This is a genomic window from Bhargavaea cecembensis (assembly GCF_001619585.1).
In the GTDB taxonomy this organism is placed as follows: Bacteria; Bacillota; Bacilli; order Bacillales_A; family Planococcaceae; genus Bhargavaea; species Bhargavaea cecembensis_A.
This window is the reverse complement of sequence record NZ_LQNT01000001.1, coordinates 517,383-573,685: the sequence shown is the minus strand read 5'-3', so window position 1 is coordinate 573,685 and position 56,303 is coordinate 517,383. Positions and strand designations below refer to the sequence as shown.

The following is a 56,303-nucleotide window of genomic DNA, read 5'->3' as shown; positions in this document are numbered from 1 at the left end:
ATCGGTGAAGAGGTCGTCAAGGAAATTGAAGCCGCCTACCCTCAGGAACGGCTGGATGCCATCAAGGAGGCAGGCAGCGAGACGAAAGAAGCGCCCGTCCTTGGCCGCCGAAGGGTAACGCTGGAGGAATACCGGGCGGCCGGAAGCTGGGAAGAGCGATTCCGGCTTCTCGACCAGCTGCCTGACCCGGACATGACCGACGTCCCGCTTCTGATGGAGGCACTGAAGGACGAGAAGATGTCGATCCGCCGGCTGGCCGTGGTCTATCTAGGCATGATCGAGGATCCGGCTGTTGTTCCATATATCGAAAAGGCGATGGAGGATAAGAGTGCACCGGTCCGCCGCACGGCAGCCGATGCGATGAGCGACCTCGGTTTTTCTGAGTTCGAGGACCTCGCGATCCGAACGCTCAAGGATAAAAGCAAGATTGTCCGCTGGCGGGGTGCCATGTATCTGTATGAAACCGGTACTGAAAAAGCGCTGCCTGCCCTTCAGGAACTGGAAGACGATCCGGAATTCGAGGTCAAGCTCCAGGCGAAGATGGCCGCTGCCCGGATTGCCGGCGGAGAGGAAGCAAAAGGGTCGATGTGGAAGCAGATGACCGAGATGAGAACAAAAGCGAAAGGGGAATGAACAATGGAAGCATATGAAGCATACATGAAGCAGGTGGCAGAACCGATGCGCCGCGAACTGACAGGACAGGGGTTCCAGGAACTGACGACAGCTGAGGAAGTGGATGCATTCATGGCGTCGGCAGAAGGAACATCACTCGTCGTCATCAACTCCGTCTGCGGCTGCGCGGCAGGACTTGCGCGCCCTGCAGTGACCGGAGCCCTGGAGGAACTGGATAAGAAACCGGACAACCTCGTCACGGTGTTCGCCGGCCAGGACCGGGAAGCAACAGAGAAAATGCGCGGCTATTTCGAGGAAGTGCCTCCGAGCTCGCCTTCAATTGCCGTACTTGAGGGATCCGAGCTGAAATACTTCATTCCGCGTGAACAGATTGAAGACCATGACCTGGAACAGGTCCAATCACATGTTTCCGGTGTTCTCCGGCAGATGGTGAAGTGAACCAGCCCATCGTGACCACCGGCCAGCATCCGGATGAGGAAAGCGTCCGTCTCGCGGAGCAGGTCGCCGGGGAACTCGGCACAGACTTTGTGCCCCGGAGGAAACGGTCGGTCCGCAAGCTGATGACAGAATTCGGCAGGCCGGTGGTCGTGGCGGGCAAGGAACGGTACGAGTACCACACCGACCCGGAAGTGAAGCCGCTGTTCTTCCATCCGGGCCTTGCCGCCATCCGGATTAAACGGCTGCAGCGGGGCGGCAATGATGCCATGGTTGAGGTGTGCGACCTGGGACCAGGGGATGCTTTCCTCGACTGTACGATGGGCCTTGCCTCCGACAGCACCGTCGCATCATTTGTCATAGGCCCCTCCGGAAAGGTTACGGCCTGTGAGGCCGATCCGATGGTCACCTATATTGTCGGTCATGGGCTGGCAACCTACAGTGACTCGCCGGAAGAAGTACTGGTCGCCATGCGCCGGATTGATGTCCGGAATGCACGTGCTGCCGATTTTCTTGAAAGTTGTGCGGCAGATAGCTACGAGATCGTTTACCTTGACCCGATGTTCGAAGAGGCGATTGAGGAATCTGCCGCCTTCGCACCGCTCCGTTCCGCCGGCGTCCATGATCTGCCGGATGACCGGCTCTTCCGGGAGGCCGTCCGGGTCGCCCGAAGGCGTGTTGTCCTGAAAGCCCATTTTCGCTCGGAACTTTTCAGCCGGTACGGATTTACGAGGATTGACCGTGCAAATACAAAATTCCATTACGGCTATATCGAGATTGAATGATAGGCAAAAGCACCCGTACGGATGATCCGTACGGGTGCTTTTGTGAAAAAATTTTAATAAGTGTAAATTGAACAGCGGGTTCTTGTATAATTAGAGTATTCAATATTTGGAGAGTTGCCGGTGCCATGTTGGCCGGCGTCTGCTCCCCGAAGGAGATAGCAAGTATGAGTGATCGCCTGGAACAAGAACTGATACGCTCCAACCAGTTTGACGATGCCAGGGAACGGCTGAAGGCAAAAATGACCTTGCTCCTGGAACAGATACCGAAGGGAATCAAGGAGGCGGAGTCAGGCAATGCCGCAGCCGCAGCCGCATATCTTTCTGCCACCCAGAAGATTCTCACCGCGGCGATGGCGGAAGAGGAAAGCGCCTATAACCGGCTGATGGGGCAGAAAGCAGATTCTCCCGAGAAACAAGAAGAAACTCCCTGAACAATAGGTTCCGGGAGTTTCGTTTCCCCTGATAAGGGGGTGGTGGTTGATTGCTGATCAGTGAGTGAAGTTGAAGTAGCTCAGATAGGCAAGAAGCCCGAGGAAGCCGATTCCGATCCAGATGCTTGCGTCCATCATTGTACCTCCTTTGGAGCTTGGGAACTATTTATATTCAGTCCTCGTCTATTGTACAATGAAAACAGCGAGAAGGAAACCACTATACATAACAGCTGCTAATAGCTGCCGGTTATTAGATAAAACAGGGGGATGACCATGAAGAAGTGGATTCAGAAGTCTTTGATGGCTGCCGTGGCGCTCGTTACATTCGGCTTTATCACACCGAGCCATGAAATCTGGGATCAGCTGCTCGATGAACGTGGCCAGAAGGAGATAGCGGGCAGTACCGGAACCGCCGTTGCAGCCGAACTGCCGACAACGATCACAGAAGCGGATGAAGCGCCATTTTCGGAGTTGGCGAAAGCTGCAGCGCGTGACCAGTCTTACGAGAAATTCGGATCAAAGATCGGACCTGCCATCTCGGATGAGTTCGACCAGGTCATCCTCCCGAAAATCGAAGAAGCGATTGAGATGACGCTTTCGTCGATTGATGATGATGCGTTCCGCTCGCTCTCCATCAGCGAACATCCCGCAGGAGGATACTCGGAAAAAATCTTTCACATTTTCGACACAGAAAGCGGCCGGGACCTGATCCGTTTCCACGTCCGGACGGACAAGCGTCCGCTTGACGGTTATTACTTCAACTTCCACTATCACACCGCAGAAGACGGATACAGCCGCCATATTGTGCTCGGCGACATCTTCTGGTCCAAGAACACACCCCCTAAATGGCTTTCATGAAGATCTGATTGGGACCCGATTCCCAGTCGGGTCTTTTCTTTATTCTAGCCACATTCTCACGTACAATAAGGGATGATATACATACGAAATCCGGCAGCAAGCTCGCCGGATGCCCGCATTTGGAGGTTGAATCGATGGAACAATACCTGCAGCTTTGCAGAACAATCATGGAAAACGGAACGGAAAAGGGCGACCGGACGGGTACCGGAACACGAAGCATTTTCGGTCACCAGATGCGGTTTGACCTGAGTGAAGGATTCCCGCTCATGACAACGAAAAAAACAGCGTTTCGCCTGATCGTCTCGGAATTGCTCTGGTTCATCAAGGGAGACACGAATATCCGGACTCTTATTATGGAACGGAACCGGATCTGGGATGAATGGGCATTTGAAAAATACGTGAGAAGTGACGAATACAGCGGTTCTGACATGACGGACTTTGGACGGAGAGCAGCCAAGGATCCTCAATTTAAGGAAGTTCTCGATCAGGAAATGGACAAGTTCCGTGAAAAGATCCTGTCAGATGAGCGTTTCGCGGAGGCATATGGAGACCTGGGGCCGGTCTATGGCCGGCAATGGCGCTCCTGGCCGGACGGCCGGGGCGGAACGATCGACCAGCTCAAGAACGTCATCGAGTCCATCCGGAACAACCCCGATTCCCGGCGCCATATCGTGAGCGCTTGGAATCCGGCCGAGGTGGAGGACATGGCGCTGCCGCCATGCCACACGCTGTTCCAGTTCTACGTTGCGGACGGCAAGCTCTCGTGCCAGCTATACCAGCGCAGTGCGGATGTCTTCCTCGGGGTGCCGTTCAACATTGCTTCCTACGCACTCCTGACCCATCTGATCGCACGGGAAACAGGACTGGAGCCGGGAGAGTTTATCCATACGCTTGGTGATGCGCACATCTACTCCAACCACTACGACCAGGTGAACGAGCAGCTTTCCCGCGATCCGCGGAAACTGCCGACTCTCTTCATCGATTCCGATGACAAATCCATCTTTGAGCTGGAAACTTCGGATATCCGTGTGGAAGGATACGACCCGCATCCGAAAATCAAAGCGCCGATTGCGGTCTGATTCAATCGAAGGAGGAAAAATGATGATTTCCTATATTGTGGCACACGATCCGAACCTCGTAATCGGAAAAGACAATCAGCTTCCCTGGCATCTGCCGGGTGATCTGGCCTACTTCAAAAAACAGACGATGGGCAAGGCGATGGTCATGGGACGCAAGACGTTCGAATCAATCGGCCGTCCGCTCCCCGGGCGCCTGAATATTGTCGTCACCCGCAACCCTGACTATGTGGCAGAGGGCGCGGTTGTCGTAAACACTGTCGAAAAGGCGGTCAGCCGAGCAGAAGAATACGCGTCCGAAGTGATGGTCATCGGGGGAGCAGGTATTTTCAATGAGATGATGGACCGGGTAGACCGGCTATATGTCACGCTTGTGAAGCAGGCATTCGAAGGGGATACGTATTTCCCGGAATACAGGGACAGTTGGGTGCTTATCTCCAAGTCCGAGGAACATGAATCCGATGAAGGCGTTCCGTATGACTACCGTATTTATGAAAAAAAGCAGACGCTTTAAGTTATAGTCCGGAGGATGGTGCCGTCGGTACGGCGCAAAACACGTCAAAATAAAAAGCAGCCGGTAATCCGGCTGCCGTTTCAGGCGTAGAGCAGTATGGAGAAATACATTGCGGCGCTGCCACCGATGACAAACAGGTGCCAGATGGCATGGTTGTACGGAATCCGGCGCCAGGCATAAAAGATGGCGCCGACGGTATAGAACAAGCCTCCGATGACGAGAAGCGCGATTCCTGCGTTTCCGATGACTGCATGGAGGGGTCGGATCGCAAAGATGATCAGCCAGCCCATCGCAATGTAGAAGATGACGGATACGGCTTCATACCGGTGGATGAAGAATACCTTGAACATGATTCCGAGGACGGCAAGCCCCCAGACGATTCCAAACAGCGTCCATCCGAGCGTCCCGCCAAGTGACGTCAGGACGAGCGGGGTATAGGTTCCGGCAATCAGCACATAAATGGACGAATGGTCGAGTATGGAGAAGAATCGCTTATATTTTGCAGGCATACTATGAAGCAATGTCGACATGAGGTACAGCACGAGCATGGAGACGCCAAAAATGGTGTAGGCAGTGATGTGGAGAGCAGAGCCATGCTCGCTGCCCTTCAGGATGAGGAAGATGAGCGCCGGAATGCTCAGTACGAAACCGAATCCGTGCGTGATGGCGTTCCACATTTCTTCCTTTTTGTTCTTGTAGTCGAAGGCCATTTGCCTCCACCCCTCTTTCCTTGACTTTGTCGTCCGCCGGATTCTATTCTTCTCTTACCAGATCTATCAGCAAGAGAATCAGCACAATCTGAAAGGGCGACAAAATGACAACCATTCATATCGTAACAGACTCAACAGCAGATATCAGTAGCGAGGCCGTCCGTGAGTTCGGCATCCATGTCGTTCCGCTCTCCATCCAAATCGGGGGGAAGACGTATACCGATCGGGTAGACCTGTCCCCGGAAGAATTCCTGGACAAGATGAAAGAGAGTGAGGAGCTGCCGAAAAGCTCCCAGCCGCCTGTCGGGATATTCAAGGAACTGTACGAATCGATCGGAAAAGACGGCGGGAAAATCCTGTCCATCCATATGACAGGAGGCATGAGCGGTACCGTGGAATCGGCCCGGGCCGCCGCTGAACTGGCCGACGCCGACGTCACCGTAGTGGATTCGGAATTTATTTCTTTTGCCCTGTCGTTCCAGGTGCTGGAAGCAGCCGGGATGGCGAAGGAAGGAAAAGACTTGGAGGAGATTCTGGAGCGCGTCCGTACCGTCCGGAAAAACACTGCATTATATGTGGTTGTGGATACACTTGAGAATCTCGTGAAAGGCGGCAGAATCGGCAAGGGGAGGGCGATGCTCGGTTCCCTTATGAACATCAAGCCGATTGCAGCACTTAAGGAAGGCGTCTATACGCCTGTCGGCAAGGCAAGAAGCCACAAACAGGTCGTCAGGCAACTTTTTAAAGAATTCAAAGAGCAGACGGTCGGACGCAGGCTCCGGGCGGTCGGCATCTCGCACGCAAACGGGCTGAATATGGCTGTTCCGCTCAAGCAGATGATTGAAGAGGACGGATTCCAGGACGTGAAGCTGATGTTCACCTCTCCCGTCATCAGCACCCATACCGGTCCCGGAGCGATTGGCTTCATGTATTACTGGGATTGAGCATGGAAGGCGGGGAGCCTGCGGTTCCCCGCTTTTTGTTTCGAAAAGGGGAAGAGAGATGAAAAAATGGATTTGGATGCTTGCGGCGGTCCTTTTCCTGACCGGCTGCATGCCGGGGGGCGAGCCGGGAAGTTTCGAGAAGATCGGAGAAACCGGCTTTGGAGAATTCGAAGTGCCGCCCACTTTTGCACCGAGAACTGTTGTGCTGGTCGGACTCGGGGACTCCCTTACCCAGGGGGTCGGCGATGAAAGAAAACGGGAAGGATACGTCGGGCGTCTCGCGGTTAGGATGGAGGAATGGGAAGGCGTCAAAGGCGTAGAAATCCAGAACCTGGCAAAAAGGGGCAGGCGGAGCGATCAGCTGGAGGAACAGCTGTCCGACCCCAGGGTCCGGGAGACCATTTCGGAGGCTGATATCCTTACGCTGACCATTGGCGGGAACGACCTGATGAAGGTCGTCAAGAAGGATTTGTTTAACCTGGACGCGAAAGCTTTTGAAGGGAAACTGGAACCCTTCATGGACCGGCTTTCGACTACGCTCTTTCAGGTGCGCAGGTCCAATCCAGATGCCGTACTCATCATACTGGGCCTTTATAACCCGCTGACAGTGGTAACAGATGAAGAAAGCGAGTTCGACGGGATTCTATCCGAATGGAACGCTGTCCTCGAAGACGCGGCGGTTGCCGATGGCCGGGCGTGTTTTGTCCCGGTCGATGACTTGTTCGTTTCCAACCGGGATCTCGTTTATCACACAGACTTTTTCCATCCGAACAGCAAGGGTTACAGCAGGATGACGGACAGGATCATTGAATCCCTGTCACGATGCGGTTTGAACAGGCTATCCGGCGGGGAATTGGAATTTTGAGAGGGGGATGCCGGGTGAACAAATGGAAAATCGCGTTTTTTCTTTTAGCTGCACTGATCGTAACCGGCGTCCTTGCAGTCATGTTTTGGATCAGCCGGCCGGTCGACGGGACCCCGCTCCCTGAGGCCGCTCCGGCCGGCCAACAGGTGGACAGGCTGACGGTGACTGCGACCCGGGATGACCTGGAGGGTATCGCCAATACGTATATCCGGCAGGCGATCAACAACGATAAGATTCCGGTCGCGCTGGAATTTGAAGACGATGTGCTCCTCGTGTCCGAGCTGACGGTGTTTGCCGTCCAGTTGCCGGTCATGATGCATTTTGAGCCGGTGGTGCTTGAAGACGGCAACCTGTCACTCAAGCAGAAATCGGTGGAGGTCGGAAACCTGACGATTCCGCCTTCCACCATCCTGAAGCTTCTCGGTGACACAGTCGGTCTTCCGGCTTGGATGATCGTAAGGCCGAAGGAAGAAGAACTGTTCATCGACCTGTCCAGGCTGCCCGTATCAGGGGGCATACAGGTGAGGGCGAAAGAGATCAATCTTCCGGAGGATGAGATCGAACTTGAAATCCTCATCCCACGGAAATAGGAGGCATGGCATGGGAACCGAAAAAGCAACATTTGCAGGGGGCTGCTTTTGGTGCATGGTGAAGCCCTTCCACAAATATGACGGTGTGGAATCGGTCGTGTCCGGCTACACCGGTGGGCATGTGCCGAATCCGACCTACCGGCAAGTGTGTTCGGAGACGACCGGCCACTATGAGGCGGTCGAAATCATATTTGACCCGGAGGTCATCTCATACGGGGAACTGCTTGATATTTTCTGGCGGCAGATCGATCCGACCGATCCCGGCGGCCAGTTTTACGACCGCGGCGATTCTTACAGGACGGCGATCTTCTATCACGATGACGAACAGAAAGCAGCCGCCGAGCAGTCCAAGGAAAAGCTGGAGGCTTCGGGGCGGTTTGACGGACCGATCGCCGTCAGAATTCTTCCGGCCAAAGAATTTTATCCGGCAGAAGAAGAACACCAGGATTACTACATGAAGAACCCGGCCCATTACAACCGATATTTTGCGGGTTCCGGAAGAAAAGCATTCCAGGAAACCATGTGGGAGGAGTAACAGGATGAACAAAGAAGATCTGAAGCAGAAGCTTACGCCGATGCAATATAAAGTCACCCAGGAAAACGGCACCGAACCGCCGTTCCAGAATGAATATGATGCCCATTACGAAGAGGGAATCTATGTGGATATCGTCTCGGGCAAGCCGCTCTTTTCATCAAAAGACAAGTACGATGCGGGATGCGGGTGGCCGAGCTTCACGAAACCGATCGAGGACACCGAAGTCACGGAACACTTTGACACCAGCTATGGTATGCGCCGAACGGAAGTCCGGAGCAAAACTGCGGACTCCCACCTCGGCCACGTCTTTCCTGACGGACCGAGAGAAGCGGGCGGCCTGCGCTACTGCATCAACTCCGCAGCCCTCCGCTTCGTTCCGAAGGACAAGCTTGAAGAGGAAGGCTATGGGAACTATCTGAAGCTGTTTGGTGAATAAATTCGGCAAGCAGTGAATCAACCAGGAAAGGGCGGTGGTCCGATGAGGCGAACATTCTATCAGTACCTCATGTCCCACCGGGGAGGGCCGAAAGACGACCCGCGTGCGGTATTCGCGGAGGCGGCATTTCTCGACCATGAATTCCCCAAGACGGAAATCGGATTTGATCCGCTGTCCCGCTATCTTGAAGAGCGGGCGGACCCGGACATGCCATCGCGTGTTTTTGATGAATTGTGGGAAGAATACCGGGAGACCGACTGAGACTAGGCGTCCGTTTTGGCGGGCGCCGGTGTTGTGATTGCGGGCGGTCCAAAAACACGATATGATGGAAAAGAATTTGTGAAAGCGGGGTTTAATCAGATGAGTATCCACATTAGTGCAAAAAAAGGCGAAATCGCCGACACGATCCTACTGCCGGGCGATCCGCTCCGTGCAAAGTACATTGCAGAGACGTTCCTGGAAGATGTAGAGCAATTCAACGAAGTCCGGAATATGTTCGGCTATACGGGAACCTATAAAGGAAAGCGGGTTTCCGTAATGGGTACCGGGATGGGCATACCGTCAATCTCCATCTACATCACTGAACTGATGCAGGAGTATGATGTACAGAAGCTGATCCGTGTGGGCACATGCGGCGCGATCCAGAAGGACGTCAAGGTCCGTGACGTCATCATCGCCCAGAGCGCATCCACGAACTCCAAATTTAACGAGATCATCTTTAAGGGAATGGATTATGCGCCGACGGCAGATTTCGATCTGCTGCTGAAAGCATACGAAGCAGGACGTGAAAAAGGTCTGAATCTGAAAGTCGGCAACGTCTTCACGGAAGATCTCTTCTACAGTGAGGATTCCGATCACAAAAAATATGCGGACTACGGTGTCCTGGCCGTTGAGATGGAATCGGCGGCACTTTATACGCACGCTGCAAAGTTCGGCCGCCAGGCACTTTCCGTTCTGACGGTGAGCGACCATATCCTGACAGGCGAAGCAACATCCTCCGAGGAGCGCCAGACGACATTCAACGAAATGATCGAAGTCGCCCTCGAAGCGGCTATCCAGTAAAGACCGGATCGACCGCCATCGGACGGTGGCGGTCTTTTCGTATATCGGCCCGCTGCACCGGCTGCGGGCCTTCGTTGAAAGTGGTGAAACAACATGGACGAAAATAATCACGGCCGGAACAGTGACAATCCGGAGGACAAACAGCAGACACCCGCGGGACGCTACCTGCGCATCAAGCCGTTTTTCCTTCTGATGCTCATGTTCGGCCTCGTCCTCCTGACTGCAGGCGTGACATTCTTCGCCCTTACTGTCGGAGAGGACAAAGTGGTCGAGGTGGTCTCGCCGAAGTCCGAACGGGGCGAGTTCGAAAAGCTTTATGATGCCTATGACGCAGTGAAAAAGCAGTACTTCGAGGACGTGACTGACGAAGAACTCGTGAACGGGGCGATCAACGGCATGGTGGATGCCCTGGGCGACCCATATTCGGATTACCTGGACGAGACGGAAGCCCAGCACCTGAACGAAAGCATCTCTTCGAGCTTTGAGGGAATCGGTGCTGAAATTCAGGAGCGTAACGGCAAGATCATGATTGTTTCCCCGATCAAGAATTCTCCGGCGGAAAAAGCGCATCTGCAGCCCGATGACATCATCCTGTCCGTGGATGGCGAGAGCCTCCAGGGCAAGTCCTCGACCGAAGCCGTGACGCTGATCCGCGGTGAGAAGGGCACCGATGTCACCCTCCAGATCGAGCGGGCAGGACTTGAAGAGCCGATTGACGTGACCATCACACGTGATGTCATTCCAATTGAAACCGTCTATGCTGAGATGGTGGACGATGAAGTCGCCCATATCCAGATCACCAGCTTCTCGGAAAACACGTTTGACGAGCTGCTGGAGGCTATTGATGCCATGGAGAAAAAAGGCATGAAGGCGATGGCGATCGATGTCCGGCAAAACCCCGGCGGCCTCCTCAGTACGGCAATCGAGATCTCTAACCTCTTCGTTGAGGAGGGAGAGGGACTCTTCCAGATCGAGGAGAAAGGCAGGAAGCCTCAGATCACCTATGCGTCCGGCGGAACAAAGGTGAAGATGCCGGTAGTCCTGATGATTGACGGCGGCAGTGCCTCCGCATCCGAAATCCTCGCCGGTGCACTCATGGAGTCGGCCGGCATCCGGAGCGTCGGCGAAAAATCGTTCGGAAAAGGCACCGTCCAGTCGCCGCAGGACTTCCGGGACGGCTCGAACCTGAAGCTGACCACCGCAAAATGGCTGACGCCTGACGGCAACTGGATCCACGAGAAAGGGATTGAGCCGACCGATCCGGTTAGTTATCCAGAATACGTGAAGCTGCCGTTTATCGATCCGAAAACATCGATGCAGGATGGGGATACGTCTATGACCATCCTCTCTGCCGAGCAGATGCTTGATGCGGTGGGCTATGATCCCGGTGAAGCGGACGGCGTCTTTGATGAAGAGACGGCAGAAGCGGTCCGTGACCTCCAGTCGGAAGCGGGTCTCGAGGAAAGCGGCATCCTTGAAGGGGATACCACATTTGCCCTCATGGACAAGCTCCGCGAGAAGATTGAGACTGACGATCCGATGATGAAAAAAGCGGCGGAAATTCTGCACGAACAACTGAAATGACAAAAGCGGGCGGAGTCCATATTGGATTCCGCCCGTTTCATTGAAAGGATGACTGACAATGACCGAAGTTTATATCTTGAGCGGATTTCTCGGGAGCGGAAAAACCTCATTGCTGACGGGGCTGATCATGCAGGCAAAGAAAGATGGGCTGAAGCCGGGCGTCATCATGAACGAACTCGGTGAGCTGGCCTTTGATTCGGAAGCGGTGGAGGAAGGCGTGCCGCTCAAGGAAATCCTGAATGGGTGTATTTGCTGCACGGGTTCGGAAAAGACGGAGTCCCAGATGCAGGCCCTTCTGCACGAGGATGTCGATATCATATTCATCGAGACGACCGGAGCAGCCCACCCTGTGGAAGTTCTCGATGCGGTCCACTCCCCGCTGTTCGGAGAACGGCTGGATGTAAAGGGGATCGTCACCGTGGCGGATGGAAAGCGTTATCTGGCGTCAGAAGGCATGACGCCACAGGTCCGCATGCTGTTCCTTGAACAGATCCGTCATGCCGGGTTTGTTTTGCTGAACAAAAGCGATTTGCTGACGGATTCCGAGAAGGCGGAAGCTGTCATGGGCATCCAGGCACTGAACCCCGGTGCCCGGATCGTCGAAACCGTAAACAGCAAGGTTCCTCTGGCAGCACTGCGCAGCCTGGCACAGAAACCGACCGGAATGCCGGTGCAAAAAGCGGGAATCGGCAGCCATCTGCCGATCGGAACACGCCTCGTGACATTCAGCAAGCCGGTCAGCAGGGAGACGTTCGAAGGATGGATCCGGACGCTTCCGGAGACGGTGTACCGGATGAAGGGATATGTACCGTTGGAAGGAAACAAATACCCGTCCCTGTTCCAATATGCTTATGGGATGGTTCAATGGATTCCGGAATACATGAACATGCCGGCAAACCTTGTGCTGATCGGGGAAGGGCTTTCCGAAATCCATGTGCCGGGTACCGGCGATGAGTGATGAGAAAAGCCTGATCGGGGCTTACCGGAGACTGTGGGAGGGAAGAGCCGCCGCACAGCAGGCATCGTCCATCCCGGACATCCGCTCCCTTGCAGAAGATGAGCTGGCTGATAAGATGACCCATCCAAGACTGAGAAAGTCGCGGGAAGCCAAGTTTGCAGAGATCACAGCGCGCATCCGCACATCCGGCCTGCCTGATGAAGACCAGGACCTGCTGATCCGCTTCTATCGGTCTCTGATGATCTGATGTCAACCGCACCTAAAATGAAATAGTCGGTCGTCCTTCCGGAGATTTCCTATGAATCATCTGCCGGAACGCCTATTTTCATAGGCCGGGGGGATGGCTGGTGACAGAGGAAAGTGCTGGAACGATATGCATCCCTGCCTTCGTGTACGATGGTGCCGAAGGGAGGAATTGAGAATGAAAAAAACGATTTCCGTTCTCGCCATGAGTGCGGCGCTACTGACGCCGGGCCTCACTGCGCAAGCACAGCAGACAACAGAAAACGAACAATTCCAGAAGATCAACGTGGAAGGCATGTCCGTGCATACATATGTAGCCGGACAAGTACTCCAATATAACGGTGAGGATCTGTCCAAATTGGACGTCCAGAACCTGATCCAGAAAATCCTGAAGGAGTACGGCTACAAGCTTCCTGCGCCACCTGCAAAACAGGAAAAGCCGGAAACAGCCAAGCCGGAAGCTCCTAAAGCAGAGGAGAAGCCGGAACAGCCTAAAAAAGAAGAAAAGCCTGCACCAGTTCCGGAACAGCCTAAAGAAGAGAAGCCAGCACCGGCTCCAGAAAAACCTGCAGAGAAAAAGCCTGAAGCCGAAAAACCTGCGGCTCCTGCCCCTGCACCAGCTCCGCAGCAGCCGTCCCAGCCTTCTGCTGCGCCGACTGAGCAAGCTCCACAGCAAACTGCCGGCCTGAGTGCAGTTGAACAGAAAGTACTTGACCTGACAAACGCTGAACGCGCCAAAGCCGGCCTCAAGCCGCTGGCAGCAGACTCGAAATTGATGGATGCAGCAAGAGCGAAATCTGCGGACATGCGCAAGAACAATTACTTCTCGCACACGAGCCCAACTTACGGTTCCCCGTTCGACCAGATGAAGGCAGCCGGCATCAGCTACAAGAAAGCCGCTGAAAACATTGCAATGGGTCAGCGGACTCCTGAAGAAGTTGTGAAAGGCTGGATGGAATCGCCTGGCCACCGCCAGAATATCCTGACACCGGAATTCACACACATCGGAATCGGCTATGACTCGAATGGACACTACTGGACTCAGATGTTCATCCAGAAATAAGATACAGAAAGAGCACCCTTCCAGGGTGCTCTTTTTCTTATGCCATGACTGCAAAGCCATGTGCAGCATGTTGAATAAAACACCCTTCCCGGGGCTGATACTGACGGGAAGGGGTGATTCGAATTCATGGACGATCAAACGATGCAGATCATAAAAAATGAATTTAAAAACTCCGCAGATTTTGTGGTGAAAGAGGTTGAAATCGCCGGTACGGCTGCTTTTCTTTGTTTTTATTCGACGATGATAGATGCCGAGGCTGTCAACAAGCAACTGCGGCTGCTGGAGGACAGGGTAGACAAAGGCGCGAATGGATGGGGCAGCAGTGCCTCCACATCGGCCGAAGCCTTCCACAAGGACAAGCTTGTCACCGCCATCTGTGAGGGCAGTGCTGTTCTGATTTTTCCCAAGTCCAATCTGATGCTTGAAATCAAGGCGATTAAGGTCCCTGAACGATCGCCGGATGAACCGGTCAATGAACAGGTTGTCCGCGGCATGCACCAGGGCTTTGTAGAAAACTTCAGCTCAAATATCGGCTTGATCAGAAATAAGATGAAACGCCCAGATCTGGTTGTTGAAAGTTTTGCGATGGAAAGAACAGTCAGCAAGCTCAATATCGTTTATCTTGCAGATCAGGCCGCCCCGGAAGTGGTGCAAGAAGTCCGCGAAAGGCTGAGCAACATGCCGAATAAAGAATTTTATTCCTCCGGCCAACTTGAAGACTATATTGAAGACCGAATCCTGTCACCATTTCCGCAATTCCTGACCACAGAGAGGCCGGATCGGGTCACATATAATCTTTTGGAGGGAAAGGTGGCCATATTCACAGACAGTTCGCCCACGACACTGCTGGGCCCCGTGAACCTGTTCTCATTTTATGAATCACCCGATGATTATACAAGCCGTGTGCTCGTGGGCAGCTTCTACAGGCTGGTCAGGCTTTTGGCATTTTTTCTGGCTATTCTGCTGCCTGCCTTTTATATTTCGGTCATGAGCTTTCATTCGGAAATCCTCCCCGTCGAACTGACTACACAAGTCAAAAGCAGTGTGAAAGATATCCCCTATCCTCCGATTTTTGAGGCGCTGTTATTGGAACTGTTTATCGAACTGATCCGCGAGGCGAGCATCCGGCTGCCTCAGCCGATTGGCCAGACCGTAGCGATTGTCGGAGGGATTGTAATCGGGGATGCCATCGTGAGTGCGGGGCTTGCCTCAAACCAGATGGTGATCGTGGTAGCCATGACTGCCATTGCGGGCTTTGTTGTTCCGTCACCAGAACTGAATATGGTGATCCGGATGCTCCGCTTCCCGTTCATGATTCTGGCTGCGACGTTTGGTTTCCTGGGCATGCTGATCGGCACGCTGATTCTTTTCGTGCATTTGCTGAACCTCTCCTCCCTGAACCAGCCGTATCTGTCTCCGGTGATTCCTTTTGATCCTACGAGGTTCAAGGATGTCTTCTTCCGGGTGCCGTATTTCAGGCCGGACCGTCAACAGCCATTTTTCCGTCTGGGAGGGAAAAAGGCGAAATGAAACTGCACATTACATCTCTTCAGCTTTTCCTTATGCTGTTCGTTGCCATGACCGGTACGGTGTTCACGTCATTCCAGTCACAATTGGTCATTGCTGCGGGACGGGATGCGTGGTGGCTATTTCTAATGCAGGGTCTTCTCATCTTTCCTCATCTGTGGCTGTTCAACCGGTATTACCAAGATTTTAAATGGAAAGGACTTATTGCTTTTTTATATGGCATTTACTGGTTCTTCGTCATGGCCAGTTTTCTTGGCTATATCGGCTATACGCTGAATGTCTGGGCCTATCCGAAGACACCTACATTCGTCATCATGTTGCTGGTCGTCATTGTCCTGTTTTATCTGATGATGAGCCGCAGCGAAACAATGGTCAATATCGGCGTGATTCTCATTCCGATGATCATCCTGTTTATGGTGTTTGTTTACTTGGGGCTGAAAGAGGCCGTATGGACAAATCTCTTCCCTCTTGGCGAAACGAAATTCAGTGATCTGCAAAAGGGCTCATTAAAAGCCCAGATGCCATTTATCGGAATTGAACTGTTTCTGTTGTTGAGAACGTTTGTTCCGGGAAAGGTGAACTCCCGGAAAGTCATGATTTATGGCGGTGTCTGGCTGTTATTTTTCCTGCAGATGCTCGTCATGCCGCTCCTGTTTTTCTCGGTGGAAGAATTCAGACTGATTCCTGAGCCGATCATGTACATGCTGAAGTCCCAGGATGTTTCATTTATGGAACGGCTGGATCTGCTGTTTATTTATATCTGGCTGGCCTGGTCTTTTATCGCGATGGGGATTTATGCATTCTCAATTCTTCATTTGCTGCCCCAAAAGATCAGGATCCGCAGATCAAGGAACGCAGCCCTGTTTTGCATCCTTCTGCTGGCTGTCGGGACACAACTGGACTCGAAAGAAGCGGTTCGTATGAGCGGTCAATTTCTACAATATGCCCATCTCGTCTTTGCCATCGCCTTGCCGTTTCTTGTCATATCGGGTAACAGGATCTTTGGAAAGAGAAGGGGAGAAGAGTCGGCATGAAAAAGTTGATGATCTGCCTGGTGCTCTGCATTCCCTTCCTCGCAGGATGCTGGGATAATTTGAGTTTCCGCGACTTGCAAGTGGTGACGCTGATCGGGATCGAAGGGGAAAAAGGGAATGTCACCATCCACTTTTCTTTTCCCTCGCAGACCGATGACCAGATTGAGTACTTGATTGCAAAAGCCCAGGGCTATTCATTTGCTGATGCGAAAAACGAGATCAATGTCCGGACCAGCGAAGTGATTGATATTTCTCAGCTTGAAGTACTCCTGATATCGGAAGAAACTGCCGAATCCAACCTCATTGAATATATGGATAATCTCTACAGGACACCCCGAAACAGGCTGAGCAGCAAGGTGGCACTCATCCGGGGAGATATGGAATCCTTCATGACCCAAACAAACCCGCAAGGAATCGGAAAAAATGTGCCGGACTTTATCACTCATCTGCTGCAGACAAGTGATGACTATTCCATGTCCACTTCCCATGATATCCAGAAGGTGGGGACACTGCTGTTTTCAGAGGGGAAGGACCTGGCGCTTCCGGTCCTGCAAATCGGCGAGGAGTCCGGTCATCCGGAGATTGCCGGAACGGCTCTGTTTAAAGGGAAATCAGCAACCGGGACTGTATTGACCACAAGCCAAAGCAAGATCATGTCCATCATGGAACATAACCCCGGAAAGTTCCTGAGGGGCACGTACGAAGTGGAAGTCGATGGGAAAAAGGATTTAATTACGATTGAGTATGTAAGCGGGAAAAAGGATTGGAAAATCGAAGGCGATAAAGTCCGTATGTCTTATGACATTGATGTTGAAATCGAAGAATTTCCGATTGGTCCCGTTCTTGAAAAAAACCGGATAGAAATACTCGAGAAGCAGCTTTCGGAACAGGTAACCGCAAATATGCAAGATCTGCTGTCGGTTCTGCAGGAAGCAGGCAGTGATCCGCTTGGTCTCGGACGCACCGTGCGTGCATTCCATCCCGATCTCTGGAAACGGGGAGACTGGAACGAAACGTTTTCAGAGCTGGATATAAAAGCTGACGCCAAGATTAAAATCCGGCGGACAGGAATCCTGAATTAAAAAGTGACATAAAAAACCCCGCGGAGACAGACACAGTCTCAGCGGGATTTTTCAATTAGGAGCAGGAAGCTTCTGCTTTTTCCGCTGAATCAGCAGCAGGCGGACCGACAGGGTGATGGCTCCCGCGGTCAGGCCGGTGATCAGGCCGATCCAGTAGCCGAATGGTCCGAGGTCCGTCTGATTGGCGATCAGGTAGCCGACCGGCAGGCCGATGACCCAGTACGAGATGATCGCCATGATGAACGTGACGTTCACGTCTTTGTATCCGCGGAGCGCTCCCTGTACGGGTGCCTGTACAGCATCGGATAGCTGGAAGAAAGCAGCGAAGATAAAGAATTGTACGGCAAGCCGGATGATGGCCTCATCCTGCGTGTACAGGGAAGCAATCCCATCCCGGAACGTGACGAGAATAAAGATGGAGATCAGGCTGAACACGATTGCCATTCCCACGCCGAGCCAGCTGTATTCTTTCGCTTCCTTCCATCTGCCTGCACCGACCTCGTGGCCGACGAGAATGGTCGCGCCCATCGAGAGGCTGAGCGGAATCATGTAAAGGAGTGACGTGAAGTTCAGGGCAATCTGGTGGGCGGAAATCGTTTCTGTGGAGTAGCCGCTCATAAAGAGTGTGACGACTGCGAAAATGCTTGTCTCTGTAAAGATCGAGATCCCGATCGGAACACCGAGGACCACAATCTCTTTCCAGCGGGGAATGGATATGCGTTCCCATCCTCCATACAGCCGGAAGGGCTGGAACGGCCGTTTTGAATGGGTGACGAATACCGCAATCGCCAGGATCACCCAGTAGGTGATTGCGGAGGCGACTCCCGCCCCCACGCCGCCAAGCTCCGGAAAACCTGCCTTCCCGAAGATGAACAGCCAGTTCAGAAGAATGTTCACCGGTGCAGAGAGAAGGGTGATGATCATCGTTACCCGTGTGGCGCCAAGCGCATCGATAAAGGAGCGGATAACCGTGTAGGCAAACAGCGGGACCAGACCGGCACTCATCGCCGTCAGATAGCCTGCAGACACTTGTTGCACCTGCGCCTCGAGCGGCATCTGGCCGAGGCCATAGCGGATGACGACCTGCAGAAGAACGAACACCACCGCGGACAGAGCCACACTGATATAAAGTCCCTGCTGTACGGTTGGACGTGCGTCTTCCTTCCGTCCGGCACCGACCGCCTGGGCGACAATCGGCGTCACGGATATCAGAATTCCTGCCAGCCCCGTATAGACAGGGTTCCAGAAGGAAGAACCGATCGTCACGCCGGCCAGGTGTTCGGAGTCATAACGGCCGGTCATGAGGATATCGAAGAACGTCATCAAGTACATCGCCACCTGTGTGACGAGGATCGGGCCGACGACTTTCGCCATGATGCCCGCCTTCAGGCTGAGCGGCCTGCGTGTTTCCATCCTGCAGCACCTCCAGTCCATAAGATACTTGCATTCAGCTGTGTTAGAATGGATAATGCGTTCATATGTATGAAACACTGTAAACGAATTGAGGGAATCGCATGACACGACCTAACATCATCCTCACCGGAGGCGGTACGGCCGGGCACGTCTCTCTGAACCAGGCAATTATCCCGTCGCTGACTGAACAAGGCTACGATGTCCATTATATCGGGTCCCGTGACGGAATAGAAAAAAATCTGATCACCGGATCATTCCCGTCTGTACCTTATTATGAAATCTCCAGTGGAAAACTGCGCCGCTATTTCTCGATGAAGAACTTCACCGATCCGTTCAAAGTCGGTGCAGGGGTCCTTCAGGCATACCGGGTCATCAGGAAACTGAAACCCTCTCTGATTTTCTCCAAGGGAGGATTCGTTTCGGTTCCGGTGATCCTGGCCGCCCGCATGGCGGGAGTCCCCGTGGTCATCCATGAATCCGACGTCACTCCGGGACTGGCGAACAAGCTGGCAATGCCGTTTGCCGATCATGTGTTCACCGTTTTCCCGGAAACGGTTCCTCATGTCAAAAAAGCGGAAGCGACCTGCACAGGAGCGGTCATCCGCCAGGAACTGTTCGAGGGATCCAAGGGCGAAGGGCTGCGCATCGCCGGTCTGCCGGGCAGGAAGCCCGTCCTTCTCGTGATGGGAGGCAGCCAGGGATCGGCGGTCCTCAATGAAGCAGTCCGCTCCAGTTTGCCGGAGCTCCTGAAAACTGCCGACATCATTCATCTTTGCGGAAAGGGTCATCTCGACGCAACACTTGAACAGATGGAAGGCTATAGCCAGTTTGAGTATGTGACCGATGAGCTGAGACATTTGCTGAAGGCGGCTGATTACGTTGTGTCCCGCGCCGGCTCCAACTCCATCTTTGAATTTCTTGCACTTCGTCTGCCGATGCTCCTCATTCCTCTTTCGGCAGAAAAGAGCAGGGGAGACCAGATCCTGAATGCCAGGATGTTCGAAAAGGCCGGTTTTGCCGAAGTGCTTCAGGAAGAGGAGGTCGGGCGCCAATCGTTTCTCGGCAGCGTCCATTCACTGCAGGACCGAGCCCAGGAAATCATCCTCAAGATGGAACAGGCGGAACCTCCAAAAACCCCGGAAGAGATGGCTTCTCTGATTCTATCGCACTCCCGGGAAAATGGCTGAGTCCGGCCGTAAAATGTTTAGCCGCACCCATATATCGGTATTCTAAAAGCATGTATCCGCTTACAACGGTCATGCTTTGTTTTTTTGTAAAAAAAGATTGTATTTTGTCGGTACAGTAGTAAGATTGAATTGGACAAAAACGCAGGCGTCGCCTTAGATGCCGTTTGCTTTCAGTGTCAGGGACGGCATGCTAAAATTGATGCGGACCTTTATAATAGAGGTAGACGATGCCAGCGTAAAAAGTGGAGGGTATCTACATGTCAAACAATTTTGCTGCTCCCGGTTCGCCCTGGGGTTCCTTCTCCGGGCCGAACCTGGGGTATGTGATGGAACAGTATGAGCTGTTCCAGAACGATCCGGATCAGGTTGACCCTGATCTGGCGGAACTTTTCAGAAGTTTCGGCGCACCGGTTTCACCGGAGAATGCTGCCGGAACTGCCGAGACAGCTACAGGCACTTCACCGGCCCAGTTCGGAAAAATCGTGGCAGCGGCCAGGCTGGCAGATTCCATCCGCCAGAACGGCCATCTGGCTGCGAATATCTTCCCGCTGAAGGACCGGGAATTGGACAATTCCCGGATTATTCCGTCGGCATACGGACTCACCGAAGCAGACCTCGCGTCGATGCCGGCTTCGATCTTTTTCCATGAGCAGGTTCCGGAAGGCGTGTCGAACGGCCTCGATGCCATCAACCATCTGACACGCATCTACACAGGGAAGGCTGCCTATGAGTTCTCTCAGGTCATTGACCCGGAAGAACGCAAATGGCTCCGTTCCTACATCGAATCAGGAAAAGTGCGTCCCGGACTGGACGACAGTCAGCGCCGCGAACTCCTTGACCGCCTGACGAAAGTCGAAGGCTTTGAGAAGTTTATCCACCGTACGTTCGTCGGTGCGAAACGCTTCTCCATCGAAGGTCTTGATTCGCTTGTGGTTCTGATTGACGAACTCGTCCGCAACGCACACGAAGAGAAGATGAAAGAAGTTCTGATCGGCATGGCACACCGCGGCCGTCTGAACGTTCTTACGCATGTCCTCAACAAGCCTTATGAAGTCATGCTGGCCCAATTTGCAGGCCTCGATGACACTCCGTTTATCCCTGAGGACGGTTCCCTTGAACTGACACATGGCTGGTTCGGCGATGTGAAGTACCATATGGGCGCCACCTACAACGCTCCCGACGGCCTGAAGGTCAAACTGGCCTACAACCCGTCTCACCTGGAGGTAGTCAATCCGGTCATTACCGGCCAGACACGTGCCGCCCAGGAAGAGACCGGCCGTCCGGGGATTCCTGAACTGAATGAGAAAGATGCATTTGCCGTCCTGGTGCACGGTGATGCGGCATTCGCAGGCCAGGGAATCAACATGGAAACCATGAACTACAGCCGCACACAAGGCTTTAAGACAGGCGGTTCGATTCATGTCATCGCGAACAACCGGATCGGCTTCACTACCGAATACTTTGATTCGCGTTCGACCCGCTATGCCTCCGACCCGGCAAAGGGGTACGAGGTTCCGGTCATTCACGTCAACGCGGATGATCCGGAAATGGTCATCGCTATTGCCCGGTTCGCTTTCGAGTACCGGAACCGATTCGGCAAGGACTTCCTGATCGACCTGGTCGGCTACCGCCGCTACGGTCATAACGAGATGGATGAGCCGCTTGTGACGAACCCGATGATGTATCATAAGGTCCACCAGCATCCGACAGTCCGTGAACTCTACGGCAAGGAGCTGTCCGAAAAGGGCATCGTCAAGCCGGAGGAAGTCGGAAAGATGGACGAAGAAACGTTTTCACTGCTTCAGGATTCCTATGACAGAGTGAAAGAAACGTCGAAGAAAGAGACATCGGACAACAGCACTCCTGAATCCATCATGGCCGGCTACCCGGGTGTGGAAACAGGTGTTGCCGAAGACCGTCTCCGCAAGATGAACGAAGAGCTGCTGGACTTCCCTGAAGACTTCCATGTCTTCAAGAAGCTTTCCCGCATCCTGAAGCGCCGGGAAGAACCATTCAACGGCAAGGGCAAGATCGACTGGGCACACGCCGAGACACTGGCGTTCGGTTCGATTCTGCAGGACGGACACCCGATCCGCCTGACAGGCCAGGATTCCCAGCGCGGAACGTTCGCACACCGCCACCTTGTTCTGCATGATGAGCAGGACGGCAAGGAACTCGTGCCGCTTCACCATATCAGTGACGCCAACGCATCGTTCGCAGTGTATAACAGCCCGCTGAGCGAAGCATCGATCGTCGCCTATGAATTCGGCTACACGCTCGAGAACAAGAACGCGCTCGTCCTCTGGGAAGCCCAGTACGGCGACTTTGCCAACATGGCACAGATGATGTTCGACCAGTTCATTTCTTCGAGTGCCTCGAAGTGGGGCCAGACTTCCGGTCTTGTCATGCTTCTTCCGCACGCATATGAAGGCCAGGGTCCGGAACACTCCAGTGCGCGCCTTGAGCGTTTCCTCCAGCTTGCAGGAGAAAACAACTGGACAGTTGCAAACCTGTCCAGTGCCGCAAACTACTTCCATATCCTTCGCCGCCAGGCGGAGCACCTTGGCGAAGAAATCAGCCGCCCGCTTGTCATCACATCGCCGAAGTCTCTTCTCCGCCACCCGCTTGTCGGTGCGGATGTCGAAGACCTGGCCTCGGGCAAGTTCCAGACGGTCATCGAACAGCCTGGCCTCGGCAACGAGCCTGAGAAGGTTGAGCGCATCGCCTTTGCCAGCGGCAAGATGGCGATCGACCTTGCCGAGCAGGTCAAAGAAGGCGAAGGCTATGAATGGCTCCACATCATCCGTGTCGAGCAGCTGTATCCGTTCCCGTCCGACCGGATTGCAGAAATCATCGCCCGCTACCCGAATGTGAAGGAATTCGTCTGGGTACAGGAAGAACCGAAGAACATGGGCTCGTGGTCGTTTGCGGAGCCGTTTGTACGGGAAGTTGCAGGAGAGAAACCGGTTCGCTACATTGGCCGGATCCGCCGCTCGAGCCCGTCGGAAGGCGACGGCAAGTCCCATAAGATCGAACAGGACCGCATCATTAATGAAGCACTGAGCAAATCCTAAGATTTGCCTGATCATAAGGAGGAATCCACCGTGGCAGAAATCAAAGTGCCTGAACTTGCAGAATCCATCACGGAAGGTACGGTCGCCCAGTGGCTGAAGCAGCCCGGCGACACTGTAGACAAAGGAGAATTCATCGTCGAGCTGGAGACTGATAAAGTCAACGTTGAAGTCATCTCCGAAGAAGCGGGCGTTGTCCAGGAACTGCTCGCAGAAGAAGGTGACACGGTTGAGGTCGGCCAAGTCATCGCTGTTGTCGGCGAAGGATCCGGCGCAGCTGCTGCACCGGCCGATAAGCCTGCGGAAGAGAAGAAGGCAGAAACCCCTGCTCCTGAATCCAAGAAAGAAGAAACACCTCCGGCAGCTGAAGCAACCGGCGATGAGTCGAGCTCAACTGACCGCACGATCGCAAGCCCTGCAGCGCGCAAGCTTGCACGTGAAAAAGGCATCGACCTCGCTTCGATCACACCGGTCGATCCGATGGGCCGCGTACGCGTCCAGGACGTCGAAGCGGCTGCCGCTGCACCAAAGCAGGCGCCTCAACAGCAGGCGGCCAAGCCTGCGGCACCGGCTGTTTCCTCGGATGAAGAATCCGGCCGCGTGACACGCGAGAAAATGTCCCGCCGCCGCCAGACCATCGCGAAACGTCTTCTGGAAGTCCGTCAGAACACGGCGATGCTCACTACATTCAACGAAATCGACATGACGAACGTCATGGAACTGCGCAAGCGCAAAAAAGACGAGTTCGAGAAGAAGTTCGGCGCACGCCTTGGCTTCATGTCATTCTTCACGAAGGCGGTTGTCGCTGCACTGAAGCAGTACCCGTACGTGAACTCCGAGCTCGATGGTACTGACCTCCTGCTCAAGAACTACTATGACGTGGGCATCGCGGTATCTACCGAAGAAGGTCTCGTCGTACCGGTTGTGCGTGATGCAGACCGCAAGAACTTTGCCGAGATCGAGAAAGATATCGCTGATCTTGCGACCAAGGCACGCGACAAGAAGCTTGCTCTGTCCGACCTTTCCGGCGGCTCGTTCACGATTACAAACGGCGGCGTCTTCGGATCGCTCTTCTCCACACCAATCCTGAATGGCACGCAAGTCGGTATCCTCGGCATGCACACGATTCAGAAGCGTCCTATCGCAGTAGGCGACAACGTGGAAATCCGCCCGATGATGTATGTTGCGCTCTCGTATGACCACCGTGTCATCGACGGCAAAGACTCCGTCGGTTTCCTCAAGACTGTCAAGGAAATGATCGAGAACCCAGAAGACCTTCTTCTCGGTTCCTGATCTGCAATACAATGAAAAACGCCTCTTCATGAGGCGTTTTTTGTTTGGTGGCATATCGGGACCTGAGTTGGAGTCTTCATAAGCGGAGAGTTGTTTCGCTGTTTTTACGGTTTCGTCATTCGTCCTTCTGATTTCGTCCTTCCACCGGGTAATCTCGTCATTGGAGCGTTCGGTTGGGGCGAATGACGAAATTGCGGGCGCGAATGCTGAAACCGGAGCCAACAATGACGAAACTGCTCCCTTGAATGATGAAACCGCTACTCACCCGCGCTACCTGCATCATTGAAAAAGGGGCTATGTTTTGTCTATAATGGAACCATGTTAAAGGAGGCGGCAGCCGATGAATTTTAAGCAGTGGATAGACGCACCGGCGATCCGTACTGTTACGTGCAGGCATACGGACGCGGAAAAGTACCTGGTGTCGAATGTGCTCACACCGGGCAAAGAATACGAAGTGAAAAACGAGACCGATGAATTCATCTTTGTCGTGGACAACACGGGCAAAGTCGGCGGTTTCTATAAAACGTATTTTGAATGATCCGGAGGCCCGGCGGGAAAACCGCCGGGCCTTTTAGTAGGGAGGACTGTTTATGCTGGCGATCATCGAAGAAGAGCAGAAGGAACGGAACGGACGGACGTATCCCGCCGATGAGACGGCGCTGATCGGGCAGGGGGGCTATGTGCCTCCGGATGTCTACTTGTGGGAGGACGTACTGACGGCCGTGGTCATCCGGCGTCCGGTGCTCCTGAAAGGCCCTTCCGGTTCCGGTAAGACTAAACTTGCGGAATCGGTGTCGGCCTTTTTCAGCCAGCCGATGCATCAGGTCAACTGTTCCGTCGACCTGGATGCCGAATCGCTGATCGGATTCAAGACGATCATCCGGCAGGAAGGAGATACCGTGATTGACTTCGTGGACGGGCCGGTTGTGACAGCAATGAAAGAGGGCCATATCCTTTATATTGACGAGATCAACATGGCCAAGCCGGAGACACTGCCGATCCTCCATAGCGTGCTGGACTACCGCAGGATGCTGACGAATCCGTTCACAGGAGAGGTCATCCATGCCCACCCTGATTTCACCGTCATCGCCGCGATCAACGAGGGTTATGTCGGAACGGTCCCGATGAATGAAGCGCTGAAAAACCGGTTTATCGCTTTCCAGGTGCCGTATCTCGGACAGGAACAGTCGAAGGCGCTTCTGGAGCGAGAATTTCCGGATGCTCCCCGGACGCTGATTACGACGATGCTGAGCATCTCGGAGGACCTGAAGGATCAGGCGAAAAATGGACTACTGGCCGATGAAGCTGCATCAATCAGGAGCCTGATCGACGCTACGGAGCTGGCACTTCATATGGGGCCAGAACGCGCTGTTCGCTATGCCATCGCGGAGAAACTTGAAGATCCGGGAGAGCGCCGGCTCGTCATGGACCTGGCTGCCACTTGGATCCGGTGATGCGTGATGACATCGATTAACCGGTTTATCGACTTTAACGACGAACTGATTGACGCAGGGGAGAGGCTCAGGCTCGAGCGCCTTGCACGCGCGCTCACCGGCATGGCTGACCTCGGTCTGACCGAGAGGCAGCATATTGAATTCCATCCCGTGTCCAATGAGCTGGCCATGAGTGTCTTTTGGCGGCACAGGGATCCGGAAGTGACCGAACAGGGCCGGCTGTCCGATCTTTATCTGCTGGCGGCCGGTTTCTGGTCCCGGTTCGACCTTGCCGTCTGGCGGGAATACCGTTCTGCAACAGAGGACCATCCGCTCCGTGAATTCCTTCGTGCGGCCGTCCTGCTGTTCGAAGAGCTCCGCATCACAGACGCGGTCATTGCCGAACGGCCCGGGACGGAACCGGCCTTTGCACTCAGGAGGCGGCTGTACGGTGAGTTTCATACGGGCCAGCAGCCGGTCAATCTCAGCCGTGGATTCCGGGCGGACGCGTTATTTAATCACCTGTATGCGGTCATTCACGGCATTCCGGATGATTTTGTTTCACACGAAGAGGAACTGTCCGGTCTTGTCGATCCGGTACTCTTTGGCGTGTTCGATGCCCGATCGACGGCGGACTCGGTCCGTGTGGCTGAGCGAATGGCTCCATTGCTGTATGGCCGCCTGAAAGAAGATCTGCGGCATTCCTATTATGCGGTGGGTGACGGCCTGAACGGTCCGAAGCCTGACTTTCATTATCATAAGGGAACCGAGGACCGTGAAAAAGGCGAAGCGGGCGAGAAGGAGTCTGTCGGGGAATTGTTCTCGACCTGGCATGCCGCCAACCGTTCGGAAAAAGGCATGCACCTGAACTATGAGCTTGAACACGGACGTATTGGGGAAGGCGACGGCACGGGTGCCAGGGAAGGCCGTGAAGGGGCAGACGCGACATCGACCGGCCGCGGGCAGTCATCTGCAGACGAGCGGACAGGGGTTGCGCATGAGGCGGGAAGCGAAGCGTCAACTGCCGATCCAGGTGCCTGGACGAAAGCGGAAGGGTTCGGCACGGCAAATGAATCCGTCGTTTACCGGGAACTGCTTGCCGAAGCCGATCATAGCGCTGAGGCACGTGAACGAATTCTCAGATGGCGTGAGGAATCCGTTCCGCATGTACGGGCAATCGTCAAAGAGATGCAAAAGAGGATCGAAAGAAAGAAAGAAGAACGTAGAGAGGGGCTGCCGAAGGGGCGTCTGTCCAAAAATCCGGTCTCTGTCCTGCTTAATGAGCGTCCGCGTCCGTTCTACAGAAAGCAGAGCCCGTCCAAGCGATTGGATGCGGTCTTCGGACTCCTGGTGGACGGGTCGGGATCTATGGCGGACAAACTGGATGAGACGAAAAAAGCAGTCCTCCTGTTCCACGACATTCTCCGCTCGCTGGATACTGCGCATGGCATTGCGGTTTACCAGGAAGATTCGGCTGCAGCCACGAAAACACGCCAGCCGAATACCTTCCATTGGCTTCACCGGTTCCGGGATGACGGGAAGGATAACGGGGGAAGGATTCTGTCCCTTGAGGCAGGGGACGATAACAGGGATGGCTTCGCCGTCCGCTGGATGTCCTCAAGACTCCTTCAGCGTCCCGAGGCGCATCGGTTTCTTCTGGTGTTCTCGGACGGGGAGCCTTCGGCGTTCGGCTATGGCCAGAATGGGATCGTCGATACGGCGGAAGCCGTCAGGGAGGCGGAAAAGCAGGGGATCACAGTCATCCATCTGTTCCTTTCATCGGCGCCGGCAACCGCGCGGCAGCAGGAACTGTTCAGGATGATGTTCGGCAGCCGATCGGTCTCGGCGGATTCGATCGACCGCTTTTCTGACGAGACTCTGCGGATTCTCCGGAAACTGCTCGTCCTTGCTTCAGGGAATATGTAGGATAACAAAAAAACCGTCCTCACTGAGGACGGTTTTCCGTTTTATTCGCGACTGCGATCAATCGCTGCTTGAGCTCTTCTTCCATTCGGGCAATCTCGATTTCCGCGGCTTTCCGCTTTGCACGTCCGTCCGCCTGGATTGCGAGTGTCTCCTCGATGGTGGAGATCAGGTTTTCCTGAGTCTTTTTCAGTGTGTCGACTTCAACAATACCGCGCTCGTTTTCCTTGGCCGTTTCGATGCTGTTCATTTTGAGCATTTCGGAGTTGCGGAGGAGAAGGTCGTTTGTCGTCTTGGTGACCGCACGCTGGGATTCCACTGCTTTGCGCTGCCGGTTGAGGGTCAGTGCGATGGCAATCTGGTTTTTCCACAGAGGAATCGAAGTCATGATCGATGACTGGATTTTTTCGGCCAGCGTCTGGTTCGTTTGCTGAATCATGCGGATCTGCGGTGCACTCTGGATGGTGATCTGGCGGGAAAGCTGCAGATCGTAGATCCGCTTTTCGAGCCGGTCGACGAACTGTGCCATGTCGTTCACTTCCTGGAACGCCATCTGATCATTTGTCTCTTCGGCTTTTTTCCTCATCGCCGGAATGACTTCATTAACGATTTCGTCCCGTTTGAGTTCTGCGGCTGCGATATAAACATTCAGCGCCTGGAAGTAGGCCTTGTTCTGGTCATATAGCTGGTCGAGCATCTGAACGTCTTCAATGAGTCCGCGTTTGGCATGCTCCAGCTGGACGCCGATGCGGTCAATCTGGGTACTCAGCTTCTGGTATTTCGTCATGAGTTCCTGAACGGATTTTTGTACCCGTCCGAACCATTTGCGGATGCCGGTCTTTTTCTCCGCCGACAGATCTTCGGGATCAATCTCGTTCAGTTTGCCCATCAGGTCTTTCAGGACATCGCCGACCGGCCCGATGTCCTTGGCCTGGACATGGTCGAGCATTTTATGGGAGAACGTCGACAGCTGGTTTTGTGCATTCGCCCCGTAGGTGATAATTGCCTCGTAATTGCCTGCCGGGATCTGCTTGGCGAGATCCCGCGCCTTTTGCTGTTCTTCTTCGCTGAGGCGCTCCATGAGCTTGACGCCCGGCTTTGCGGGTGCCTGGTTCGCCATCTCGTCAGGAAGAAGAGCGGATTGGGGCTTCAGGTCAAACGGATTGTCGAGAAGATCGTCCATCGTCATGTCTGCCATTTCACGGGCGGGTTTGTGTTCTGTCATCAGTGTCGTCTCCTTTCAGCTGCACTTGCTCAGGCTGTTCCAGCTGTTTGCGCTCCTGCAGTTTAAGCTGCTTTTTCTCCTTACCCGTCAGGACTTCCGCATAGTCCAGTTCGAACCTCAAGGTTTCCAGGTCGGTGGCAAGCGCGCGTTTTACGTCCTTGCGGATCTCAACATTCAAGTCTTTCAGGGTTTCGCGGGTATCTTCAAGTGCCTGCTTCATTTCATCGTCCTTTGTCGGCTGGTTCGCCAGCAGCGCATACTTGGAAGACAGCTCAACCGCAGAGTCAAGATGTGCGTAGAAGAACTTCTCGACATTGTAGAACTTCCGCGGGTTCTGCTGGACGATCCCGATGATCCGCTTTGACAGCTTGTTCAGGTCGTTCAGCTGGCGGAAAGCCTGGACGGAACGAATGCTGCCGTAATGGCCGTTCAGCTGGCGGAGCTTGGACTTTGCCTGATCCAGCTGGCTGACGATATGCTTATATTCGGACCGGGTCATGCCGAGCTGTTTCACCGTTGAGCCGATCTGTACCTGCCTGATCGAGAAATCGCCCGCAAGATAAATCGCGATGAGCAGGCCGGTGGCTGGAATGAACCCCATGCCGGCACCCAACAGGAAATAGAGCCAGGATCCGAAGCTGACCGGCAGCATGATCGCATGCCGGGTCAAAAATTGCTGGAATGTATTCATCTGGCCGGACCTCCTAAAGGAATCTAACTATTTTTACGTCCGGATCGGCCGGAAAGTTTCATTTTGTTTCCGGCGCGGCCTGTCTCCATTATATCGCATACCCGGCGGGGAGACACCCGAATCGCCTGTCTCTGAGCGTAACGTGTGGCGAACGGATGCTCATTTGCTACAATGGGACTGAAGTCAGCAATACATTGATAAAGAAGGTTGATCAGATATGTTTGAAATCATCTATATGAGGGCAGACTATGAACCATGGTGGCAATTTGAGGGCTGGGAAGAATATATCCAGGATCGGAAGGTTTTCGACTGCGAGGAAACTGCACAGACGGGCCTGTCCGAGCTGATCACCCGGTTCCGGCAGGAGTGTGAGTACGAGGCGGAAAAAGACGGCAAATTCTGGGCGTTCTGGAATGTGAAAGAAGTCTGCTACTGCGAAGATTGCGCGGAGGACCTGCAGCTTTATCACGGTCTCATTTTCATGAAGGACGGGAAGCCTCATCCGTTGTCAAAAAAATAAAAAATATTCGGACCATCATCGTTGACACGCTTCCTGAAGATGGTATAATGGCATTAATTGAACACGAGGACTGGAAACACGGATTCACCTATTATAAAAAGTGATCGGGTTCAGGTCGGTACTTTTTATAATATGTGAATTTTTTTGTTCCTCCAAAAAAGTTCCATATTAAAATTATTTCTTTTAAGTTGGGGGTAAAATCAACATGAAACAAGGTACAGTGAAATGGTTCAACGCGGAAAAGGGATTCGGCTTCATCGAAGTTGAAGGCGAGGACGACGTATTCGTACACTTCTCCGCCATCCAGGGCGAAGGCTTCAAGACGCTTGACGAAGGCCAGCAAGTTGAGTTCGAAGTTGTCGAAGGCAACCGCGGACCACAGGCTGCAAACGTCGTCAAACTCTGATCGGCGGATTCATATGGGAGGCATCCGGATATTCCGGATGCCTCTTTTTTATGAGTCTGCTCACGGGCTGGAGCCGCTCTTTTGCGTATGGTGTTGTTTTTCTTGCACGTACGTTTCATTTCAAGGTAATTTTGGTATAGGACGGGGAAGGGACGTGATCGAATGGATTCCGAACTGAAGCGCCCGCTGCCTTCCGGAGAGGAGCAGCAGGACTTTTATGAGCGGCTCAGGGGCAAGTTGGCCTCATGGCTCGGGGACAAGCCCGGAAAACGCGGGCGGTTTGCTGATATCATCCTGTTTGCGCCGGACATGTTCCATCTTCTTATGAAGTCGATGACTGACAGCCGGATCGACAGGAAAAGCAAGCTGCTTGTCGCAAGCGGGATTTTGTACTTTATCTCGCCGATCGACTTCCTGCCTGAAGGCATCCTCGGGCCGGGAGGATATCTCGATGATGTGGCGGTTGCCGCATTCATTATCAACACACTCGTCGCATCCGCCGGAGAAGAGGTGCTGGAAGAGCACTGGACGGGGAATGTGAAGCTTCTCCGCGCGCTTGAGCGCATCAGTGCCAAAGGCGGCAAAGTGGTGCGCAAGCTTCCTGCGGGTACGCTTGCACGCCGGTTTATCCGCAAGCGATGAGACGACGGCGGACATCAAAAAAGGAGACGGCAGAAGCCGTCTCCTTTGTCTTGGAATCAGTTTGCGACACCCTGTGCGTCACGCCATTCCAGGTATTCATCATATGTGAGCTGCTTATCGAGGATCGTTCCGTCATCCATGATTTCGATGACGCGGTTCGCGATCGTCTGGATGAACTGGTGGTCATGAGAAGTGAAGATCATCGCGCCCTTGAAGGCGATCAGGCCATTGTTCAAAGCCTGGATCGATTCGAGGTCAAGGTGGTTCGTCGGCTCATCCAAGAGAAGGACGTTTGCGTTCGTCAGCATCATCTTCGAGAGCATGCAGCGGACTTTTTCGCCTCCGGAAAGGACTGACGGCTTTTTCTTCACTTCTTCGCCGGAGAACAGCATCCGTCCGAGGAAGCCGCGCAGGAACGTTTCCGTCTGGTCTTCAGGTGAGTACTGGCGGAGCCAGTCGACAAGTGTCGGCTGGTTCGTGCCTTCAAAGAATTCACTGTTGTCCTGCGGGAAGTATGCCTGGGAAGTCGTTACGCCCCATTTGAATGAGCCCGCGTCCGGCTCCCGTTCCTCGGCAAGCACATCCAGAAGTGCAGATTTTGCAAGCGGGTTCCCGAGGAGGATGATCTTGTCGTCCTTGTTCATCGTGAAGTTGATATCTTTCACGTAGGTCTGGTTCTCCTCCGTGATCGTGAGGTCCTTCACCTGGAGAACGTCATTGCCGATCTCCCGGCCGATCTGGAAGTTGACATACGGATACCGCCGCGAAGACGGTTTGATGTCGTCCAGCTCGATTTTGTCGAGCATTTTCTTCCTGGAAGTGGCCTGCTTGGATTTCGAGGCGTTCGCACTGAAGCGTGCGATGAATGCCTGGAGTTCCTTGACCTTTTCTTCTTTCTTCTTGTTTTGCTCGGCCGCCATTCTGGCTGCCAGCTGGCTGGACTCGTACCAGAAGTCGTAGTTGCCGACATAGACCTGGATCTTGCTGAAATCGAGGTCCGCAATGTGCGTACATACTTTGTTCAGGAAGTGGCGGTCGTGGGAGACGACGATGACGGTGTTCTCAAAGTTGATGAGAAACTCCTCCAGCCACTGGATCGCCTTCAGGTCAAGGTGGTTGGTCGGCTCGTCAAGCAGCAGGACATCGGGCTTGCCGAAGAGGGCCTGTGCGAGGAGGACCTTCACTTTGTCTGAACCGCTCAGTTCCTTCATCTTGACGTGATGCATCGATTCGGGGATGCCGAGACCCTGCAAGAGGATCGATGCGTCGGTTTCCGCTTCCCAGCCGTTCATTTCAGCGAACTCGCCTTCAAGCTCGGCGGCACGCATTCCGTCTTCGTCAGAGAAGTCTTCCTTCATATAGATGGCGTTCTTCTCCGTCATGACGTCAAACAGGCGTTTGTGGCCCATGATGACCGTCTCGAGCACTTCGTTCTCCTCGTACTGGAAGTGGTCCTGCTTCAGGACGGCGAGACGCTCGTCGGGACCCATCGATACGTTTCCTGTCTGCGGCTCCAGCTCACCGGAAAGAATCTTGAGGAAAGTGGATTTGCCGGCGCCGTTCGCACCAATCAGTCCGTAGCAGTTCCCCGGGTTGAATTTTATATTGACGTCTTCGAACAGCTTGCGGTCGCCGAAGCGAAGACTGACGTTGCTGACCTGAATCATGCATTCTCCTCCTTGTTCACAATGCTCCGATTATACCATAAAGACGTGCCGAACTGTAACCGGAGGCACGGAGAAGAACAGGCGGCCTATGAGGCACCCCGGTTGCTCCGGCGGTTCAGATAATGCTCCAGTGTGCCGAGCTCTTCGTTGATGAGCTCCTCCATCCGGTTATAGTCGTCCCGCTCCGGCAGACGGGTAAATTCACCGCCGCTGCAGGAAAAAAGGAAATAGAAATCACCGATGCGCCTGAACAAAAATACCGTCTCCGGAAAGTCATCATATACAGCCCTGATCTGATATTTGCGGGCATATGCCCACTGCACGAGTTTCATATTCATCACCTACATTCCCAATATTAACCGGTGATGTTTGAGAACGCAAGTTCGGGTGCGCTCAAGAATAGGAGTGAAAGATGGGTATCATTGTGAAAACGGGTAAGGAAAGATAAAAAAGCATCCGCCGGTGCGGATGCTTACTGTCCCCAATGGGACCTGATGAATTCGTCCCGTCCTGATTTGGTGCGGTCCTGTTCATAATGTTCGCGTTCTTTGAGATAATAGTCCTGGTGATAGTCTTCGGCCGGGTAGAAAGTAGAGGCCGGAAGGATTTCCGTAACGATCGGTTTGCCGAAGCGGCCGCTTTTCTCAAGGGCGTCCCGTGAACGCAGGGCAGCCTCGCGCTGTTCGTCAGTCGTATAGAAAATCGCCGTCCGGTAGGAGTCTCCGCGGTCATGGAACTGGCCCCCGTCATCGGTCGGGTCGATTTGCTGCCAGTAGACATCCAGCAATTCCTCATAAGGAAATACTTCCGGATCGAATTCAATTTCAACCGCTTCGTAATGGCCTGTATCGCCACGTTTGACGTCTTCATAAGTCGGGTTCTCGAGCGTTCCTCCGGTATAGCCGGATACGAGGTCTGATATGCCGTCCCATTCTTTGAACGGCTTGACCATGCACCAGAAACATCCGCCGGCGAAGATCGCCTTTTCGGTCTTTTGTCCTGCCATTGCAGCACCTTCTCTTCCTATGATATTGCCCGGATGTATTGTAGCACCCGGCCATACAGGCGGCAAGGTGCAACCCCCGGGAGGGAAGCGGCGTCCTATTCACGAATAAGAGTTTGGAGGAATTATGATGGAAACACGGCATACAAGGAGGGGCAAGAAGCGTCGCCGCAGGCTGCGTCCTTTTCGGACGCTGTTCGCTCTCTTGGTCGTTTTGGCGATCGCTGTCGGCCTGTACTCCGTATGGCAATATAATCAGGGGCGCGAGCTCGCTACCGGCGAAAAGCCCGATTCCGGGCCATTCAGCGGCGATCCGATTGATCCGCAATACCCGTATATCGAGAATTATCTGCTTCTCGGAATTGATGACGACGGGTCAGAACGATCTCGGTCCGACACGATGATCCTGGCATCTCTTGACAAGGAGAATAACAAAGTCAGGCTAGTTTCTTTCATGAGGGACATCTATGCGGATATCCCAGGTTACCAGTCGTACAAGCTCAATACTGCATATTACCTTGGAGAAGCACAGTTAGCTAAGGACACGATAACCGGTATGTTCGGTGTCCCAATCCATCATTACGCCGTGACGGACTTCGACAACTTTGAAAAACTGATTGACATTGCCGCCCCTAATGGTGTCCGTATCGACGTGGAAAAGCCGATGTCAGAGAGAATCGGTGTGAGTCTCACTAAGGGTACGCATGACCTTAACGGAAAGGAACTGCTCGGCTATGCCCGATTCCGGGCAGACAGTGAAGGAGACTTCGGTCGTGTGGAACGCCAGCAAAAAGTGATATCTGCATTAAAGGATGAAATTCTGTCTCCAGGCACAATTCCACGCTTACCGAAACTTGCTGGCGCGGCCACAGGTTATGTAGAAACGGATGTCAACGGTATTGCTGGTCTGAGAAAAGTGCTTAGAGCCGCTGTTACCGGCGGCGTGGAAATCGAACGCATGACCATACCGGTAAAAGGGACTTATCAGTTCAACACGTATCCAAATGTTGGTTCAGTAATTGAAATTGACGTCCCTGCCAACCGGGAAGCGCTGGCCGAATTCCTCGGGACACCCGAGGTCATGAAGGGCGCATCTGCACGGCTTATGCCATAAATAGAGAATGGGGGAAGCCGATGAAAGAAGAAAAGGGGAATCCCGGCCAAAGCCGGGTGATCCGTTTTCTGGGCGGGCGCACGACGCTGTTCGTCCTGGGGATCATCCTTTTGGCCGGACTGATTATCCTGGTGTTCAACCAGATCCAATTTGTATTCACGCCTGTTAAAGTGCTGATCCAGAACGTCGTGCTGCCTGTTGTGCTCGCAGCCGTTCTGTTTTACCTGCTCCGGCCGGTCCTCCGGCTCCTGGAGCGGGCGAGAATCCCCCGGGTCTGGGGGATTCTCATTATTTACGTCGGCGGAATCGGGCTCATCTCGCTGATTGTATTCCTGATCTATCCGTTTCTGAAAACACAGGTGATCAACCTGGTCCGGGAGTTCCCGGAATACTTCAGGCAGCTTATCTTGAACATTGATGCCTACCTGAGCACGTCGCTGTTTGCTTCCTACTATAATGAGCTTGATGTGAACCTGAACCTGCTGATTGATTCGGTATTTGAAGACATCGCAGGATTTTTCCGGGACACGGCGGGCGGTATCGCTTCCGGTGTGACGAATTTCATCTCAACTCTGACCGGAATCATCATCTCAATTGTCACGGTTCCGTTTATCCTGTTTTATTTGCTGAAGGACGGGGACCGGCTTCCGGACTATATCCTGAAGCTCATGCCGCCACGGATGAGACGGGATGCCAAAGAAATCTTGCATGATGCCGATCAGCAGCTCAGCAACTATATCCAGGGACAGCTGATCGTATCATTTTGTATCGGCCTGCTGATTTATATCGGATTCGTGATTATCGGCATGGACTATGCGCTGGCGCTCGGCGCATTGGCTGCGGTGACGAGCGTCGTCCCGTATTTGGGGCCTGTAATTGCCATCACGCCGGCACTGATCATCGCACTGGTCACGTCACCATTTATGATCCTGAAGCTCGCGGCTGTTTGGACGATTGTCCAGCTGGTGGAAGGGAAGTTTATCTCGCCCCAGGTTATGGGTAAAACACTGCATATTCATCCGATCACCATCATTTTCGTACTCCTCACCGCCGGTTCACTGTTCGGGGTGCCGGGAGTCATCCTCGGGATACCGGGTTATGCCCTCCTGAAGGTCATTGTGTCCCACCTGTTCAAACTGTTTAAAAAGCGATACGATGAACATGAAGGCAATCCAAATATGAGGTATGAAACGGACAGCAGGAAGATTATCGAAAAAACGGGGAGCGAGTGACATGCTGAAATCATTCCTATCCAAAATCGGCATCGGAGGACTTGAAGTCGATACGGTCGTGGACAATCAGATGCTGGAAGAAGGGGAGATACTGAACGGGACCGTTTATATCGATGGCGGCGAAGCAGATCAGATAATCGACCATATCACGCTGGAAGTATTGGTCCGGATCCATCGTGAAGATGCCATGAGCGATTTTGAGGATGTGGACCGGACAATCACGAAACACTCAATTGAGCTGATCGGTGATTCCAAGTCGAAGGAAACCCGGATGATTCCTTTTGAAATCGTGCCGGATGACCGCTGGCTGATCAATAAAGACAACGAAAAGCTGTTGCTGAAGACGACCGTTCACATCGACAATGGAGTCGATGCCTATGATGAAGATGAAATCCAATACGCCTGACCCTTTTGCGGGATGTGCAACCGATTCGGATGCGCATTCCGTTTTTTTAATTTACAATTAATTTAAAGGGGAGGGGGATGGTCATGGAACAAATGCTGGCAACATTCCATTCACTGAACGGGGAACTGAACAAGATCCACAAAGAGGCCTGTACCGACGTTTCTGTGCAGCAAAGTACGATTATGCACGAGATCCAGTCAAGAAATGAGCCGTCAATGCAGGAGACGGCCAGGGGGCTCAGCATGGACATCACGACCTTTTCCCGTCAGGTCCAGACGCTCGTGAACGGCGGATATGTCAAACGGAGACCATATCCCGGAGACCGCAGGATTCAGATTCTTTCGCTGACTGACAAAGGCAGCAAAAAGGTGCAACAGATCGATGACGAAATACAGAAACAGATGAATGAGGCCCTTGCATCAATGGGTGAATTTGAACAAGAAATCATTGTGCGTTCACTGAGTCAATTGCAACGAATTCTTGGCGGGAATGAGGAATGATTCCCGCCTGACGAATAGATGCAAAATGCAAGTTCAATCATTGCAATAAGAAAGTAATGGGTCGAACCCCTTGATATGCCTAAGAACCATCCATTTAATTGCAGAATGCAAGCGTAACATTTGCAGAAATGGATATATTTAATTTCATTTTGCAATCAAGTTACAAACAACGATTGATCGGTCTGTGGATACATTACTTTTAATATGCATCTATTATACGGCAGATTATACGAAACAGAAATTGATGAAGCAATGATACACACCATGTAACACAGTCGGGCCGGGTTCAGCGATCGTGAAATCATTAAAAACAACACGGCAAAGATCCGTGGTGTTTGGGTCTGATGAATCTTAAGTTGACCAGCCGCAAAAGGCTTATGTACAATCGGCTCGGCTACATACCGTAATAAAAGGCGCAGCCAAAACGAACTGGTCAAGGGACGGATTACGTCCAAGCGGATCACTTCATGAAACCGGACACGTGACGTGAGCCGTGAACGATGCACAGTTGAAATCCTGTAAGGTAGAATTTGAGTCCAATGTATATGGAGTCCTGTAAAATCGAAACAGCTAACGGAGCATTTTGAGGTTCAGGATCTGAACACCTTAAAACTGTATGTCCAAGCAAGCTGCCGGGTTGATGAACATTGCGACCAACAAAAGAGACGAGGTCAGCAGGATCATTCTTTAAATGTTTATGTTGTTGGCATGGTTATGGCTGGACGTATAGGATGGGAGAGGCGGATCCTGGACGTAAGTGGCTTCTCTTATTTTTAGTTTACATAATTTCTATTTTCGGAAGTTACGTTTCATTAAGTAGTATACTCAAGACAGTGAGATGAAACGGAAATTTTGGACCTGGAACCGTCTTCAGCTATCTGGCTTGCTGGTGTATGTACTTTATATAACATGCGGACAGATTCTGATGTCATGGATAAATTCACTAGGATTCACAGATCAGACCTGTCGCTTCATCTCAATCCGGTTTGTTTGCCTGCAGTCCCGTCTCATTTGTATTGAGACGCATTCCGTAGTCGATTCATCCTTTTTCTTTGCTGAATAAGCCTAATTGCCGATCCACCAGGTTTCCGTCCGGGTGCTTCATTTTCACGGTTTTCACAGCTGTTTTCCGTCTCACAAGTCATGTTCATTGATCCCTTTTGCCATGATTTGTACAAAACCCTTTGCATTCTTTGCTTCTTCATGTTAACGTAGTACACAAGATTCAAATTAACAAAATTTAATATCAATGGATGAGGAGCAAAGCTCATGAGTACCCCGCTGCAACGGCTGCAGACCGGTAGCGGGTGGAAAGGGAGTTTTGCCGAAACGGGGTCCGGTTTGCAGGCTGTTCCCCGTTGGACTGCATATGAACAATATGCAGGCTGTCATTATTCTCGTAATAATGGAGTGCTTCCACTTGTGACCTCAGGGTCGTGCATCGACGACTATCACAAGCCGGAAACCTACCGTTTCCGGCTTTTATTTATGCCGATGCATGGGACATTTCATCCATTGTCCGGGCGTTTGTGCCGGAAACCGGGAAACCGGAATACATTATGGATAGAAAGAGGGATTTTATATGACACATCTATTTACAGGAGTAGCTGCAGCAGTCACCACCCCGTTCACGAACCAGGAAGTCGATTACAACAGCTTCCGCCGCCACCTGGAGTTCCTGATTGAAAACAATATCCAGGCGCTCGTCATCAACGGCACAACAGGAGAAGGGTCGACGCTCACCGCCGAAGAGAGCAGCCGCCTTCTTGAGATTGCGGTTGAAACGGCAGCAGGCCGTGTGCCGGTGATTGCGGGAACGGGTTCGAACTCGACCGCCGAGTCGATCCGTGCTTCCCGTGAAGCCAAGGAGATCGGCGCGGACGGCCTCATGCTGATCACCCCGTATTACAACAAGACGAGCCAGCGCGGCCTGATCCGCCATTTCGAGGCGATCGTGAACGCAGCGGAGCTCCCTGCCCTCCTCTATAATGTCCCTTCCCGCACAGGTATGACGATCACGCCTGAAACAGTGCTGGAGCTGAGCCGCCATCCGTATATCGTCGGCCTGAAAGATGCGACCGGCGACCTCAACTATATGTCCCAGGTACGCCTCGTGACAGATCCGTCGTTCGCGCTTTACAGCGGAAATGACGATACGGCGCTTCCGTTCACTTCCCTCGGCGGCCAGGGGGTCATCTCGGTCGTGGCCAACGCGGTGCCTGCCCAGTTCCAGGAGATGTACGAACAGATCTTCACGGATCTGACACGGGCACAGGAGCTTCACTACCGCCTGACGCCGCTGATCAGTGCGCTGTCTGTTGATGTGAATCCGATTCCGATCAAGGTGCTCACATCGCACCTCGGCTTCGGTGACTACGAAGTACGCCTCCCCCTCCTGCCGCTGGAAGAGGAGGAACAAGGCCGCCTGATCCGGCAGTTTGAATCAATGATGATGGAGGTTTGACATGAGATTGCTGCTTTGCGGGTACGGCGCGTCGAACAAACGCGTCGCTGCCCTTGCCAAGGAACGGGGACATGAAATCGTGGGTGTTTTACTGCTGCGTGGCCAGTCGGCGGACGGTTATCCCGTTTTCCGACCGGATGAACGCCTGCCGGAAGCCGATGCGGTCATCGACTTCTCGCATCCTGTCCTCACGAAAGCCCTGCTTGCCGCGGACACCGGCCTCCCGCTGGTGATTGCGACCACAGGTGAAAAGGAAGTCCTGATCGAACAGATGAAGGAAAAGGCGGACCGCCAGCCGATCTTCTTCAGTGCGAACATGAGTTACGGGGTGCATATCCTGACGGAGATTGTCCGGTATGCCACCTCCCTCCTCCCTGCCTTCGATATTGAAATGACTGAACGCCACCACCGCAAGAAGGTGGATGCGCCGAGCGGAACCCTTATTAAGCTGTATGACGCCATCGCGTCGGCCAGGCCGAACGTCCATCCGGAACACAACCGGAACGAGTCTGAAGGCGCACGGACGGACGAGGAAATCGGCATTCATTCGGTGCGGGGCGGCACGATCACTGGTGACCATGAAGTGCTTTTTGCCGGCCACGATGAAACGATCACGATTGCACACCACGCCCAGTCCAAGGATATTTTCGCATCCGGCGCCCTTGATGTCGCGGAGCGCCTGATCCATAAGGAAAACGGCTATTATACTTACGATAACCTCGGAATCGGCGATTCCTGAGAAGAATAAAAGCGGAGGGCGCTTCCCCTCCGCTTTTTCTTATGCTCTTACAGTCATTTTGCTGCGGTTTCATCATTCGCACGTCTGATCTGATTTCGTCATTGGAGTGTCCCGCAATGGCGAATGACGATATTGCGGGCACGAATGCAGAAACCGATGCTATGAATGACGAAACTGAGCCCGTGAATGACGAAACCGGCACACCTTGCTCCAGAAAACGAACACCCCCTGCCTGCAGCCTTTATGGCGTGCGGACAGGGGGTGTTCCCGTTTATGGCTGTTCGTTTTCTTTGGCTTTCATATCCACTTCAAGATAAACAGATGTCACATAGCCGTCGTCCTTCTGGTCAACGGCAAAACTGCCGTTTGAATAGCGGTCGGCCATCCGGTAGGAATGCGGCAGAATGGCCACTTCCGCTTCTTTGTCCGTCCGCAGGATGACGGTGTCTTCTTTGCCCGCAAGGACGGCGCCTGCAAGACGGTGCGGGTTGGTTTTCAGCTCTTTTAGTGACACGAGGCCCCGCTTCGCACGCGAGCCGAGCTCGTACTCCGTGATCGGCATCCGCTTGACGGCGCCGCGATGCGTCGCAAGAATCAGTGACCGGTCGTCTTCAGGTGAACGGAGAACCGAGGACACGACATAGTCCCCATCTTTCAGGTTAATGCCTTTGACGCCCGCCGTGCGGACGCCTGTCGGGGCGACTTCCTCCAGCGGGAAGCGGAGCCCGTAGGCAAGATGCGTGAAAAGGAGCACTTCGTCAGTGGCCTTGGCCAGATGCACCGATTGCAGAATGTCCCCCTTCTTGAGGGAAACGGCCTTATACGACCGGTTATGCCGCTTGACCTGGTAATCGGCGAGTGCAGAGCGCTTAACAAAGCCGCCCTTGGTGACCGTGACCACGTCAACATCTCCCCGGTCAAACGAATCGACCCCGAAAGCGGCGATAATCTCTTCCTCCGGGTTCAATTGGATGATGCTCGAGATGTGCTGGCCGAGATCCTTCCAGCGGATATCCGGCAGCTCATGAACCGGCTGAGAGATGTAGTTGCCTGAAGAAGTGAAGACCAGGAGCGTCTGCTGGGTGTTCAGCGTGCCCCCGAACAGTAGCCGGTCGGTCTCTTTCATCTCGAGATCGCGGCCGCCTGATGCCCCGTAGGAGCGCTGGCTGGTGCGCTTGGCGTAGCCGTCCTTCGTGACCGTAACGACGACGTCCTCACTCGGGATCAGAATGTCGAGGTCGACCTTGATTTCCTGGATCTTCGCCTCGATGACAGAACGGCGCGGCTCAGCAAAACGCTTGCGGATATCCTTCAGCTCGGACTTGATGACCCGGAAAAGTTTTTTCTCCGAACCAAGGATTTCCGTAAGTTCCTTTACGAGCGCCTTCAGCTCTTCCTCTTCCTTTTTCAGCTCCGTGATATCGGTGTTCGTCAGCCGGTAGAGCTGGAGGGAGACGATCGCTTCTGCCTGGGGTTCCGTGAACTCGAACGATTCAATCAGGTTGTTTTTTGCGTCCCGCTTGTCGCTGGATGCCCGGATCGTGCGGATGACCTCATCGAGGATCGACAGGGCCTTCATGAGCCCTTCGACGATGTGCAGGCGGTCCTTCGCACGGAGCAGGTCATATTCCGAACGCTTCGTGACAACTTCCTTCCGGTGTCCGATATAGGCATCCAGCAGCATACCGAGCGACATCAGCTTAGGGCGCCGCTCATCGATCGCGATCATGTTGAAGCTGTAGCTGACCTGGAGGTCCGTGTTCTTGAACAGGTACTGAAGGATGGCCTCTCCGTCGATGTCTTTCTTCAGCTCGACGACGATACGGAGGCCGGTCCGGTCGGATTCATCCCGGACTTCCGAGATCCCTTCAAGTTTCCGGTCCAGGCGCAACTCGTCCATTTTCTTGACCAGATGAGCCTTGTTCACTTCGTACGGGATTTCCGTGATGACGATCTGCTGCTTGCCTCCGCGGATCTTTTCAATCTCGGTCTTCGAGCGGACGATCATCTTGCCGCGACCCGTGTCGTAGGCCTTCTTGATGCCTTCTGCACCCTGGATGATGCCGCCTGTCGGGAAGTCCGGCCCCTGGAGCACGGTCATCAGCTCATCAGTTGTCACCGCCGGGTTATCGATCCTCATGAGGACCGCATCAATCACTTCATGGAGGGCATGAGGCGGAATATCCGTCGCATAACCCGCGGAAATCCCCGTCGATCCGTTGATGAGCAGATTCGGAAGCATTGCCGGAAGAACTGTCGGCTCATTTTCATTGTCGTCATAGTTCGGAATGAAGTCGACGGTGCGCTTGCCGATGTCCCGGAGCATTTCGGAGGCAATCGCGGACAGTCGTGCCTCCGTATATCGCATGGCCGCTGCCGGATCGCCATCGACCGAACCGTTGTTTCCGTGCATCTCGATCAGCGGGTGCCGGAGCTTCCAGTCCTGACTCATCCGGACCATCGCCTCATAAACGGAAGAATCGCCATGCGGGTGATACTTCCCGATGACGTTCCCGACTGTTTTCGCCGATTTCCGGAAAGGTTTTTCGTGTGTGTTGTTTTCTTCCATCATTGCGAACAGGATGCGCCGCTGGACCGGCTTCAGTCCGTCACGCGCATCGGGCAATGCCCGGTCCTGAATAATATATTTACTGTACCGCCCGAAGCGGTCGCCGATGACCTCTTCAAGCGGGAGATCCTGGTATTGTGCCGTTTCCGTCATGCCTGTTCCTCCTCAGCTGTCTCGGCCGTCAGGAATTCGTTTTCGAGAATTGTCGCGCCGTCCTCCATTCCGAAATCGACGTTGTCCTCGATCCACTTTCTCCTCGGCTCGACTTTGTCGCCCATGAGCGTTGTCACGCGCCGTTCGGACTTTGCGCCGTCTTCGATCGTGACGCGGATCAGCGTGCGTGTCTCGGGGTTCATCGTCGTATCCCAGAGCTGGTCGGCGTTCATCTCACCGAGACCTTTGTAGCGCTGGAGGATGTAGCCTTTGCCGACTTTCCGGATCGCATCATCAAGATCCTTTTCCGTCCAGGCGTATTCAATCTTCTCCTTTTTGCCGGTTCCTTTTGAAACCTTGTACAGCGGCGGAAGTGCGATATAGATCTTGCCCGCTTCGATTAGCGGCTTCATGTAGCGGTAGAAGAAGGTCAGGAGCAGCACCTGGATGTGGGCGCCGTCAGTGTCGGCATCGGTCATGATGATGATTTTATCGTAGGCGATGTCCTCGACACTGAAATCGGAGCCGACGCCTCCTCCGATCGTATGGATGATCGTTGAGATCTCCTCATTTTTCATGATGTCCTCAAGCTTCGCTTTTTCTGTGTTGATGACCTTTCCGCGGAGCGGCAGAATCGCCTGGAAGGTCCGGTCCCGGCCCTGTTTTGCCGAGCCGCCGGCAGAGTCTCCCTCGACCAGGTATAGCTCGTTTTTCGATGCGTTTTTCGACTGTGCGGGCGTCAGCTTGCCGGAAAGCAGCATTTCTGAGCGCTTCCGCTTCTTGCCTGAACGTGCATCTTCCCTGGCCTTCCTGGCAGCTTCGCGTGCCTGCTGGGCACGGATCCCCTTGCGGACAAGTGTCGCGGAAAGCTCCGCATGCTCCTCCAGATAGTACATGAGCTTCTGGGAGACGACGGCGTCGGCTGCGGCGCGTGCCTGGCTGGTGCCGAGCTTGCTTTTCGTCTGCCCTTCGAACTGAAGGAGCGCTTCCGGAACCCGGACCGAAATGATCGCGGAGATCCCTTCACGGATATCCGCGCCGTCCAGGTTCTTGTCTTTTTCCTTCAGCAGTCCGGCTTTCCGTGCATATTCATTGAACACGCGTGTCATCGCTGTCTTGACGCCCGTCTCGTGCGTTCCGCCGTCCTTTGTCCTGACATTGTTGACGAATGAAAGAATCGTCTCCGAATAGCCGTCTGTGAACTGGAAAGCGAACTCAAGCTCAATGCCGTCCTGTTCCCCTTCGATATAGGCGACTTCGTGCATCGTGTCTTTTTCTTCATTTAAATATCCGACAAATTCCATAATGCCGGATTTATAGAGAAATTCTTCTGTCCGCCCGCTGTCCTCGTCGGACAGGGTGATTTTCATTCCTTTGAGCAGGAAAGCCGATTCCCGCAGCCGTTCGCTCAGGATCTCATAGTTGTACTTCACCGTAGAGAAAATGGACGGATCAGGCTTGAAATGGATGAGCGTGCCCTGTTCCCGTGTCTTGCCGATCTCCTCCAGTGTCGTGACGGGATGTCCCCCGCTCTCGAACCGCTGACGATACTTTTTGCCGTCCTTGAAGACAGTCACCTCGAGCCATTCGCTCAGGGCGTTCACGACAGATGCGCCGACTCCGTGGAGACCGCCGCTTGTCTTGTATCCTCCCTGTCCAAACTTGCCGCCGGCATGAAGAACAGTCAAAATGACCTCCGTCGTCGGCTTGCCCGTACTGTGGGTGCCCGTCGGCATGCCCCGTCCGTGGTCCCGTACGCTGACGCTGCCGTCTTTATGGACGGTGACATTGATTTCCTCGCCGAATCCGGCCAATGCCTCATCGACCGAGTTGTCAACGATTTCATAGACAAGGTGATGAAGTCCGCGCGAATCGGTCGAGCCGATGTACATACCCGGCCGCTTGCGTACCGCTTCGAGCCCCTCGAGCACTTGGATCGAATCATCGTTGTAGTTCATGGTTTCAGTTATTTTGGCCAAGAGGATTCCTCCATCAAACATTTGTTCGTATATGTTCCTATTGTAATTGTTTTGCCGGCATGTGTCCAACTGCCGGGTCGGTAGTCCCGCACTTCATTGTAGACTACAGAAGCCCGCCGTTGCAATGTTTCCCGGGGATTGTCGCTTTTTCCTGCGGCAGACAAGGCATTGTGCCGGCGTTCCTGTTGAGGTAAACTGAGACTGACTGTTATGACCAACCCTTAAACTGAAAAGAGGTTTGCTATGGATACGGCAATTGTGCTGCTGATCGCATATTTACTGGGATCCGTGCCTTCGGGACTATGGATCGGGAAGATTTTCTACAACAAAGACATCCGGGAGTCGGGCAGCGGCAACCTCGGAGCGACCAATACATTCCGTGTTCTCGGCAAAAATGCCGGCATCGCGGTGACTCTCATGGATATCCTGAAAGGGACGGCTGCTGTCCTCCTGCTGCAGATCCCGGCTTTCGCGGACTCGGGCATCCACCCGCTGACGCTCGGCATCGTGGCGGTTATCGGTCATATGTTCCCGGTGTTCGCGAAGTTCCGCGGCGGCAAGGCGGTTGCGACGTCCGGCGGTGTCATCCTCGGTTATAGCTGGCCGTTCTTTCTTGTACTGATTGCATCCTTCCTCATCGTCCTGAAACTGACGAAGATTGTTTCCTTGACCTCGATGGTAATGGGCGTCATCGCACTGATTTATGCGATCATCAATTACATCAGGACGGGTGATCTGTACCTGCTGATCGTCATCATCGTACTGTCCGCCTTTATCTTCTACCGCCACCGGGCGAATATCGGCCGAATCAAGGCGGGAACCGAGCCAAAGGTGAAGTGGCTTTAGTATACTGTGGGGAGACCACGGAAGGCGGTGTGTTCCATGGAGATCAGAATTTCCGAAGACGCGCAGAAATGGTTTCATGATGAAATGGGGCTGGATTCCGGCGACTCTGTCCGCTTCACTGTCCGCTACGGCGGATCCGGACTGCAGCCCGGCTTTTCGCTTGGGCTCTCGGTGGAGAAACCTGAAGATCCTGCCGCGAAGGCGGAGTCCGGCGGCATCACTTATTTCGTCGAGTCCGATGATGAGTGGTACTTTGACCGACACGATCTCATTGTCGGTTATGATGCCGCATTGGACGAACCCAAATACGGATACGAAAAAGAGAAAGCGTGAATCCCGCAGCGGATTCACGCTTTTTGTGTGCCGGTCAGCCTAAAGCGGCTGATCAGGTCTTCCCTGCCCTCTTTTTTGAGGATCTCATATTCTCTATCGCCGAAAAGGTCGAAATGCGGATAACGCTCTTTATGATCGATCCATTCCGGACGGAGGCCGTATTGCCTGCCCCATGCCTCGAGTTTAGTGAGATCTGCACAGCCTGCTTTTGTTACCGTCTTGCAGCCCGGGAACCGGTCATCCAGCCAGTAATGCGTCAGGAGGGCAATTTCTCCCCTGCTGACGGCTTCCTTCCATTCGCTGACTTCCTGCCGCTTGACGCCGAAGGCCATCAGGAAAGCTCCCTGGCCAGTTCCCGGTACTTCGCATCCCACTCCGGGTCAGCCTTTCGGAGTCCGACAGGACGGAACGTTTCCTTATGGACAAGCGTGTGTACCGATTGTCCCGTTGCAGCTACTGTACCGTCCTCATGAAGGATCTCATAGCCGTATGTTGTTCGGAGCCTTCCGTGAGACTCGATCCAGGTGCGGATGATCGCCGATTCCCCGTAGCGCATCGCGTTTTTATAGCTGATATTGAGATCGATCACCGGTGACAGGTAGCCCTCTTCCTCCAGTTTATCGTAGCGGAAACCGATGTCCTCGATCAGCGATGTCCGTCCGATCTCCATCCATACCAAGTAATTGGCATGATAGACGACACCCATCTGATCGGTTTCCGAATAGCGTACCTTGACTGACGTTTCATTCACATACATTCCATTCACCTCACTGCCATTATACCGGAAAATGCCGGGTCACGTCCGGTGATGGCCCGGTACGAGTCGTTTCGCCACACCGATTAGAATGGCCACAAAGCGAACATAAAAAAACAGCCTGAAGAGGATTTCCTCTTCAGGCTGTTTGTCACTTGGCGTGATCAGTTGGCTTTCAGGCGGTTACGGAGAACCATCTGAAGGATGCCGCCGTGGCGGTAGTAGTCAACTTCCACTTCGGAGTCGAAGCGGGCAAGTGCCTGGAACTCCTTGACGGAGCCGTCCGGAGCAGTTGCAGTGACTGTCAGGATATCGCGAGGCTTCACGTTGTCCGTGAGGTTGACGCTGATTTCCTCTTGGCCTGTCAGGCCGAGGGATTCCACGCTGTCACCCTTCATGAACTGGAGCGGAAGTACGCCCATCATGACAAGGTTCGAACGGTGGATCCGCTCGTAGCTTTCGGCGATGACTGTCTTGATGCCGAGAAGGTTTGTACCCTTCGCAGCCCAGTCACGGGAAGAGCCCATGCCGTAGTCTTTGCCGGCAAGAATAACAAGGCCCGTGCCCTCTTCCTGGTACTTCATCGCTGCATCGTAGATCGGCAGGATCTCTTTTGTCGGCCAGTAAGTTGTGTAGCCGCCTTCAGTGCCTTTTGCGATCTGGTTGCGGATCCGGATGTTCGCGAATGTACCGCGCATCATGACCTCGTGGTTACCGCGGCGGGAACCGTACGAGTTGAAGTAACGTGGCTCTACGCCGCGCTCGCGCAGGTACTTGCCGGCAGGCGTATCTTTGCCGATCGCACCTGCAGGAGAGATGTGGTCCGTCGTGATCGAGTCGCCGAACTTACCGATGACACGGAGGTTTGCAAGCGTCTGGATCGGGCTTGCTTCCTTCGACAGTCCTTCGAAGAACGGAGGGTTCTGGATGTACGTCGACTCAGGGTCGAAGTCATACAGGGAGTCGTCCGTTGTTTCGATCGCGTTCCAGCGCTCGTTTTCCGTGAAGACATGCTCATACTCTTTGCGGAAGAGATCAGGTGTGACCGTCCGCTCGATTTCAGCTTTGACTTCTTCAGTGGATGGCCAGATATCTTTCAGGAAGACGTCCGTGCCGTCCGCTGCGCGTCCGATCGGCTCCGTCTCGAAGTCGATGTTGACTGTGCCAGCAAGGGCATAAGCAACAACGAGCGGCGGCGAAGCAAGGTAGTTCGCCTTGACGAGCGGGTGGATACGGCCTTCGAAGTTCCGGTTACCGGAAAGGACGGAGGATACGAGCAGGTCGCTGTCCATGATCGTCTTTTCGATTTCCGGAAGAAGCGGGCCGGAGTTTCCGATGCACGTTGTGCAGCCGTAGCCGACCGTGTTGAAGCCGATTTGGTCAAGGTATTTGTCGAGGCCCGCGGACTCGAGGTAGCCTGTAACGACTTTCGATCCAGGTGCGAGCGAAGTCTTGACGTATGCCGGCGGGCGGATGCCCTTCTCGACCGCTTTTTTCGCGACGAGGCCTGCGCCGAGCATGACGTAAGGGTTCGATGTGTTTGTGCAGGATGTGATCGCTGCAATCGCGAGGTCGCCGGTCTTCATTTCGACAGTGCGGCCGTCTTCAAACTCGACAGTACCTTTCTTGTCGAATTCTTTTTCGTCGAGGCCAAAGCCTTGGTTGCCCATTGGAGCCGTGACCGCTTTGTTGAACTCTTCCTTCATCTTGGACATCGGGATGAGGTCCTGCGGGCGTTTAGGGCCGGACAGGTTCGGCTCGATTGTGGAGAGGTCGAGTTCGACCGTGTCCGTGTAAGTCGGCTCCACGTTGTCCGGAGTGAAGAACATGTCGTTTTCCTGGAGATATTTCTTCGTGACGGCGATGTGCTCTTCATCACGGCCTGTCAGGCGCATGTAATTGAGGGATTCTTCGTCAACCGGGAAGAATCCGCAAGTTGCGCCGTATTCAGGTGCCATGTTGGCGATGGTCGCACGGTCCGCAAGCGGTAGCTGTGCCACGCCAGGGCCGAAGAATTCCACGAACTTGCCGACAACGCCCTTCTCGCGGAGAAGCTGCGTGACACGAAGTGCAAGGTCGGTTGCCGTCGAGCCGTTCGGGAGCTCCCCTGTCAGCTTGACACCGATTACTTCAGGAAGCGGGAAGTATGAAGGTTGTCCGAGCATACCGGCTTCCGCTTCGATACCGCCGACGCCCCAGCCGAGTACGCCGATCCCGTTGATCATTGTTGTATGGGAGTCTGTACCGACAAGTGTATCCGGATAAGTTTCGAATGTGCCGTCTTCGTTTTCGATCTCGTGTACGACGCTTGCGAGGTACTCGAGGTTGACCTGGTGGACGATACCGGTTGCCGGTGGTACGGCACGGTAGTTGTCATAGGCTTTTTGTGCCCAGTTCAGGAACTGGTAACGCTCTGCGTTGCGCTCGAACTCCAGTTCCATGTTCAGGCGGAGTGCTTCGCCAGTGCCGTAGCGGTCTACCTGCACGGAGTGGTCGATGACGAGGTCAACAGGGATTTCAGGGTTGATCTCGTCAGGATTGCCGCCGAGATCCGCCATTGCCTGACGCATCGACGCAAGGTCGACGACGACCGGAACACCGGTGAAGTCCTGAAGGATGACGCGGGAAGGCTTGAATGGAACTTCCGAGGAAGGGTCTACATCCGTGCCCCATTTTGCAAGGTTTTCAACGTGCTCATCTTTGATAACATAGCCATCGTGCTGGCGAAGGACAGATTCCAGCAGCACTTTGATGGAGTAAGGCAGGCGCGATACATCAGCGATGCCTGCATCCTGCAGAGCCTTCAGACGATAGTAGTTATACGTCTTGCCGTTCACTTCAAACGACTGGCGGCTGTTGTGCAGATTGCTTTTAACTGTTTGCGTGCTCTTAGCCATTGCTTTTCCTCCTCTGTATCTACGTGAAAAGACGGATGGATCCACTTTTCTCTTCCTTATCTTATCGAATTACGCACGATAAGTAAATTACATTATATTGATTGAAGAACATAAGAAAAGTGAATGACTTCGGATCTGTCGCCCGGGGATCCGGGCTTGTCCGGAGATTTTCCTCTTTATAATCAGACAGACACAGAAAATCCGGCAATCCATGACGGATAGCCGGATTTCCATGTGTACAGACAGGCTTCAGTAGAAGCTGATGAAGTCATAGGCAAGGGAAACGACGAACAGACTGTGCACCAGGGCAAACAAAAATGCGTGGCGGTCAAGGGTCTTCATCCGTTCCATGTCCATCGTATCCATCTCCTTTTTCTTTTCTTGATTATATAGGAAGAAGATTAGTATTTCAATATTTAAATGATTCAGAATCCATTTTTTTCTGAGGTTTTTTGACGATGTTTTGGGCATATTAGGTTTTAGCCCAGACATATCTGGATATATAAAGTACTGTAACGGCATTATAAAATTTTAGAAGGAGTGAAGGAAACATGGAATTCTTAATGTATCTGATCGTAGGCGGAATCATCGGCTGGCTCGCAGGACTCATCCTCGGCAAGGACATCCCAGGCGGAATCATCGGCAACATCATCGCAGGTATCATCGGTGCTTGGATTGGTGGCGCACTCTTCGGCAACTTTGGTCCGGATGTTGCAGGTATCGCACTGATTCCTGCCCTGATCGGCGCACTGATTCTCGTGTTCGTCGTCAGCTTCATCCTCAGAGCCATGCGCAGAGCATAATTGAATACACAAAAAGAGGACCTGAAATGGTCCTCTTTTTGTATTCCTTCATTTTCCTTTAAATTCCTCAGCCCGCTGTTCATAATCCCTGTAAAACGACATGACATCCTCTACGTATTGATCACTGTGGTTGTACAGGAATATCGCCTGCTCCAGCTCCCCCTCTGCTGCACCGTTTTGCGCCAGGTAGCTTGCCGCGCTGTAGAGCGAGTCGGAAAGGCTGAACGGATCTGCCCTGCCGTCTCCGTCAGCATCAAGCCCGTATCCCCCGTAAGAGCGGATCGCCTCAGGATCGGTCTTTACCTCTTCGGGGATTTCTCCTTTGCCCAGTCCTGAGCAGCTTGGATGCGACCATCCGACCCAGGTGCAGGGCATGAACTGCATATGCCCTTCCGCGCCTGCCGGTGAGACAAGCGGATCCATCGTGCTGAACCGCGTCTCTACCCGGTGGTGGGCAGCCAGAAGCGTCCATGGTATGCCGTATGCATCCGCCGCTTCTTTGTATAGCGGCACATAATTCTCCGGCACCTGTATATCGAACAGCCTGTCCGGCGTATGGGCGGTATATTCGTTCAGCTCACGGATAAACGGGACATCCCGGAGCGCAGACCAGAACAGGGCCGTCATCACATACAGGACAATCAGTGAGGGCACGAGAAAGACGAAAGCCGCAATAAGGCAGCTGCCTTTACGCAGTCGCTTTCCCCTGTTTTTCCTGGCTTTCGGTTTGCCCATCCTTATTCTCCTTCCACGGAAAAAGCCGGCATGCGCCGGCTTTTCTGTTACGCTCCCGCCTTGATCAGGGCTTCCATGTCTTCAGTAATGATGTCATACGGGACTTCCATGTAACCGTCGTAGCTCTTGACCGCTTCCCCTTCCTGGTTCACGAGGAAGAACGAAGTACCGTGCGTGACCTGGTCGGAGTTCGGGTCGTCAATGACCGGGAGCTTGAATGACTTCACCGAAAAGTCCGCGATGTCTTCCTGAGTATAGCCAGTCAGCATCTCCCATTTGGACTGATCGGCCACTTCAAAGGTATCCAGGTACTCCTGAAGTTTTTCCGGTGTGTCATATTCAGGATCGACGCTGAAGGAAACAATTTTATAATCTTCAATGCCCGCTTCCGCCAGGTGGTCCTGGACTTCGGCCATATTGAACATCATCGGCGGACAGACCGACGTGCAGTTGGTAAAGACGAACTGTACAAGCCACGGCTGGCCTTTCAGGTCTTCCAGCGAGACCGCTTCGCCGTGCTGGTTCGTGTATTCAAACGGCTCAACGTCCCAAGAAAAATCCCCTTCGAACTTTCCTGCGTTGCAGGCGCCGAGTACCAATGCGGTCAGGATGATCATGGCCGCAGCTGAGATGAGTTTTTTCATCAATAATACCGCCTTTACTGCTTCTTTTATTCTTCTTCAATCTTATCGGAAGCGGGGCCCGCCTTCAACAGCGGCGGGCCCGTTTTTCCGACAATCCGATGAACTAACCCGCTTTGAGTGACACGAGGGCGTCATGAATGGCGGTCAGTTTTGTCTCCACCCGGTGCATCAGGTAAAACGACACAAAGATCGGGAATCCGAGATCCTGGATGAACGTCATCCATTCCTGCATGTTGGTGTCCTCCTTTCCCGTGCTGTTCTGCGTGACCTGAAGGATCAGAAAGAAGCCCCCCGGCAGAGCCGGGGAGCCCAGGGTCAGGCTGTAATGATGTCCGTCACACCGCGGGATACGATACGGGCAGCCTCGGCCGATTCGACCGGATGTCCGTCCGTGCCGAATACGCCGCTGCCGATCACTTCCTGCATCGCCTGGCTGACCTCCGCTTCTGTGAGTCCTTCTTTGGGCTCGTCGACTGTGAGGGTCATCCGCTTGCCGCCGGCTGTCCTGAAAATGAGTTCCAGAGTCTGATTCATCCTGTTCCCCTCCTTTCATGATCTCCCGGCTGAGGGACGATCAGTATTCGGTGATTTCCGCGGTTTCAATCTTCTCGGCTGCGATGTAAGGGTATCCCGAAAGGCCGCTGAGTGCACTGACGGCAGCCGCCAGGGATTCCGCATCCGCCGAACCGGATACATTCCGGTAGGTCTTCAGCTTTACGACCGGCTTGCCTTCCCCATCCAGGCCCGCGTCAAAGTGAAGCCGGATGGATGCGTTCTTGAAGACGATGTTTGCCATGTTTTCTCCCCCCTTTCACCCGTTACATAGGGCAATTTGGTGAAAAGAATACAACGGAGGTGAAAAAAATCGGCGGCGGCCTTATAATTGTTGGAGAATGCAAAAGAGGTGAGAGTGTTGCTAGACGGCTGGTTTCTCTGGTTTATCCTGTTCTGGGTGTTCGTACTGATCAGCCTGTTCGCGATCGGCGGGTATTTCATGTTCCGCAAATTCCTGAAGGCCCTGCCCAAGGAGGACGGCCGGTCCACCCTCGACTGGGAAGAATATTATGTCAATAAATCGCTCCATCTTTGGACACCCGAGTCCAAGGAGATGCTGAATGAGCTTGTGTCGCCCGTGCCGGAACTGTTCCGCCCGGTCGCCAAGCAGAAGATTGCCGGCAGGATCGGGCAGCTTGCCCTGCGCGAAAAGGCAAAACGGATCGAGTTTGACCATATTATCCGCGGCTATATTCTCGCGACGCCGAAGCGTGACCATAAATTCCTCAAGAAAAAGCTGCAAGAGATGCAGATTGACGATACGCCTTACAGAAATCTGTATCAGTTCAGCAGGGATTGATGACAAAAGCGCAAGCGCCCGTTCAGCAACGTACAAACTGGAGCACTTCGCAATGAGATAAAGGAAACACGGTGAGGAACGAACCGATGTTGACTTATCGTAGTGGAGAAGTGTGAAGTTTGCTAGTTGCTGGGCGCTATAGCTGGACGGAGCTTGAGCGCAAATTATTAGTACAGGGTAAATTTAAAACCGCCATTCCGGAGTTTCCGGATGGCGGTTTTTCATGCTGCGGCCCCGAGACGGGACTGCAGCTTTCTGTATTTCAGATACATGGCGATTCGCCACGGGACGATCATACCGAATGCGAGGAGGAAGAACATCCCTGCAAGTTCCCCGACATCGATCGTACTGCTGAGGATCAGCTTGCCGACCACCCGTAAGACAAGCAGGCCGGCCAGGATAAAGATGAATGCCTTTGACGGCTTCAGGTAGATCTCTCCCCCGCTCTCCTCAAACCGGGACGTCCGGATGAGGAGGATCGAGAACAAAATGCCGACAGCCAGCGCTTCGAACACATGCGGCCATGTGACGCGGAACGGCTCGAAAAGAAACATGAGAGCGCCCGTCGACATCATGACCGGAGGCAGGATGATCTTCCTTGCGCTCGCAGGCCGCTTGCTTGCCCTGGAGCGCATGATGACCGCTCCGAGTCCGGCCATCGCGAAGATCACGGTGGAACCGATGATCAGGATCGGAGCGGGAATCTCGGTGAAGATCCGGTTGATGAAATCATTCATATTGTCCACCCGACAGCTCGAGTTCGTCCATTCGATGCTTCAGGTCTGCCATCGGGACGAAACGGGCAAAGCGGGCAAACTCGCGGCCTTCCTTGAATAGTATAACGACCGGTGCGGTGAAAAGTGACAGCTGTCCCGCCAGTTCCGGAACCTGTGCGGCATTGGCCGCATAAAAAGGAAATGCATATTCCTCTTCAAGAGCAGAGACCTGCGGCAGCAGGCCTTCGCAGACCGAGCAGTTGTCGGTCTTGACGAAGAGGAGCAGTGTGCCTTCCCCCTCCAGCGTGCCAATCCACTCATCGTATGAATCAATATGCTCCATTGCCGGATCCCTCCTTTCCGCGGCAATGATGAGGTTTTCATGTGATCAGAACCCCTGGAAATCTCCGAAGAACGGACTCAGCCAGCTGATGATCATCGTCATGCCGTCGAAGAACAAGAGGATCCCGACGAGAATCATGACCCAGCCGCCGACTTTCATGATGACGTTGCTGTATTTCCGGATGATCGAGAGTTTCGTGATGAAGAAAGACAGAACAAAGAACGGAATCGCAAAGCCGAGTACATAGGCAATCATATACCACATGCCGGACCCCGGGTTCTGCCCGGCGAGTGCGATGATGGCACCGATGATCGGTCCGCTGCAGGGCGTCCATCCCGCGGCAAAAGCAAGACCGATTACCGCGGAGCCGAAATAGCCGGCCGGCCGGTTCTTGAACTGGATCCTCCGCTCCTTCATGAGGAACTCGGGCGACAGGAGGCCGACGATCATCAGGCCGAATGCAACGATGAAGATCGCGCCGATCTGCCTGAGGAGGTCATCATACCTGACGAAGAACGAACCGATGAATGAAGTGCCGAATCCGAGGGCGATAAAGATGGCCGAGAAGCCAAGCAGGAAAAACAAGGTGTGCAGGATTCCGCTTTTCGTCATCTTCCTCCGGTCCGATTTTAGATCATCCAGCGACATGCCGGTGATATAGGAGATGAATGCGGGATATAGCGGCAGCGTACACGGGGAGATGAAGCTGAGGAACCCCGCTCCGAATGCCAGTAGGATGTTGAGGTCTGTGGACACCACAATCCCCCTTTCTCTTGCTGTCCTTATACTATCAGAATCCGATTGCGTTTTCGCCATTCCTGTCTGTGACAGTTTGTTGTCTTTATGACATATTCCCGCAAGCGGAAAACGTGCCGGCCAGAAAGAAGAAAACATTGAAGAAAAAAGCAAATGACAGGCGGAGGACCGCTTGCCATCTGCTTTTTGGTTTTTATTTCGTTGCCCGCAAATGCCTGCCGGTCATCGGGCCTCGTTTTCTTCCAGGATGCCGTTCTGGAGACGGTACATCTTGTGATAAAGGCCGCCTTTGGCAAGCAGTTCCCTATGGGTGCCCCGCTCCACGATTTCGCCCTGATGGAGGACGAGAATCAGGTCCGCATCCTGGATTGTGCTGAGGCGGTGGGCGATGGCGACTGTCGTCCGGCCTTTCCGCATTTGCTCCAGCCCTTTCTGGATCGCCACCTCGGTCTCGGTATCGATATTCGCCGTCGCTTCATCAAGGATGAGGATCTTTGGCTCCTTGACCATCGTACGGGCGAATGCGATCAGCTGCCGCTGTCCGCCCGAGAAGGTGGAGCCCCGCTCTGTCACCTTCTGGCCGTAGCTGTCAGGCAGGCTCCGGATAAACGGATCCGCCTGGACAAATTCGGCGGCGGCCTGCACCTCACCGGAACCGATCGACCCGTCAAAGAGCCGGATGTTGCTCTCGATGTCCCCGTAAAACAGGAACGGATCCTGCAGGACGAGTCCGGTCTTTTCCCGCAGCTCCGTCTTCGGATAGGACCTGATCGGCCGTCCGTCAATCAGGATCTCCCCCCGCTCGAACTCGTAGAAGCGCATGAGCAGGTTGATGATCGAGCTTTTCCCCGAACCGGTATGGCCGACAAGTGCCACCGTCTCTCCCGATTCCGCGGTGAAGCTGATGTTTTTCAGCACATCGTTCTTCCCGTCATAGGAGAAGGAGACGCCCCTGAATTCGATTTTGCCTTTAGTGATGTGTGCGTCGCCTTGCTCCGGCTGGGCCGGTTCCAGTTCCGGGTCGTCCATGAGGCGGAACACCCGGTCGGCCGCGACGATGGCCTGCTGGAAGATCGACAGGCGCTGCATGACCTGGTTGATCGGCTCGAAGAACCGGTCGATATAGG

61 protein-coding genes and 1 riboswitch (2 of these 62 cut by a window edge) are annotated in these 56,303 nt (G+C 53.7%); of the genes, 40 read left to right on the top strand and 21 right to left on the bottom strand.

The features are described from left to right. The 7 genes from AV656_RS02910 to AV656_RS02880 form a co-directional block, all read left to right on the top strand. Positions 1-633: the 3' portion of a conserved virulence factor C family protein gene (locus AV656_RS02910; RefSeq protein WP_063178624.1), read on the top strand. It extends 501 nt beyond the left edge of the window; the window shows 633 of its 1,134 coding nt (coding positions 502-1,134); its start codon lies beyond the left edge, outside the window; its stop codon occupies positions 631-633. A 3-nt stretch (positions 634-636) separates the two neighbouring features. Further along, on the top strand, positions 637-1,071 hold the full coding sequence (locus AV656_RS02905) for a BrxA/BrxB family bacilliredoxin (RefSeq protein WP_063178622.1): 435 nt from the start codon (positions 637-639) through the stop codon (positions 1,069-1,071). After that, a complete protein-coding gene (locus AV656_RS02900) occupies positions 1,068-1,853 on the top strand; it encodes a class I SAM-dependent methyltransferase (RefSeq protein WP_063178620.1) in 786 nt (261 codons plus the stop codon). Before AV656_RS02905 ends, AV656_RS02900 begins: the two co-directional genes overlap by 4 nt. A 164-nt stretch (positions 1,854-2,017) precedes the next feature. Continuing rightward, positions 2,018-2,284, top strand: a complete 267-nt coding sequence (locus AV656_RS02895; RefSeq protein WP_063178618.1) for a hypothetical protein — start codon at positions 2,018-2,020, stop codon at positions 2,282-2,284. Between the two features lie 273 nt (positions 2,285-2,557). Beyond that, the gene (locus AV656_RS02890) at positions 2,558-3,142 is read left to right on the top strand and encodes a YpjP family protein (RefSeq protein ID WP_063178615.1); all 585 of its coding nucleotides are present in this window, start codon (positions 2,558-2,560) and stop codon (positions 3,140-3,142) included. Between the two features lie 134 nt (positions 3,143-3,276). Beyond that, on the top strand, positions 3,277-4,221 hold the full coding sequence (locus AV656_RS02885) for a thymidylate synthase (RefSeq protein ID WP_063178613.1): 945 nt from the start codon (positions 3,277-3,279) through the stop codon (positions 4,219-4,221). Positions 4,222-4,243: 22 nt separating this feature from the next. Further along, positions 4,244-4,732: a dihydrofolate reductase gene (locus AV656_RS02880; RefSeq protein ID WP_063178611.1), complete on the top strand. Its 489-nt coding sequence runs from the start codon at positions 4,244-4,246 to the stop codon at positions 4,730-4,732. Positions 4,733-4,812: 80 nt separating this feature from the next. Here AV656_RS02880 and trhA read toward each other — a convergent pair whose 3' ends face one another. Beyond that, a complete protein-coding gene (trhA, locus tag AV656_RS02875; protein ID WP_063178609.1) occupies positions 4,813-5,442 on the bottom strand; it encodes a PAQR family membrane homeostasis protein TrhA in 630 nt (209 codons plus the stop codon). Between the two features lie 104 nt (positions 5,443-5,546). On the opposite strand from trhA, the gene AV656_RS02870 reads away from it, so the two are divergent. The 14 genes from AV656_RS02870 to AV656_RS02805 all read left to right on the top strand — a co-directional run bounded on the left by AV656_RS02870 (position 5,547) and on the right by AV656_RS02805 (position 17,365). Then, positions 5,547-6,386 (top strand): DegV family protein, encoded by an 840-nt coding sequence (locus tag AV656_RS02870; RefSeq protein ID WP_063178607.1) that lies wholly within the window; start codon positions 5,547-5,549, stop codon positions 6,384-6,386. Between the two features lie 58 nt (positions 6,387-6,444). Further along, the gene (locus AV656_RS02865; RefSeq protein ID WP_231877222.1) at positions 6,445-7,251 is read left to right on the top strand and encodes an SGNH/GDSL hydrolase family protein; all 807 of its coding nucleotides are present in this window, start codon (positions 6,445-6,447) and stop codon (positions 7,249-7,251) included. 14 nt (positions 7,252-7,265) lie between these two features. Then, complete coding sequence (locus AV656_RS02860; RefSeq protein WP_063178605.1) at positions 7,266-7,841, top strand: YpmS family protein; 576 nt, start codon at positions 7,266-7,268, stop codon at positions 7,839-7,841. Positions 7,842-7,851: 10 nt separating this feature from the next. After that, positions 7,852-8,376 (top strand): peptide-methionine (S)-S-oxide reductase MsrA, encoded by a 525-nt coding sequence (gene msrA, locus AV656_RS02855; protein WP_063178603.1) that lies wholly within the window; start codon positions 7,852-7,854, stop codon positions 8,374-8,376. A gap of 4 nt (positions 8,377-8,380) precedes the next feature. Continuing rightward, positions 8,381-8,812 carry a peptide-methionine (R)-S-oxide reductase MsrB gene (gene msrB, locus AV656_RS02850; protein WP_063178601.1) on the top strand — a complete coding sequence of 144 codons (432 nt, stop codon included), beginning with the start codon at positions 8,381-8,383 and terminating at the stop codon, positions 8,810-8,812. A gap of 42 nt (positions 8,813-8,854) precedes the next feature. After that, the gene (locus AV656_RS02845) at positions 8,855-9,073 is read left to right on the top strand and encodes a YozE family protein (protein WP_063178599.1); all 219 of its coding nucleotides are present in this window, start codon (positions 8,855-8,857) and stop codon (positions 9,071-9,073) included. Between the two features lie 99 nt (positions 9,074-9,172). Next, positions 9,173-9,874 carry a purine-nucleoside phosphorylase gene (gene deoD, locus AV656_RS02840; RefSeq protein WP_063178931.1) on the top strand — a complete coding sequence of 234 codons (702 nt, stop codon included), beginning with the start codon at positions 9,173-9,175 and terminating at the stop codon, positions 9,872-9,874. A gap of 93 nt (positions 9,875-9,967) precedes the next feature. Then, positions 9,968-11,458 carry a S41 family peptidase gene (locus tag AV656_RS02835; protein ID WP_063178598.1) on the top strand — a complete coding sequence of 497 codons (1,491 nt, stop codon included), beginning with the start codon at positions 9,968-9,970 and terminating at the stop codon, positions 11,456-11,458. Positions 11,459-11,516: 58 nt separating this feature from the next. Continuing rightward, entirely contained in the window at positions 11,517-12,416 is a 900-nt protein-coding gene (locus tag AV656_RS02830) for a CobW family GTP-binding protein (protein ID WP_063178596.1), read from the top strand. Continuing rightward, complete coding sequence (locus tag AV656_RS02825) at positions 12,409-12,663, top strand: hypothetical protein (protein ID WP_063178594.1); 255 nt, start codon at positions 12,409-12,411, stop codon at positions 12,661-12,663. Before AV656_RS02830 ends, AV656_RS02825 begins: the two co-directional genes overlap by 8 nt. 174 nt (positions 12,664-12,837) lie before the next feature. Next, positions 12,838-13,722 (top strand): CAP domain-containing protein, encoded by an 885-nt coding sequence (locus tag AV656_RS16040; RefSeq protein ID WP_231877221.1) that lies wholly within the window; start codon positions 12,838-12,840, stop codon positions 13,720-13,722. Between the two features lie 126 nt (positions 13,723-13,848). Next, positions 13,849-15,252: a spore germination protein gene (locus AV656_RS02815; RefSeq protein WP_231877220.1), complete on the top strand. Its 1,404-nt coding sequence runs from the start codon at positions 13,849-13,851 to the stop codon at positions 15,250-15,252. Further along, positions 15,249-16,283, top strand: coding sequence for a GerAB/ArcD/ProY family transporter (locus AV656_RS02810; protein WP_063178592.1), 1,035 nt, complete (start codon positions 15,249-15,251; stop codon positions 16,281-16,283). Before AV656_RS02815 ends, AV656_RS02810 begins: the two co-directional genes overlap by 4 nt. After that, positions 16,280-17,365 (top strand): Ger(x)C family spore germination protein, encoded by a 1,086-nt coding sequence (locus AV656_RS02805; protein ID WP_063178590.1) that lies wholly within the window; start codon positions 16,280-16,282, stop codon positions 17,363-17,365. The genes AV656_RS02810 and AV656_RS02805 overlap by 4 nt, the downstream gene beginning before the upstream one ends. A 51-nt stretch (positions 17,366-17,416) precedes the next feature. Here the strand turns inward: AV656_RS02805 and AV656_RS02800 are convergent, their stop codons facing one another. Continuing rightward, positions 17,417-18,778: an MATE family efflux transporter gene (locus tag AV656_RS02800; protein WP_063178588.1), complete on the bottom strand. Its 1,362-nt coding sequence runs from the start codon at positions 18,776-18,778 to the stop codon at positions 17,417-17,419. A gap of 101 nt (positions 18,779-18,879) precedes the next feature. Between AV656_RS02800 and AV656_RS02795 the strand changes: the two genes are divergently transcribed. From AV656_RS02795 to AV656_RS02770, 6 genes are all read left to right on the top strand, one after another. Then, the gene (locus tag AV656_RS02795; RefSeq protein ID WP_063178586.1) at positions 18,880-19,965 is read left to right on the top strand and encodes an undecaprenyldiphospho-muramoylpentapeptide beta-N-acetylglucosaminyltransferase; all 1,086 of its coding nucleotides are present in this window, start codon (positions 18,880-18,882) and stop codon (positions 19,963-19,965) included. 257 nt (positions 19,966-20,222) lie between these two features. Further along, a complete protein-coding gene (locus tag AV656_RS02790; protein WP_063178584.1) occupies positions 20,223-23,039 on the top strand; it encodes a 2-oxoglutarate dehydrogenase E1 component in 2,817 nt (938 codons plus the stop codon). A 30-nt stretch (positions 23,040-23,069) separates the two neighbouring features. Then, positions 23,070-24,329, top strand: a complete 1,260-nt coding sequence (odhB, locus tag AV656_RS02785; protein ID WP_063178581.1) for a 2-oxoglutarate dehydrogenase complex dihydrolipoyllysine-residue succinyltransferase — start codon at positions 23,070-23,072, stop codon at positions 24,327-24,329. Between the two features lie 340 nt (positions 24,330-24,669). Then, complete coding sequence (locus AV656_RS02780) at positions 24,670-24,867, top strand: DUF6501 family protein (RefSeq protein ID WP_063178579.1); 198 nt, start codon at positions 24,670-24,672, stop codon at positions 24,865-24,867. Positions 24,868-24,919: 52 nt separating this feature from the next. After that, a complete protein-coding gene (locus tag AV656_RS02775) occupies positions 24,920-25,783 on the top strand; it encodes an AAA family ATPase (RefSeq protein WP_063178577.1) in 864 nt (287 codons plus the stop codon). A 6-nt stretch (positions 25,784-25,789) separates the two neighbouring features. Then, positions 25,790-27,688, top strand: coding sequence for a vWA domain-containing protein (locus tag AV656_RS02770; protein WP_063178575.1), 1,899 nt, complete (start codon positions 25,790-25,792; stop codon positions 27,686-27,688). 19 nt (positions 27,689-27,707) lie between these two features. Here the strand turns inward: AV656_RS02770 and AV656_RS02765 are convergent, their stop codons facing one another. After that, complete coding sequence (locus AV656_RS02765) at positions 27,708-28,910, bottom strand: toxic anion resistance protein (protein ID WP_063178573.1); 1,203 nt, start codon at positions 28,908-28,910, stop codon at positions 27,708-27,710. Next, positions 28,885-29,601, bottom strand: coding sequence for a 5-bromo-4-chloroindolyl phosphate hydrolysis family protein (locus AV656_RS02760; protein ID WP_063178571.1), 717 nt, complete (start codon positions 29,599-29,601; stop codon positions 28,885-28,887). The genes AV656_RS02765 and AV656_RS02760 overlap by 26 nt, the downstream gene beginning before the upstream one ends. 217 nt (positions 29,602-29,818) lie before the next feature. Here AV656_RS02760 and AV656_RS02755 point away from each other — a divergent pair, with 217 nt between their 5' ends. From AV656_RS02755 to AV656_RS02745, 3 genes are all read left to right on the top strand, one after another. Beyond that, on the top strand, positions 29,819-30,121 hold the full coding sequence (locus tag AV656_RS02755; RefSeq protein WP_063178569.1) for a DUF1033 family protein: 303 nt from the start codon (positions 29,819-29,821) through the stop codon (positions 30,119-30,121). 205 nt (positions 30,122-30,326) lie between these two features. Then, positions 30,327-30,527, top strand: a complete 201-nt coding sequence (locus AV656_RS02750) for a cold-shock protein (protein WP_008298364.1) — start codon at positions 30,327-30,329, stop codon at positions 30,525-30,527. Between the two features lie 162 nt (positions 30,528-30,689). Further along, positions 30,690-31,169 carry a YkvA family protein gene (locus AV656_RS02745; RefSeq protein WP_063178567.1) on the top strand — a complete coding sequence of 160 codons (480 nt, stop codon included), beginning with the start codon at positions 30,690-30,692 and terminating at the stop codon, positions 31,167-31,169. Positions 31,170-31,225: 56 nt separating this feature from the next. On the opposite strand, the gene AV656_RS02740 is transcribed toward AV656_RS02745, so the two are convergent. The 3 genes from AV656_RS02740 to msrA (AV656_RS02730) all read right to left on the bottom strand — a co-directional run bounded on the left by AV656_RS02740 (position 31,226) and on the right by msrA (AV656_RS02730) (position 33,842). Next, entirely contained in the window at positions 31,226-32,836 is a 1,611-nt protein-coding gene (locus tag AV656_RS02740; RefSeq protein ID WP_063178565.1) for an ABC-F family ATP-binding cassette domain-containing protein, read from the bottom strand. A gap of 86 nt (positions 32,837-32,922) precedes the next feature. Continuing rightward, positions 32,923-33,174 carry a hypothetical protein gene (locus tag AV656_RS02735; protein WP_082818575.1) on the bottom strand — a complete coding sequence of 84 codons (252 nt, stop codon included), beginning with the start codon at positions 33,172-33,174 and terminating at the stop codon, positions 32,923-32,925. Positions 33,175-33,308: 134 nt separating this feature from the next. Next, positions 33,309-33,842, bottom strand: a complete 534-nt coding sequence (gene msrA, locus AV656_RS02730) for a peptide-methionine (S)-S-oxide reductase MsrA (protein WP_063178563.1) — start codon at positions 33,840-33,842, stop codon at positions 33,309-33,311. Positions 33,843-33,966: 124 nt separating this feature from the next. Here msrA (AV656_RS02730) and AV656_RS02725 point away from each other — a divergent pair, with 124 nt between their 5' ends. From AV656_RS02725 to dapB, 6 genes are all read left to right on the top strand, one after another. Further along, positions 33,967-34,953 (top strand): LCP family protein, encoded by a 987-nt coding sequence (locus AV656_RS02725; protein WP_063178561.1) that lies wholly within the window; start codon positions 33,967-33,969, stop codon positions 34,951-34,953. 20 nt (positions 34,954-34,973) lie between these two features. Continuing rightward, positions 34,974-36,185: an AI-2E family transporter gene (locus AV656_RS02720; RefSeq protein ID WP_063178559.1), complete on the top strand. Its 1,212-nt coding sequence runs from the start codon at positions 34,974-34,976 to the stop codon at positions 36,183-36,185. A 1-nt stretch (position 36,186) separates the two neighbouring features. Next, on the top strand, positions 36,187-36,591 hold the full coding sequence (locus AV656_RS02715; protein ID WP_063178557.1) for a sporulation protein: 405 nt from the start codon (positions 36,187-36,189) through the stop codon (positions 36,589-36,591). Positions 36,592-36,674: 83 nt separating this feature from the next. Then, positions 36,675-37,091 (top strand): MarR family winged helix-turn-helix transcriptional regulator, encoded by a 417-nt coding sequence (locus AV656_RS02710; RefSeq protein ID WP_063178555.1) that lies wholly within the window; start codon positions 36,675-36,677, stop codon positions 37,089-37,091. A gap of 1,245 nt (positions 37,092-38,336) precedes the next feature. Continuing rightward, a riboswitch (Lysine riboswitch) is annotated at positions 38,337-38,515 on the top strand. Positions 38,516-38,673: 158 nt separating this feature from the next. Then, complete coding sequence (dapA, locus tag AV656_RS02705; RefSeq protein ID WP_063178553.1) at positions 38,674-39,555, top strand: 4-hydroxy-tetrahydrodipicolinate synthase; 882 nt, start codon at positions 38,674-38,676, stop codon at positions 39,553-39,555. Position 39,556: 1 nt separating this feature from the next. Next, the gene (gene dapB / locus AV656_RS02700) at positions 39,557-40,294 is read left to right on the top strand and encodes a 4-hydroxy-tetrahydrodipicolinate reductase (RefSeq protein ID WP_063178551.1); all 738 of its coding nucleotides are present in this window, start codon (positions 39,557-39,559) and stop codon (positions 40,292-40,294) included. A 271-nt stretch (positions 40,295-40,565) separates the two neighbouring features. On the opposite strand, the gene parC is transcribed toward dapB, so the two are convergent. Together parC and parE are read right to left on the bottom strand one after the other, a co-directional pair. Then, positions 40,566-43,016: a DNA topoisomerase IV subunit A gene (gene parC, locus AV656_RS02695; protein WP_063178549.1), complete on the bottom strand. Its 2,451-nt coding sequence runs from the start codon at positions 43,014-43,016 to the stop codon at positions 40,566-40,568. Then, positions 43,013-45,016 carry a DNA topoisomerase IV subunit B gene (parE, locus tag AV656_RS02690; protein WP_197462190.1) on the bottom strand — a complete coding sequence of 668 codons (2,004 nt, stop codon included), beginning with the start codon at positions 45,014-45,016 and terminating at the stop codon, positions 43,013-43,015. Before parE ends, parC begins: the two co-directional genes overlap by 4 nt. Before the next feature lie 222 nt (positions 45,017-45,238). Between parE and plsY the strand changes: the two genes are divergently transcribed. Then, the gene (plsY, locus tag AV656_RS02685; protein WP_063178547.1) at positions 45,239-45,841 is read left to right on the top strand and encodes a glycerol-3-phosphate 1-O-acyltransferase PlsY; all 603 of its coding nucleotides are present in this window, start codon (positions 45,239-45,241) and stop codon (positions 45,839-45,841) included. A gap of 36 nt (positions 45,842-45,877) precedes the next feature. Next, positions 45,878-46,174 (top strand): HesB/YadR/YfhF family protein, encoded by a 297-nt coding sequence (locus AV656_RS02680; protein WP_063178546.1) that lies wholly within the window; start codon positions 45,878-45,880, stop codon positions 46,172-46,174. 14 nt (positions 46,175-46,188) lie between these two features. On the opposite strand, the gene AV656_RS02675 is transcribed toward AV656_RS02680, so the two are convergent. From AV656_RS02675 to acnA, 3 genes are all read right to left on the bottom strand, one after another. Further along, positions 46,189-46,506, bottom strand: a complete 318-nt coding sequence (locus AV656_RS02675; protein ID WP_063178545.1) for a hypothetical protein — start codon at positions 46,504-46,506, stop codon at positions 46,189-46,191. After that, the gene (locus tag AV656_RS02670) at positions 46,506-46,931 is read right to left on the bottom strand and encodes an acyl-CoA thioesterase (protein WP_063178543.1); all 426 of its coding nucleotides are present in this window, start codon (positions 46,929-46,931) and stop codon (positions 46,506-46,508) included. Before AV656_RS02670 ends, AV656_RS02675 begins: the two co-directional genes overlap by 1 nt. Positions 46,932-47,092: 161 nt before the next feature. Continuing rightward, positions 47,093-49,825 carry an aconitate hydratase AcnA gene (gene acnA / locus AV656_RS02665; RefSeq protein WP_063178541.1) on the bottom strand — a complete coding sequence of 911 codons (2,733 nt, stop codon included), beginning with the start codon at positions 49,823-49,825 and terminating at the stop codon, positions 47,093-47,095. 551 nt (positions 49,826-50,376) lie between these two features. Between acnA and AV656_RS02660 the strand changes: the two genes are divergently transcribed. Beyond that, entirely contained in the window at positions 50,377-50,628 is a 252-nt protein-coding gene (locus tag AV656_RS02660; protein ID WP_063178539.1) for a GlsB/YeaQ/YmgE family stress response membrane protein, read from the top strand. 48 nt (positions 50,629-50,676) lie between these two features. On the opposite strand, the gene AV656_RS02655 is transcribed toward AV656_RS02660, so the two are convergent. From AV656_RS02655 to AV656_RS02640, 5 genes are all read right to left on the bottom strand, one after another. Then, a complete protein-coding gene (locus AV656_RS02655) occupies positions 50,677-51,363 on the bottom strand; it encodes a lytic transglycosylase domain-containing protein (protein WP_063178537.1) in 687 nt (228 codons plus the stop codon). Between the two features lie 47 nt (positions 51,364-51,410). Next, positions 51,411-52,007, bottom strand: coding sequence for an SCO family protein (locus AV656_RS02650; protein ID WP_063178535.1), 597 nt, complete (start codon positions 52,005-52,007; stop codon positions 51,411-51,413). 103 nt (positions 52,008-52,110) lie between these two features. Further along, entirely contained in the window at positions 52,111-52,239 is a 129-nt protein-coding gene (locus AV656_RS16035; RefSeq protein ID WP_008298335.1) for a YvrJ family protein, read from the bottom strand. Positions 52,240-52,322: 83 nt separating this feature from the next. Then, a complete protein-coding gene (locus tag AV656_RS02645; RefSeq protein WP_063178533.1) occupies positions 52,323-52,541 on the bottom strand; it encodes a DUF2922 domain-containing protein in 219 nt (72 codons plus the stop codon). 40 nt (positions 52,542-52,581) lie between these two features. Further along, complete coding sequence (locus AV656_RS02640) at positions 52,582-52,803, bottom strand: DUF1659 domain-containing protein (protein ID WP_063178531.1); 222 nt, start codon at positions 52,801-52,803, stop codon at positions 52,582-52,584. 117 nt (positions 52,804-52,920) lie between these two features. On the opposite strand from AV656_RS02640, the gene AV656_RS02635 reads away from it, so the two are divergent. Beyond that, positions 52,921-53,361: a DUF2621 domain-containing protein gene (locus AV656_RS02635; RefSeq protein ID WP_197462197.1), complete on the top strand. Its 441-nt coding sequence runs from the start codon at positions 52,921-52,923 to the stop codon at positions 53,359-53,361. Between the two features lie 221 nt (positions 53,362-53,582). Here the strand turns inward: AV656_RS02635 and AV656_RS02630 are convergent, their stop codons facing one another. The 4 genes from AV656_RS02630 to AV656_RS02615 all read right to left on the bottom strand — a co-directional run. Then, positions 53,583-54,098 (bottom strand): CcdC family protein, encoded by a 516-nt coding sequence (locus AV656_RS02630; RefSeq protein ID WP_063178529.1) that lies wholly within the window; start codon positions 54,096-54,098, stop codon positions 53,583-53,585. Next, entirely contained in the window at positions 54,091-54,420 is a 330-nt protein-coding gene (locus AV656_RS02625; protein ID WP_063178527.1) for a thioredoxin family protein, read from the bottom strand. The genes AV656_RS02630 and AV656_RS02625 overlap by 8 nt, the downstream gene beginning before the upstream one ends. 45 nt (positions 54,421-54,465) lie before the next feature. After that, positions 54,466-55,176, bottom strand: a complete 711-nt coding sequence (locus AV656_RS02620; protein ID WP_063178525.1) for a cytochrome c biogenesis CcdA family protein — start codon at positions 55,174-55,176, stop codon at positions 54,466-54,468. 222 nt (positions 55,177-55,398) lie between these two features. Further along, on the bottom strand, positions 55,399-56,303 hold the 3' portion of the coding sequence (locus AV656_RS02615) for an ABC transporter ATP-binding protein (RefSeq protein ID WP_063178923.1). The gene runs 889 nt beyond the window's last position; the window shows 905 of its 1,794 coding nt (coding positions 890-1,794); the start codon falls outside the window, past its right edge; the stop codon is at positions 55,399-55,401.

Coding starts and splice junctions, on each gene's coding strand:
- AV656_RS02780 (WP_063178579.1), top strand. CDS start 24,670: ATGAATTTTAAGCAGTGGATAGACGCACCGGCGATCCGTACTGTTACG.
- AV656_RS02630 (WP_063178529.1), bottom strand. CDS start 54,098: ATGAATGATTTCATCAACCGGATCTTCACCGAGATTCCCGCTCCGATC.
- AV656_RS02640 (WP_063178531.1), bottom strand. CDS start 52,803: ATGGCAAACATCGTCTTCAAGAACGCATCCATCCGGCTTCACTTTGAC.
- AV656_RS02645 (WP_063178533.1), bottom strand. CDS start 52,541: ATGAATCAGACTCTGGAACTCATTTTCAGGACAGCCGGCGGCAAGCGG.
- AV656_RS02680 (WP_063178546.1), top strand. CDS start 45,878: ATGGAGATCAGAATTTCCGAAGACGCGCAGAAATGGTTTCATGATGAA.
- AV656_RS02880 (WP_063178611.1), top strand. CDS start 4,244: ATGATTTCCTATATTGTGGCACACGATCCGAACCTCGTAATCGGAAAA.
- deoD (WP_063178931.1), top strand. CDS start 9,173: ATGAGTATCCACATTAGTGCAAAAAAAGGCGAAATCGCCGACACGATC.
- msrA (WP_063178603.1), top strand. CDS start 7,852: ATGGGAACCGAAAAAGCAACATTTGCAGGGGGCTGCTTTTGGTGCATG.
- trhA (WP_063178609.1), bottom strand. CDS start 5,442: ATGGCCTTCGACTACAAGAACAAAAAGGAAGAAATGTGGAACGCCATC.
- AV656_RS02845 (WP_063178599.1), top strand. CDS start 8,855: ATGAGGCGAACATTCTATCAGTACCTCATGTCCCACCGGGGAGGGCCG.
- AV656_RS02795 (WP_063178586.1), top strand. CDS start 18,880: ATGACACGACCTAACATCATCCTCACCGGAGGCGGTACGGCCGGGCAC.
- AV656_RS02660 (WP_063178539.1), top strand. CDS start 50,377: ATGGAATTCTTAATGTATCTGATCGTAGGCGGAATCATCGGCTGGCTC.
- dapA (WP_063178553.1), top strand. CDS start 38,674: ATGACACATCTATTTACAGGAGTAGCTGCAGCAGTCACCACCCCGTTC.
- AV656_RS02815 (WP_231877220.1), top strand. CDS start 13,849: ATGGACGATCAAACGATGCAGATCATAAAAAATGAATTTAAAAACTCC.
- AV656_RS02805 (WP_063178590.1), top strand. CDS start 16,280: ATGAAAAAGTTGATGATCTGCCTGGTGCTCTGCATTCCCTTCCTCGCA.
- AV656_RS02715 (WP_063178557.1), top strand. CDS start 36,187: ATGCTGAAATCATTCCTATCCAAAATCGGCATCGGAGGACTTGAAGTC.
- AV656_RS02675 (WP_063178545.1), bottom strand. CDS start 46,506: ATGGCCTTCGGCGTCAAGCGGCAGGAAGTCAGCGAATGGAAGGAAGCC.
- AV656_RS02720 (WP_063178559.1), top strand. CDS start 34,974: ATGAAAGAAGAAAAGGGGAATCCCGGCCAAAGCCGGGTGATCCGTTTT.
- AV656_RS02655 (WP_063178537.1), bottom strand. CDS start 51,363: ATGGGCAAACCGAAAGCCAGGAAAAACAGGGGAAAGCGACTGCGTAAA.
- AV656_RS02740 (WP_063178565.1), bottom strand. CDS start 32,836: ATGATTCAGGTCAGCAACGTCAGTCTTCGCTTCGGCGACCGCAAGCTG.
- AV656_RS02650 (WP_063178535.1), bottom strand. CDS start 52,007: ATGAAAAAACTCATCTCAGCTGCGGCCATGATCATCCTGACCGCATTG.
- AV656_RS02870 (WP_063178607.1), top strand. CDS start 5,547: ATGACAACCATTCATATCGTAACAGACTCAACAGCAGATATCAGTAGC.
- AV656_RS02825 (WP_063178594.1), top strand. CDS start 12,409: ATGAGTGATGAGAAAAGCCTGATCGGGGCTTACCGGAGACTGTGGGAG.
- AV656_RS02865 (WP_231877222.1), top strand. CDS start 6,445: ATGAAAAAATGGATTTGGATGCTTGCGGCGGTCCTTTTCCTGACCGGC.
- AV656_RS02725 (WP_063178561.1), top strand. CDS start 33,967: ATGATGGAAACACGGCATACAAGGAGGGGCAAGAAGCGTCGCCGCAGG.
- AV656_RS02625 (WP_063178527.1), bottom strand. CDS start 54,420: ATGGAGCATATTGATTCATACGATGAGTGGATTGGCACGCTGGAGGGG.
- AV656_RS16040 (WP_231877221.1), top strand. CDS start 12,838: ATGAAAAAAACGATTTCCGTTCTCGCCATGAGTGCGGCGCTACTGACG.
- msrA (WP_063178563.1), bottom strand. CDS start 33,842: ATGGCAGGACAAAAGACCGAAAAGGCGATCTTCGCCGGCGGATGTTTC.
- AV656_RS16035 (WP_008298335.1), bottom strand. CDS start 52,239: ATGCAGGAATGGATGACGTTCATCCAGGATCTCGGATTCCCGATCTTT.
- AV656_RS02735 (WP_082818575.1), bottom strand. CDS start 33,174: ATGAATATGAAACTCGTGCAGTGGGCATATGCCCGCAAATATCAGATC.
- dapB (WP_063178551.1), top strand. CDS start 39,557: ATGAGATTGCTGCTTTGCGGGTACGGCGCGTCGAACAAACGCGTCGCT.
- AV656_RS02905 (WP_063178622.1), top strand. CDS start 637: ATGGAAGCATATGAAGCATACATGAAGCAGGTGGCAGAACCGATGCGC.
- AV656_RS02750 (WP_008298364.1), top strand. CDS start 30,327: ATGAAACAAGGTACAGTGAAATGGTTCAACGCGGAAAAGGGATTCGGC.
- AV656_RS02745 (WP_063178567.1), top strand. CDS start 30,690: ATGGATTCCGAACTGAAGCGCCCGCTGCCTTCCGGAGAGGAGCAGCAG.
- msrB (WP_063178601.1), top strand. CDS start 8,381: ATGAACAAAGAAGATCTGAAGCAGAAGCTTACGCCGATGCAATATAAA.
- acnA (WP_063178541.1), bottom strand. CDS start 49,825: ATGGCTAAGAGCACGCAAACAGTTAAAAGCAATCTGCACAACAGCCGC.
- AV656_RS02775 (WP_063178577.1), top strand. CDS start 24,920: ATGCTGGCGATCATCGAAGAAGAGCAGAAGGAACGGAACGGACGGACG.
- AV656_RS02835 (WP_063178598.1), top strand. CDS start 9,968: ATGGACGAAAATAATCACGGCCGGAACAGTGACAATCCGGAGGACAAA.
- AV656_RS02710 (WP_063178555.1), top strand. CDS start 36,675: ATGGAACAAATGCTGGCAACATTCCATTCACTGAACGGGGAACTGAAC.
- AV656_RS02765 (WP_063178573.1), bottom strand. CDS start 28,910: ATGACAGAACACAAACCCGCCCGTGAAATGGCAGACATGACGATGGAC.
- AV656_RS02670 (WP_063178543.1), bottom strand. CDS start 46,931: ATGTATGTGAATGAAACGTCAGTCAAGGTACGCTATTCGGAAACCGAT.
- parE (WP_197462190.1), bottom strand. CDS start 45,016: ATGTTTGATGGAGGAATCCTCTTGGCCAAAATAACTGAAACCATGAAC.
- AV656_RS02810 (WP_063178592.1), top strand. CDS start 15,249: ATGAAACTGCACATTACATCTCTTCAGCTTTTCCTTATGCTGTTCGTT.
- AV656_RS02755 (WP_063178569.1), top strand. CDS start 29,819: ATGTTTGAAATCATCTATATGAGGGCAGACTATGAACCATGGTGGCAA.
- AV656_RS02895 (WP_063178618.1), top strand. CDS start 2,018: ATGAGTGATCGCCTGGAACAAGAACTGATACGCTCCAACCAGTTTGAC.
- plsY (WP_063178547.1), top strand. CDS start 45,239: ATGGATACGGCAATTGTGCTGCTGATCGCATATTTACTGGGATCCGTG.
- AV656_RS02760 (WP_063178571.1), bottom strand. CDS start 29,601: ATGAATACATTCCAGCAATTTTTGACCCGGCATGCGATCATGCTGCCG.
- parC (WP_063178549.1), bottom strand. CDS start 43,016: ATGACGGAAACGGCACAATACCAGGATCTCCCGCTTGAAGAGGTCATC.
- AV656_RS02770 (WP_063178575.1), top strand. CDS start 25,790: ATGACATCGATTAACCGGTTTATCGACTTTAACGACGAACTGATTGAC.
- AV656_RS02890 (WP_063178615.1), top strand. CDS start 2,558: ATGAAGAAGTGGATTCAGAAGTCTTTGATGGCTGCCGTGGCGCTCGTT.
- AV656_RS02800 (WP_063178588.1), bottom strand. CDS start 18,778: ATGGAAACACGCAGGCCGCTCAGCCTGAAGGCGGGCATCATGGCGAAA.
- AV656_RS02790 (WP_063178584.1), top strand. CDS start 20,223: ATGTCAAACAATTTTGCTGCTCCCGGTTCGCCCTGGGGTTCCTTCTCC.
- AV656_RS02885 (WP_063178613.1), top strand. CDS start 3,277: ATGGAACAATACCTGCAGCTTTGCAGAACAATCATGGAAAACGGAACG.
- AV656_RS02830 (WP_063178596.1), top strand. CDS start 11,517: ATGACCGAAGTTTATATCTTGAGCGGATTTCTCGGGAGCGGAAAAACC.